Raw genomic sequence first — 56,147 nt, forward strand, 5'->3', positions numbered from 1 at the left:
GAGGAAGTTGAACAGCGCGCCCGGCCGCTCGGGAAATTCGAAGCGCAGCACGATTTCGTCGTGGGCCTTGGCCGAATGCCCGCCGACCATATGGCGGATGTGCAGCTTGGCCAGTTCGTTGTCGGTCAGGTCGGTGACCGGGAAGCCCTGATCGCGCAGGTGCTGCACCAACGCCGCGCGGGGGTCGGTATCGGGGTGGGTCTGCACGCCGACGAAGATGTGCGCTTCGTCTGCGGTGTGCTTGCGGTAGTTGAACTCGGTGATCTGGCGCTTGCCGACCGCCTCGCAGAACGCCCTGAAGCTGCCTGGCCGCTCGGGGATGGTGACGGCGATGATCGCCTCGCGCTTCTCGCCCAGCTCGGCGCGCTCGGCCACGTGGCGCAAGCGATCGAAGTTGACGTTGGCGCCCGAATCGATGGCCACGAAGGTGTGGCCGGTGAGGCCCAGGGTCTCGACGTACTTCTTGATTCCCGCCACGCCCAGAGCGCCGGCGGGCTCGGTGATCGAGCGGGTGTCGTCATAGATGTCCTTGATCGCCGCACAGATTTCGTCGGTGCTCACCGTCAGCACTTCGTCGACGTGCAGGCGGCAGATGTCGAAGGTGTGCTGGCCGATCTGCGCCACCGCCACGCCGTCGGCGAACAACCCCACCTGCGGCAGCACCACGCGCTCGCCGGCGGCCATGGCCGCTTGCAGGCAGTTGGAGTCGTCCGGTTCGACACCGATGACCTTGATCTCCGGGCGCAGGTATTTCACGTACGCGGCGATGCCGGCGATCAGCCCGCCGCCGCCGACCGGCACGAAGATCGCGTCGAGCCGGCCCGGATGCTGGCGCAGGATTTCCATGGCCACGGTGCCCTGCCCGGCGATGGTGTGCGGGTCGTCATACGGGTGGATGTAGACGAAGCCTTTCTCTTCGACCAGTTTCAGCGAGAAGGCCAGCGCTTCGGGGAACGAGTCGCCGTGCAGCACGACTTTGCCGCCGCGCGAGCGCACACCCTCGATCTTGATCTCCGGGGTGGTCTTGGGCATGACGATGGTGGCCTTGATGCCCAGCTCCCGCGCCGCCAGGGCCAGGCCTTGGGCATGGTTGCCGGCCGAAGCCGTCACCACGCCACGCGCCAGTTCCTCGGGGGTCAGCTGCGCCAGCTTGTTGTAGGCGCCGCGAATCTTGAAGGAGAACACCGGCTGCAAGTCTTCGCGCTTGAGCAGAATCTGGTTGCCCAGCCGGCGGCTGAGCTGCCCGGCACTGTGCAGCGGAGTTTCGACCGCAACGTCGTAGACGCGCGAGGTGAGGATCTTCTTGACGTACTGTTCGAGCATCTTGGAAGCACACTGGTCGGCGGGGCGGGGCCTAGGAGTCTACCGCAGCGTCCCGTCGGGGGACCACAGTAACGGTCGGCAAGTCGCTATACTGCGCGCCTTCGAATCCACCCCCGCCCCTCACGGAGCCCGCATGACCCAGGACCAACTCAAACAGGCCGTCGCCCAGGCCGCCGTCGACCTCATCCTGCCCAAACTGGACGCGCGCAGCGTGGTCGGTGTCGGCACCGGTTCCACGGCCAACTTCTTCATCGACGCCCTGGCTCAGCACAAGACCGCCTTCGACGGCGCCGTGGCCAGCTCCGAAGCCACCGCCGTGCGGCTAAAGAACCATGGCATCCCGGTGTACGAGCTCAACAGTGTCGATGCCCTGGAGTTCTACGTCGACGGCGCCGACGAGAGCGACCGGCACCTGAACCTGATCAAGGGCGGTGGCGCGGCCCTGACCCGCGAGAAGATCGTCGCCGCCGTGGCGCGCACCTTCGTCTGCATCGCCGACGCCAGCAAACTTGTGCCGGTACTGGGCGCCTTCCCGCTGCCGGTCGAGGTCATTCCCATGGCCCGCAGCCACGTGGCGCGCGAGCTGGTCAAGCTGGGCGGCGACCCGGTCTATCGCGAAGGCGTGGTGACCGACAACGGCAACCTGATCCTCGATGTGCACAACTTTGAGATCACCGACCCGCGATTGCTGGAAACCCAGATCAACGCCATCGTCGGCGTGGTCACCAACGGCCTGTTCGCCGCCCGCCCGGCCGATGTGCTGCTGCTCGGCACCGAGCAGGGCGTGCAGACCCTCAACGCCGAGTAAGCCCGAAGGTTCGAGCCGCGTTTAGTCCGCCTGCGGCTCGAACACGTAGAACAGGTTGGGCTCGCTGACCAGATAGATCGTCCCCGCCGCATCCATCGCCAGGCCTTCGGCCTGCGGCACGGTGCGCTTCAAGCCGTTATAGCCCTTGCGCAGCGACAGCGTGCTGAGCGGCTTTCCTTCGACGCTCAGTTCCAACACCAGGCGCGACTCGTCCGAGAGCGCCAACAGGTGGCCGCTGCGTTCGTCGAACTGCAAGCTCGACAGGTCGCGCACGAACAGCCGCGAATCGCGCTCGCGGTCCTGCACCACGTGCACAGCGTAAGGCTGCTCCGGGTTCTGGCTGGGGAAGCCGCGCACTTCGTAGATCACCATCGGGTCGCGCTCCTTGGCCACGAACAGGCGCTTGCCCAGCGAGTCGTAGGCCAGGCCCTCGAAGCCTTTGTTGCCGTTGAGGCCGATGCCCAAGGTCAGCTGCTCGGCGTTGGCGGCATCGAGCGTGGTGGTGTGCGCGTCCAGATGCACCAGGATCAGCCGCTGCTGGCGCTCGTCAGTGATGACGAAACGGTCGGGGCCGACGTACTCGACCGCTTCCGGGTCGCCGAAACCGACCAGCGCCACGCGCCGCAGGATGCGGCCGTCGAGCGACAGTTCGATGAGTTCGGAACGGGCATTGGTGACGGTGAAGAGGGTCTTGCGCTCGGGGTCGTAGGTCAGTGCCGAGACGTCGTCTTGCAAACCTTCGATGGGCTGCGCCTGGACCGTGGCGCGGTAGCGCTGCAGGGCGATGCCTTCCGGCGCCGGCTGCCACCAGGTCTTGACGTTGAACCAGCCGCGCTCGAACAGGCGGAATTCCTGGGCGGCCGCGCCCAACCCCAGCAGCAGGCACAGCCCGATGATCGACAACAGCACAGGCAAACGGAAAAAACGACGCATGGACGGCGACTCGACGGAAAAGGTGACGAATCTAACCACGGACAGCTGAAGCAGGGCTTAAGTTTTGCGTAGGAAAACTCAGCAGAAGCGATCAATTCTTCTTGAAGCGGTAGAACAGGTCCGGCTCGCTGACCACATACAAAGTGCCCTCATCGTCCATCGCCACACCCTCGCCGCGCGGAACGTGCGACGCCAGGCCGTTGAAGCCGCCCAGCAAGGTCATGAAGCTGACCTGTTCGCCCTCTTCGTCCAGCTCCAGCAGCATGTGCGAGTCGGCCGACAGGGCCAGCAGGTGCTGCGTACGCGGATCTACCCCGACCGCCGACAGGTTGCGCAGGTCCAGCTCGTCGCTGGGCAGCGGGTACTTGGCCCCGCGCAGCGAGCCGTGTCCGTCGGTGTCCCAGGCGTACAGTTGCGGCGGGCGCTCCTCACCGATCACCAGGCGCTTGCGCTGGGCGTCCCAGGCGACGGCTTCGAAGCCCTTGTTGCCCTCGGGCGAGACGCCGAGGTCGTAGGCGGGGAAGTTGGCGCGGTCGAGCTCGCGGGTCTGCGCGTCGACCTTGACCAGCACCAGGTCGTGCTGGCGCTCGTCGACGATGGCGAGCTGGCCGTTTTCCATCACCGCCACCCCTTCGGGGTTGCTCCAACCGCGCAGAGGTATCTTGCGCAGGACGTCGCCGTCGAGGCTGAGCTCGACCAGGAACGGGTGCTTGCCCATCACCGAAAACAGCGTGCGCGTCGCAGGGTTGAAGGCCAGGTCCGAGGCTTCGTCGTCGCCGATGCCGTCGAGCACCTTGGCGTCGATGTCGGCCACATAGTCGGGCAACCATACGCTTTCCTGGCGCTCGGCCGAGCTTTGCAGGCTCTCCTGCACCCACAGCAGGGCACGGTCGTCCCAATGCATGGCCACGGCCAGACCGGCGCCGATCACGGCCGTCACCGCCAGCCAGAACGGCCAACGACGCCAGGCGGCACGGCCGGGCTGGGACGAGGCATGCGGAAGGGAGGAAGCGCTGGGCATGGTTGCATTCACCTGAAACGTGCGCACTCCTGCGAACGCGAAGGCCGCACGACGGCCCCCGCACTGCCATGGAGCGCCTGGGAAAGGACCCGGCGATTATCCACAACGATTGTGAAAAAAGGGTAAAGCGGCGCATGGCGCGCCGCAGGACTACAGCACGCGGGTTTCGAAGCGGCTGACGCCAGGCAGTTCCAGCACCAGCTCGTCGCCCGACTCGAACGGCCCGACACCGGCCGGCGTGCCGGTCAGGATCACGTCGCCCGCCTGCAGGTAAAACTGCGCGGCCATGTGCTGGACGATCGCCACGATGGGGTTGAGCATCATGGCGCTGTTGCCGTCCTGGCGCACTTCGCCGTTGATGGTCAGGCGGATCGGAATGTCGTTGACGTCGGCGAAGGTGCCCGGCGAGACGAAAGGCGGCAGCACGCAGGCGCCGTCGAAGCACTTGGCCAGTTCCCAGGGCAGACCCTTGTCCTTGAGCGTGCCTTGCAGGTCGCGCAGGGTCAGGTCGAGGGCCGGCGCGAAGCCGGAAATGGCATCGAGCACCTGCTCGGGACTGGCACCGGCCGAAAGCGGCTTGCCCAGCAGCACGGCGATTTCCGCCTCGTAATGCACCGAGCCGCGGCCTTCGGGGATCTTGAAGCCGCCCTCGGCCGGCACCACGCAGCTGCCCGGTTTGATGAACAGCAGGGGTTCGCTGGGAATCGGGTTGTTCAGTTCCTTGGCGTGTTCGGCGTAGTTGCGTCCCACGCACACCACCTTGCCCAGGGGAAAGTGGCTGCGCGTGCCGTCTACGTACTGGTGCTGGTAACTCATGGCCGACTCCATTTTGCTGATTGTCATTCGGGAGCGAAGATCTTACCCGGATTCATGATGCCGTTCGGGTCGAATACCGCCTTGATGGCCTTCATGCAGGCGATCTCCTCGGTGGAACGGCTGTAGTGCAGGTAGTCGCGTTTGGTCATGCCCACGCCATGCTCGGCGGAGATCGAGCCCTGGAAGCGTTCGACGATCTCGAACACCCACTGGTTGACCTTGGCGCAGCGGGCGAAGAACGCGTCCTTGTCCATGCCCGTGGGCTTGAGGATGTTCAGGTGCAGGTTGCCGTCGCCGATGTGCCCGTACCAGACCACTTCCAGATCGGGGTAGTGCTGCGCGACCACGGCGTCGATCTCGCGCAGGAAGGCCGGCACCTTGGCTACCGTCACCGAGATGTCGTTCTTGTAGGGTGTGAAATGCGAGATGGTTTCCGATAGGTACTCGCGCAGTTTCCACAGGTTGCGCAGTTGGGTTTCGCTCTGGCTCATGACGCCGTCGAGCACCCAACCCTGCTCAACGCAGTGCTCGAAGGTGGCCAGCGCCTGCTCGGACACCGCTTCGGTGCTGGCCTCGAATTCCAGCAGGGCATAGAACGGGCAGGCACTGGCGAACGGCGCCGGTACGTCGCCACGGGCAAGAATGTGCGCCAGGCCTTTGTCGGAAAAGAACTCGAACGCGGTGAGATCGAGCTGGCCTTGGAAGGCGTGCAGCACCGGCATGATGGAGTCGAAGTCCGGCGTACCCAAGACCATGGCCGTGAGGTTGCGAGGCGCGCGCTCCAGGCGCATGGTCGCTTCGACCACGAACCCCAGCGTGCCCTCTGCCCCGATGAACAGATGGCGCAGGTCGTAGCCGGTGGCGTTCTTCACCAGGCCTTTGTTCAGGTCCAGCAATTCGCCGGTACCGGTGACCACCTTCAGGCCAGCGACCCAATTGCGCGTCATGCCGTAGCGAATCACTTTGATGCCGCCGGCATTGGTGCCGATGTTGCCGCCCAGCTGGCTGGAGCCGGAGGAGGCGAAATCCACTGGATAGTACAGCCCCTGCTCTTCGGCGAAGCGCTGCAGTTGTTGAGTGACGACGCCGGGCTGGCACACCACGCTGCGGTCCACGCCATCGAAGGCGAGGATCCGGTTCATCTGGTCGAACGCCACCACCACTTCGCCTCGGGCCGCCACGGCGGCCGCCGACAGGCCGGTGCGCCCGCCCGAGGGCACCAGCGCCACCTGATGACGGTTGGCCCAGCGCACGATGGCCTGCACCTGCTCGACGGTCCTGGGCAAGACCACGGCGCTGGGCGCAGGGGCGTAATGGTGGGTCCAGTCCTTGCCATAGGCCTGTAGCGAGGCAGGGTCGGTGAGCACGTGGGCGGGAGCGACCAGGGCGGTCAGTTCCGTGAGGGCTGCGGCATCGGTCATGGCGGATCACTCGAACTATTCATGGTCACCCTGAGCACGCTTCATGTGGCGCGTTCAGTTCCTATCGTGTCGCGTATGGTAGCATCTGGCCCCCGTTGTCCGTGCTAGGCACCGCCTGAAGGGCCCCGTCGCCGCGCCGCCGCAACGCTCGCCATTTTTTCTCCGGGATACAGGTTCACGCACATGAGCAAGACCTCTTTGGAAAAGAGCAAGATCAGGTTCCTTCTGCTGGAAGGTGTGCACCAGAACGCCGTCGACGTACTGAAGGCCGCTGGTTATTCCAACATCGAGTACCTCACCGGTTCGCTGCCTGAAGCCGAACTCAAGGAAAAGATCGCGGACGCCCACTTCATCGGTATTCGCTCGCGCACGCAACTGACCGAAGAGATCTTCGACTGTGCGAAGAAACTGGTCGCGGTAGGCTGCTTCTGCATCGGTACCAACCAGGTCGACCTCAATGCCGCTCGCGAGCGCGGCATCGCGGTGTTCAACGCGCCCTACTCCAATACCCGTTCGGTGGCCGAGCTGGTGCTGGCCGAGGCCATCCTGCTGCTGCGCGGCATTCCCGAGAAAAACGCCTCCTGCCACCGTGGCGGCTGGATCAAGAGCGCGGCCAACTCGTTCGAGATCCGTGGCAAGAAGTTGGGCATCGTCGGTTACGGCTCGATCGGCACCCAGTTGTCGGTGCTGGCCGAAAGCTTGGGGATGCAGGTCTACTTCTTCGATCCGCTGACCAAACTGCCCTTGGGCAACGCCACCCAGGTCGGTTCGCTGAACGAGTTGCTGGGCCTGGCCGACATCGTCTCGCTGCACGTGCCTGAGCTGCCGTCCACCCAGTGGATGATCGGCGAGAAGGAAATCCGCGCCATGAAGAAGGGCGCGATCCTGATCAACGCCGCCCGCGGCACCGTGGTCGAGCTCGACCATCTGGCCAATGCCATCAAGGACAAGCACCTGATCGGCGCTGCCATCGACGTGTTCCCGGTCGAGCCGCGCTCCAACGACGAAGAGTTCGAAAGCCCGCTGCGCGGCCTGGACAACGTCATCCTCACCCCGCACATCGGCGGTTCGACCGCCGAGGCCCAGGCCAACATCGGTCTGGAAGTGGCGGAGAAGCTGGTCAAGTACAGCGACAACGGCACCTCCGTGTCGTCGGTCAACTTCCCCGAAGTGGCCCTGCCGGCCCACCCGGGCAAGCACCGTCTGCTGCACATCCACCAGAACATCCCGGGCGTGCTCAGCGAGATCAACAGCCTGTTCGCGGAAAACGGCATCAACATCTCCGGCCAGTTCCTGCAGACCGATGACAAGGTCGGCTACGTGGTCATCGATGTCGACGCCGAATACTCGGACCTGGCGCAAGAGAAGCTGCAACACGTCAAAGGCACGATCCGCTCGCGCGTATTGTTCTAACGCCTTGCCAGAGCGGCTGGACCGGGGCTCCGGTTCGGCCGTTGCGGTTCGCGCAGCGGGCCCCATGCCCATCATCGAACCTCGCCAGGCAAGGCGCGACATCCGAATCGTCGCGGCTACCGACGCTCGGCCGACCTTGCCCATGTGGCAGCAAAAACTGCGCCGCCGGGCAAACCTAACCCCACCTCCACTGTCATAGGCTGCGCTCGACCGGGCCGGCCACGCTGTGCACAATGCCCGGCGCTACCCTCACACGACAGTAAGGAACTCCCCATGCGTTCATCCCTAGGCGTACTGCTCGCAGTACTGATCAGTCCGTTGGCCCAGGCCGAGCTGCTGGACGAAGTCAACGACCGGGGCGAACTGCGTATCGCGGTGCAGGCCGAGCATGCGCCCTACGTCTTCAAGGACGGCGAGCACCTGAACGGCTTCGACGTCGAGTTCGGCCAGGCCCTGGCCGGCGAGCTGGACCTGCGCGCCACCTTCATCGAGACGCCGGCCAATGAGCGGTTGGAGGGGGTCGAAAGCGGCCTGTACGACATCGCCCTGGACGACCAACCGCTGCCCGCCGCAGCGGCGGTCGGCAGTAGCCAACCCTACGGTGCGGCCGCGCGGACGATCCCGTTCCAGAAGGACAACCCTGCCTTCGAAAGCGCGCTGAACAATGCGCTGCAACGACTGGACAAGAACGGTCGGGTGGGTGAACTGGAAACCAAGTGGCTCAAGCCTGGGGCCATGGCCGCCGAAGCGGCGAACGCGTCCAAGACTCCGGCTGCGTCCTCAGAAACGACGCAGACACCGGTGATGCCGGATACGTCCTCCGAGGCAGCGCAGACACCTGAGACCCCGACTGCGTCCCCAGAAGCGGCGAAAGCACCCGAAACGCCAGTTGCCGCGCCGTCTACGGACGCAGAGCCTCGCTGACCCCGACGGCCGGCGCCAATAATGCCTCGGCCGCCTCCTCCAACTGCAATTCGCTGAACACCCGCACCCCTTCGCGGCGCAGCAGCGCCGCCGTGACGCCCTCTCCCGAGACCTTCACCCCACTGAAGCTGCCGTCATAGGTCAGCCGATTGCCGCACGACGGGCTGCCGGCCTTGAGCACGGCCAGGGTGATGCCGTGCTCGCGCGCCAGGGCCAAGGCGCGCTCGGCACCGGCCAGGAAGGCGGCGGTCAGGTCGTCGGCCGCCTCGGTCAGTACCCGCGCCTGGCCATCGAGCACCTGCCCACCCTGACCGCCGGGAATTTCCGCAGCCGGCCGTGGCGTCGGCAACCCGCCGGCCACTTCCGGACACAGAGGCACCACACGGCCCTCGGCCTGCCAACGCTGCAACAGGTCGGGATAGCCGCTGGCGCGGCCGTCGTAGCGTACCGGACGCCCCAGCAGGCAAGCGCTGACCAGCACCTTTTCGAGCGGTGGGTGGCCCATGTCAGAACGGCTCGTTGCCACGGCGGCGGAACCAGCCGGTGAGCGACAGCCGCTCGCGCTGGGTCGCCAGCACTTCGTGGGGGACTTCGCCAGACAGGAACACCACCAGCGAACCTGCCACCGGCGCGACGTCGTGCACGTCCTGCTCGCCCAGAAACAGCCGCAGCTCGCCGCCATCGCCGGGCTGCCACGCCTCGTTGAGGTAGAGCACCGTCGAGACCATGCGCCGGTCGTCGTCGCGGAAACGGTCCAGGTGACGCCGATAGAAGGCACCGCGCGGATACAGGGCGAAGTGGCACTCGAAATCTTCCAGGCCCAGGAACAGGCCGCGATTGAGGTCCAGACGCAAGCTGTCCATGACCGCCAGGTAACGGTCGCAGGCTTGGGTCTCGCCTGGCTCGAGCCATTGCGTCTGATCGCCGCGCACGGCCTCGCGCACGGTTTGGGCGTCGCCCCGGCCGATCGCCGCGGGGCTCAGCTCGCCCTGGGCCGAACGGCGCAGGCAATCGGCGGCCAGGGCGCGGGTCAGCTCGGCGGGCAGGAACAGGGGCTGCCGCGACCAGCCACACTGGGCCAGGTCGTCGACGATGGTCGATGACATCGGGTGTTCGAGAGGTAGGGTCATGGCCGGCATCATAGCCTCAAGCCCGGCTGCCGCACAGCACCGTCGCAGGCGCCGTCGGCCTGCCGCTGGGCCGACGGGCGCGTCGGGCATCTCGACAAACCGCGCCACTGCCACGGACAATGGCGCACTGCCGACAGGAGTCTTGAATGCGCCGTCCGTTTTCCCTGCTTGTGCTGATGATCTGCGCGCTGCCTGTCTGGGCCGACAACCTCGATCAGCTGTACAAAGTCGCCGGCTGGCCCGACCAGCGCGCGCATTTCACCGATGCCCTGAGCGCCGCCCAGCAACGCTACCGCAGCAGCCTGCCACCGGCGGTGTTCCAGGCGCTGGTCGACAACAGCAACCAGCGTTTCCAGGCCGCGGCCATCGACCGTCGCGCCCTGGCGCAGTTGCGTGCGACCCTGTCCGATCCCTCCCCGGCCCTGACGTTCTTCCAGTCGCCCTTGGGCCGGAAGATCGTCGCCGCCGAGTTGTTGGCCACGCGCAAGGACCAACTGGCGAAGAACGCCCAGGGCCTGCCGAAGATCCAGGCCAGCGACGACCGCCTGCTGCTGATCGGCCATCTGGCCAAGGCCCTGCCAGCCCGCGAAGCCGGGGCCGAAGTCAGCCTGGCGATCGCCGGCGTGGCTGCCGACAGCCTGAGCTCGATGCTCCCCGGGCTGTTCGGCGGCGGTCAGGCCCAAGGCATGCTCGACGGTCAGCGCCAGCGCCTGATGCAGCAGATCGGCGCGGACCTCGACAACACCTTGCTGTATGTCTACCGCGAACTGTCCGACACCGAACTGGAAGCGTTCGCCACTTTCGCCGAGTCGCCCGAAGGCCAGGCCTATTACCAGGCCGCGGTGGCGGCGGTGCGTGCAGGGCTGGCGGTCGGCCAGAACGGTGCCGACCTGCGCTAGGCGCTTTGCGAAGGCGCCCGGTCAGTCCAGGTGCTGGCCGAGGAACTCGAAATAGCGCTGGCGAACTACTGGCAGCTCGTTCACCAGATGATGCCGCGCCTCAGGCAGCATGAGGATCTGCGGCCCGCTGAACTTGCGTTGCAGCACCCGCAGGTTGTGCGTCCAGTCCACCGTCCCGTCCTGCTGGCCTTGCACAATCAGCACCGTGCGATCGCTCGCCGGGGCCGCCTCGATGCGGGTGATCCACGACGCCAGCGCCCCCACCCAGGCCGTGGGCAGGCGCCGCGGCTGCAACGAATCGGTGCGCAGGAACGGCAAAAAATCCGGGTCGGAACTGTTGTCGGTGAAGCGCCGCTCGATGCCGTCGACGAAATGCCGCATCACCTGATAGCTGAGCTTCGACCAGCCCCACGCTCGCGGGCGTACCAGCGGCGCGAGCAGCATCGCCTGGCCGTCGATCGGGCTTTGCCCGGCACAGTGCAATAGATGATCGACCACGATGGCGCCCCCGGTACTCTGCCCGCACAGGTGCCAGGGCCGTGGCAGGTCCAGGGCCTGGGCCTGCGCGAACAACGCCGAGAGCACCTGTTGATAGACCGCAAAGTCGTCGATGCTGGCCCGTGCGCCGCTGGACAGGCCATGGCCGGGCAGGTCGCAGCTGATCACCGCATAGCCGCGGCCCAGTGCCCACTCGATCAGGTGGCGGTACAAGCCCATGTGGTCGTAGAAGCCATGCAGCATGAACAGCGTCGCCACCGGCGCCACGGGCATCCACACCTGGCCGACCACCTGGAAACCGGCCACCTCGAAAGTGCCCAAGTGCTGCGCGCCCGGCAGCGCCAGGCCATAGAAGCGTTGATAGCTCAGGGCCGGCTCGTCCAGCGCGGCGCGCTCGGCCAGGGGCACCAGGCGCGCGCGCAGTTGATCGGGGTGGAAGGTGGCAGGCATTGGGTGAATCCACGGCAAACGAGTATTGACCTGCGATATTCAGCTCATGCTCGCGCCGTGGCAAGCTGGGCGCCCCTTCATTGCCCGCAGCGTGCGTGGCGTTCATGGATCGATCATGCCCAGTCGCCCTTGCCCTACTCCGTGGATCGTCTTGCTGGCCCTGGCCTGCGCCGTCGTCGCCTGGCTGGCCTACACCCAGTTCCAGGCCCGCTACCTGCGCAGCTTCGACGACCGCGCCACGCTGTTCTCGGGCGAGGCACTGCGCCTGCCCGCCCAGCTGGCCGGCCCCGGCCCCATCCGCGTGGTGCACTTCTGGGACCCAGCCTGCCCCTGCAACGTCGGCAACCAGCAACACCTGGCCGAACTGCTGGAGCGGTTCGCGGGCGCCGAAGTCGTCTTCTATGCGGTACGCAAACCCGGCAGCCAAGGTCGGTTGCCGGCGTCGCTGAAGGCTCTGCACGAGTTGCCCGGGCTGCCGGGCGGCGCGACCCTGCCGGCCAGCCCGGCCGTGGCCATCTGGGACCGCCAGGGCGCATTGGTGTACGTTGGGCCGTACAGCGAAGGCGCCGTCTGCACCTCGGGCAACAGCTTCATCGAACCCATCCTCACCGCCCTGCACGCCGGGCGCTCGGTGAGTGCAACCAACACCTTGGCCGTGGGCTGCTACTGCCCCTGGTCGGACCGCGAGGCCGCATTGTGAAACGTCGTTTGCTCATCGGCGCCTTGGGCGCGACTTTGATCCTGATCGCCGCCAGTGCCTGGTACTTGCACAGCAAGCAACCGCAGCGTAGCGGCGAGCGTGCACTTGCCGGCCTGCAGGCGCCGGTCAGCGTGCGCTACGACGACCGCGGCGTGCCGCACATCCAGGCCGACAACGAAGCCGACCTGTATCGCGCCCTGGGCTACGTGCACGCCCAAGACCGCCTGTTCCAGATGGAAATGGTGCGGCGCCTGGCCCGTGGCGAACTGGCCGAGGTGCTGGGCAGCGCGCTGGTGCCCACCGACCGCCTGTTCCGCAGCCTGCGCATTCGCGAACAGGCGGCGCGCATGGTCGCGCGCGCCGACCACCAGGCGCCGTCCTGGCAAGCGTTGGAGCGCTACCTGGACGGTGTCAACGCCTGGCAGGCCAGCCACCCCAGGCCTGTGGAGTTCGACCTGCTGGGCATCGCCGAGCGCCCTTTCACCGCCGAAGACACGTTGAGTGTGGCCGGCTACCTGGCCTACAGCTTCGCCGCCGCTTTGCGCACCGAGCCTGCGCTGACCTATGTGCGCGATCGGCTCGGCACCGAGTACCTGGCGATCTTCGACCTCGACTGGCAGCCTGGCGGCGCCCTGCCGCCCACGCTGGCCGCCCAGGACTGGCGCAGCCTCGAAGGCCTGGCTCGGCTCAGCCGGCAGGCGCTGGGCGAGGCCGGCATCGCCCAGTTCGAAGGCAGCAACGCCTGGGCCGTGGCCGGCAGCCGCACCCGCAGCGGCTACCCATTGCTGGCGGGCGACCCGCACATCGGTTTCGCCGTGCCGTCGGTGTGGTACGAGGCCGAGCTGTCGGCACCGGGCTTCAACCTCCATGGCCACTTCCAGGCGCTGAACCCCTTCGCCCTGCTCGGGCACAATCGCGAATTCGGCTGGAGCCTGACCATGTTCCAGAACGACGATGTCGACCTGATCGCCGAAAAGCCCAACCCCACCGACCCGGACCAGGTGTGGGTCGACGGCCGCTGGCAGGCGCTGCAACACACCCAGCAACAGATCGCGGTCAAGGGCGAGGTCGCGGTTACCCTCGACCTGCGCCGCTCGCCCCACGGCCCCATCGTCAACGATGTGCTGGGCGAGGCGGCAAGTGTTGCGCCCATCGCTCTGTGGTGGGCCTTTCTGGAAACCGAGAATCCAATTCTCGAAGCCTTCTACCAGATCAATCGCGCCGACAGCCTGGACAAGATGCGCACGGCCGCTGCGCAGATCCACGCGCCCGGGCTCAACCTGGTATGGGCCAACGCCCGCAGTGACATCGGCTGGTGGGCGGCGGCGCAGTTGCCGGTGCGCCCGGCGGGCGTGAACCCGACGTTCATCCTCGACGGCAGCAGCGCCCAGGCCGACAAGCTCGGTTTTCTGCCGTTCAGCGCCAACCCGCAGCAGGAGAACCCCGAGGTGGGCTACATCGTTTCGGCCAACGCGCAACCCGCCGCCGCCCAGCCCATCCCCGGCTACTACAACCTGCCCGACCGCGGCCGGCAATTGCAGCGCCAGCTCGCCGACCCGCAAGTGGCCTGGGACGTGCACAACAGCCAGGAACTGCAACTGCAAACCGCCACCGACTACGGCCCACGTACCCTGGCGCCGCTGCTCGGCATCCTGCGCCAGGTGGCCGAAGGCGCCGAGCAACGCGAGCTGGTCGAGCAGTTGGCGGGCTGGACGGGCGACTACCCGCTCGACTCGACCAGCGCCACCCTGTTCACCCAGTTCCTCTACGAACTGGCCTACGCCGCTTTGCACGACGAGCTGGGCGATACCTGGTTCGACATGTTGCTCAGTACCCGCGCCATCGACGCCGCGCTGCCGCGCCTGGCCGCCGACGCCGACTCGCCCTGGTGGGCCTCGCGCGGCAGCGCCCAGGCCACCGACCGCACCGCCGTCGTGCGCCAGGCCTGGCAGCGCAGCCTGGCGCACCTTGGCGAGCTGTACGGTAACGACCCCAACGGCTGGCAATGGGGCAAGGCGCATACCCTCACCCACCACCATCCCTTGGGGCAGCAGAAGCCGTTGAACCTGCTGCTCGATGTGGGACCCTTCGCCGCGCCCGGCAGCCATGAGGTGCCGAACAACCTCTCGGCCAGGCTGGGACCGGCGCCCTGGCCGGTGAATTACGGCCCTTCGACGCGGCGCCTGATCGATTTCGCCGATGCCGGCCAGGCCTTGAGCATCAACCCGGTGGGCCAGAGCGGCGTGCCGTTCGATAGCCACTATGCCGACCAGGCCGAGGATTATGTGCAGGGGCGTTATCGCACGGTGCGGATGGGGGTGATCCCGGCGCAGAGTACGTTGCGGTTGGTACCTGAAAAGCACTGAAGCGGTACAGGCTTGAATAGGGCCGGCTGTGCCGGCCATCGGCTAAACCGGAGCGCCGAACCGGCCGATCTCACTGTGGTTGTGCGGGCCGGTGTGACAGTACTGTAGGAGCGGCTTCAGCCGCGATGGCCGGCGCAGCCGGCCCAACCGCCGCAGCGCACTATCCTTCAGCCGCTATCACCCCTGCCACTTACCCCCTTCGACGATCACGCTTTCCGGCTTGGTATCGTCGCTCAACTCCTTGCGCACATACTGGTCGTACAGCTTGAGCAGAAACTTCTCCTCGCCCAGCTTGGCCAGCTCGGCATTCACCCAATCACGCAGCTCCGTATTGCCCTTCTTGACCGCCGGCGCGATCGGCGCTTCGTCGCCCAGCAACTGCGGCAGCACGCGATACCCTGGGTTCTGCTTGGCCCAGCTGAACAGGATCAGGTTGTCCTGGGCATAGGCATCGCCACGGCCGTTGGCCAGCGCTTGCAGCGACTCGCTGTTCTTTTCGAACTTGAGCAGTTTCCAGTCGGGATGGTGCTTGGTCAGCCAGATATCGGCCGTGGTGCCGGTGGTGACGATGGTGGTCTTGTCGGCCAGGTCGTCCAGGGATTTCACCGGGCTGCCGTCGGCGACCAGGGCCTGCACCGCCACGCGCAGGTTGGGGTTGGTGAAGTCCACCGCTTCCTTGCGCTCCGGGGTGACGGTCATGTTGGCCAGGATCAGATCGACTTTGTCGCTTTGCAGGAACGGGATGCGGCTGGCCGGTTCCACGGCCACGAACTCGACCTTGTTCTCGTCGCCGAGCAGGTCCTTGGCCAGACGCCGGCCGATGTCGGTGTCGAAGCCTACGTAACGGCCCTTCTCGTCGACGAAGCCGAACGGCGGTTTGTCGGTGAAGACACCGACGATCAGCTTGTCGCGGGCCTTGATGGTCTCCAGGTAGCTGGTCGAGGCAGCCGGCTTGGCCGCAGCCGCAGTATCGCTTGACGCCGGTTTGTCGCAGCCGGCCAGCAGGGCCAGGCCGAGCAGCGAGAGCAGCAGTTTGCTGAAGGGGGCAGTTTTCATGACAGTTCCTTGTGTGGTGTCTTCGGCAGGCTTTCGACAAAGGAGAATTTGTCCAGGAACTGCTGCGCGCGTGCGGTTCGCGGTTGGCTGAAGAAGCTCTCGGGGTCGCTGTGTTCAAGGATCCTGCCGGCCTCCATGAACAGAATGCGGTCGGCCATCGCACGGGCGAAGGCCATTTCGTGGGTGACGATGAGCAGGGTCATGCCGTCGCGGGCCAGGCCCTGGATCACCTGCAGCACTTCCTTGACCATTTCCGGGTCCAGGGCGGCGGTGACCTCGTCGAACAACATCACCTGCGGGTTCATGCACAGCGAGCGGACGATGGCGATGCGCTGCTGCTGGCCGCCCGACAGTTGCCGGGGAAAGGCGTCGCGTTTGTCCAGCAGGCCGACCCGGGCCAGCAGCGCTTCGGCCTGCGCCAGGGCCTCGGCACGCGGACGCCGCTGTACCTTGAGCGGGCCGAGCAACAGGTTGTCGATCACGCTCATGTGGCCGAACAGGTGATAGCTCTGGAACACCATGCCCACCCGCTGGCGCACCTGACGCCAATCGGTGCCGGGGCGCAGCAGCTCCTGGCCGTCGAGGCGCAGGCTGCCGCTGTGGGCCTGCTCCAGGCCATTGAGGCAACGCAGCAAGGTGCTCTTGCCACAGCCGCTGGGGCCCAGAATCACCACCACCTCGCCGGCCTGCACCTGCAGGTCGACATCCTTGAGCACCTGGTGCTCGCCGAAGAACTTGTTGAAACCCTGGAATTCGATCAATGCGCTCATGCGTGGGCCCAGCGCCGTTCCAACGCGCGCGAGGCGGCGGAAAGCGGATAGCAGACGAAGAAGAAGAACAGAAACAGCACGCCGTAGATCAGCACCGATTCGTAGGTACGCTCGATGATCTGCTGGCCGGCCTTGATGACCTCGACCACGCCGATCAGCACGGCCAGGGAACTGGTCTTGACGATGCGCGTGTAGATGTTGATGGTCGGCGGGGTCATGCGCTTGAGCGCCTGGGGCAGCAGCACGAAAGCGTACAGCTGTGGCCCCGACAGCCCGATGGACAAACCCGCCTCGCGCTGGCCGCGCGGCAGCGAGGTCAGCGCGCCGCGCACCACCTCGCCGATTTCGCTGGCGCCCCACAACCCCAGCACCAGCACTGCGCACCAGAAGCTCGGAATGCTCAAGGCGAAGAAGATCGGCAAGCCGAAGAACACCAGGTACAGCCAGACCAGCACCGGAATGGCGCGAAACAGCTCCAGATACACCTGCAAGACGATGTTCAGCCAGCGCCTGCCCAGTGTCGCCAGCACGCCGTACAGCACGCCGCCCAAGGTCGCGAAGACGATGCCCAGGGCCGAGATGGCCAAGGTCTGCGCCGCGCCCCTGGCCAGTTGCGGCAGGGACACCAACAGCAACTCAACTGCCGAACTGGCCATGTTGCAACCTCCTTTCGACATGGCGCAGCAGCAGCGACAGGGGCAGGAACAGCAGCAGGCACAGCAGCGTCAGCACTGTGAGCATTTCGTAGGTCTTGTAGTACAGGGCGATGTAGTTCTTGGTCGTGTAGAGGATTTCCGGCACCGCCACCGCCGAGACCACGGTGGTTTCCTTGAGCAGGAAGACGAAGTTGGCGAACAACGCCGGCAGGCTCAGAATGCCCGCCTGCGGCAGGATCACGTGGCGCAGCAGCTGGCCTTCGGACAGGCCGATCGAACGGCCGGATTCGAGCTGCGCGCGCGGCACCGCCTCGACCCCGGCGCGCAGCACCTCGGTGAGGTAGGCGCCGCCCATGAAGGTCATGGTGATGATCGCCGCAGTGAAGCCCGACACCTTCACGCCCAGGCTGGGCAAGGCGAAGTAGACGAAGAACAGCTGGATGAGCAGCGGCGTGTTACGCGCCAGCTCCACGTAGCCTTTGACCAGACGTCCCAGGTACGGCGTACGCAGGACCAGGATCGCCGCGTTGAGCACAGCCACCAGCAACGAGGTGCAGATGGCGATGAGCCCTACCTGCAAGGTGACACCGACGGCGCTGAAGAAGGCTGGCAAGGTGCTGAGCACGAAGGCGGTATCGAACGTCATGGCAGGCGTCTCGACACACGTTGGATGGGGTACGGCATGGCAGGTATTCCAGAAGCGGCGCGAAGGTGGCTCGGCATCGCGAGTAATCGTGGGAGCGGGCCGATGGGCACCGTGGAGTAGACTCTAAAGGCATAAGAATTTTTTTATAAATACCTTTATCGCATATCCATATCGCCTGGATCTCGCTATTGAAATTGCCTTTCCACGTCTGATGCCGGCCAGCTGAGCAATCAAGGCTGCTTGGCAGCCCCAAGTATCACCACACCCTCTTTCGCCTTGAGCTCACACCTCCAAGTGCATGGCTCTACCCCGCTTTCAAGCCGCTCGAACCGCCACAAACGAAAACGCCGACGCAAAAGCGTCGGCGTTGTCCACAGGCAGGTTCGAACCGGCGAATCAGAATGCCGGCAATACCGCGCCTTGATATTTCTTCTCGATGAAAGCCTTCACTTCCGGGCTGGTCAATGCCTTGGCCAGTTTCTGGATGGCGTCGCTGTCCTTGTTGTCGGGGCGCGCCACCAGGAAGTTGACGTAAGGCGAGTCGCTGCCTTCGATGACCAAGGCGTCCTTGGCCGGGTTCAGACCCGCTTCCAGCGCGTAGTTGGTGTTGATCATGTCCAAATCGACCTGGTCCAGCACGCGCGGCAGCATGGCCGATTCCAGTTCGCGGAACTTGAGGCCCTTCTTGTTCTCGGCGATGTCTTTGGGCGTCGCCAGAGCGTTGGTCGGGTCTTTCAGGGTGATCAGGCCGGCCTTCTGCAACAGCAACAGGGCGCGACCGCTGTTGCTGCCCTCGTTGGGGATGGCGACGGTAGCGCCCTGCTTCAGCTCGTCCAGGCTCTTGACCTTTTTCGAGTAGCCGCCGAAGGGTTCGACGTGTACGCCGACCACGGTTTCCAGGTGCGTGCCTTTGCCTTCGTTGAAGCTCTTGAGGTACGGCAGCGTCTGGAAGTAGTTGGCATCCAGGCGCTTCTGGTCGACCTGCACGTTGGGCTGGACGTAGTCGGTGAAGACCTTGATCTCCAGGTCCACACCCTCTTTGGCCAGGGTCGGCTTGATCAGTTCGAGGATCTCGGCATGCGGGATCGGCGTGGCGGCGACCACCAGTTTCTCGGCGGCACTGGCAAGGCCGGCGAACGACAGAGCAGCGGCCAGGGCCGTGGTCAACAGGGTCTTGTTCATAGTGTTCCTTAAACGATCGATGACCATCGACGATGGCGGAGTCAGATACCGACCCGAAGCTGCGGGCGGCGTGAAGCGGAAGATACCGGGATTACTTATGCCTTCACAATCTATTTCAACCAGCCTTTTATGCCAAAAAAGCACAGCTTTATAACCGCTTTCACATACCCAAGCGCTAGAGCACTCGGCCGCTGCCTCAGCCCAGCGCCGCCAGGGCCTGGGCCAGGGTTTCGCGTAGACGTGCCAGCGTCTGTGGCTCACGGCTGCGCGCGATTTGCGCGGCATTCGTGGCCAACGCCGTGATCGGATCGTGCCGGGTCAGACCCAGGTCCTGAGCTTGGATTTCATCGTCGCTGCTGGTCAGCAAAGCGAAATGGATGACGTTTTCCAGCTCGCGGGTGTTGCCGGGCCAGTCGTGGGCTTCGAGTGCCAGTTGCGCCGCTTCGCTGAGCAGCGGCAAGGGCCGGTCCAGCCGCGCGCTATAGATGCCGACGAAATACTCGGCCAGCGGCAGAATGTCGCCCACTCGCTCGCGCAGGGCCGGCAAGACCAGCTCGCCTTCGTGCAGATACCGGTACAGGCCTTCGTTGAAACGGCCGGCGCGCACGGCGCCGGCCAGTTCGATGCTAGAAGCCGCCACCAGGCGTACGTCGACCGCTTGTGGCTGCTGCGCACCGACCCGGGTCACCTCACGGTTTTCCAGGGCGGCCAGCAGCTTGCCCTGTATGGCCAGGGGCAGGTCGGCGATTTCGTCCAGGTACAGGGTGCCGCCGTTGGCCGAGCCGAACCAGCCGGCACGTCCACTGGCGGTGCCACCCTGGCTACCGGCGCGGTAGCCGAACAGCTCGGCATCGGCATAGGTGGGGCTGATCGCAGCGCAGTTGACCGACACGAACAGCCCGCTGCGATCGCTGGCCCGATGCACGTGCCTTGCCAGCAGCTCCTTGCCGGTGCCGGTCTCGCCACGGATCAGCACCGGCACGGGCAGCGGCGCCAGACGCTCGAGCTGCTCACGCAGCTGCTGGGAGCGGGCATCGACGAACACCAGCGCCTTGGCGCGGATGCTCAGCGGGCTCTTGTCGAGTTCGGGAAAGGTCAGCAGCGGCTGGCCGAACGTATGTTGCAGGCTCATGGAGGTGCTCCAGGCAGACGCTCCGTACACGGCGCCTGCGGCGATGCGGAAGATGGCGGCGTCGTTCAGGCGCGGCGCAACAGGCGTTGCTCGGCGCGGCCCTGAAGACGGTAAAGAAAGGCGAAGCCCTGCTCCCAGCGCTCGTGGCCGGACTTGACGTTGATGTGCCCGGCGCCGGGTAACAGCCCCATCTCGGCGCCCCAAGCCTGGGCCAGAAACACGGCGCGTGGCACGCTGACCGCCGCGTCGTTGTCGGCGCTCACCACCTGGGTGGCGAACGGCAGGCGCTGCAACGGAATCGGCGCGAAATTGCGCAATGCCGGCGCGCAACCGTCGCGCTCGACGTCGGCCGGCGCCACCAGCAAGGCGCCACGCACCTGTTGCAGCAGCCGGGCATCGGCTTGGGCGGTCCAATGGGCCACGGTGACGCAGCCCAGGCTGTGGGCCACCAGAATCACCGGCGAAGCATCGGCGAGGATGGCCTGCTCCAGCGCGGCGACCCAATCGTCGCGTTGCGGCGTGACCCAATCGGCCTGCTCGACTCGGTTGCTGTTGGGCAAAGTGCGCTGCCAGTGGCTCTGCCAATGGTCGTCTGGCGATCCTTGCCAGCCCGGCACGATCAAGTAGCGGATCGTTTCGTTGCGCATGGGGAGACTCCCTGGAATGTGGCGATTTCGGGGGAGTATAAAGCTGCTTTTATATACTTAAAGGAATAATGGGCTATTTATTAATAACCAGAATATCTATTTGAGAATGTTCGTCGTCAATTGGGAGGTTTGGGCTGGATATGAAGAAGCTACCTCGAAGGGCGGGATGCTATGTATTTGAACGACTAGGGCCGCCCTGCGGCCTATCGCGGCTGAAGCCGCTCCTACAGGGTAAGTGTTTCCTGTAGGAGCGGCTTCAGCCGCGATAGGCCGCAGGGCGGCCCCAATGAACATCACTTCGGCTCAACCGACTGGCATCGCCTCGAGGGACGGCTCTCTTCCAGCGCTGACGCGCCTTACAGCTGAGGGCCTGCCGCGACGATGGCGTCGGAGACGTCGAACTTCTTGAAGTTCTCGACGAACAGCTTGGCCAGGCCTTTGGCGGCCTCGTCGTAGGCCGCTTGGTCAGCCCAGGTGTTGCGTGGGTTGAGCAGCTCGGTATCGACGCCCGGAACGGCTTTCGGCACGTCGAGGTTGATGGTGGCGACGTGCTCGGTTTCGGCACCGATCAACGCACCGCTCTGGATCGCAGCGATCACGGCGCGGGTGGTCGGGATGTTGAAACGCTTGCCCACGCCATAGCCGCCGCCAGTCCAGCCGGTGTTGACCAGGTAGACCTTCGAACCGAAGCCGTTGATGCGCTTGATCAGCAGCTCGGCGTACTCGCCTGCCGGACGCGGGAAGAACGGTGCGCCGAAGCAGGTGGAGAAGGTCGACTTGATGCCGCTGCCCGAACCCATTTCGGTGGAACCGACCAGTGCGGTGTAGCCGGAGAGGAAGTGGTAGGCCGCCTGTTCGTTGTTGAGGATCGACACGGGCGGCAGTACGCCAGTCAGGTCGCAGGTCAGGAAGATCACGGCGTTGGGTTCGCCGCCCAGGTTCTGTTCCGAACGCTTGGCGACGTGTTCCAGCGGGTAGGCCGCGCGGCTGTTCTGGGTCAGGCTGACGTCGGTGTAGTCGGCGTGCTTGGCCTCGTCGATGATGACGTTTTCCAGTACCGCGCCATGCTTGATGGCTTTCCAGATGACCGGCTCGTTCTGCTCGGACAGGTCGATGCACTTGGCATAGCAACCGCCTTCCATGTTGAACACCACGCCCTCGCCCCAGCCGTGCTCGTCGTCACCGATCAGGTAACGACTTTCGTCAGCCGACAGTGTGGTCTTGCCGGTGCCCGACAGGCCGAAGAACAGCGTCACGTCGCCGTCTTCGCCGATGTTGGCGGCGCAGTGCATGGGCAGCACGTCGGCGGCCGGCAGCAGGAAGTTCTGCACCGAGAACATGGCTTTCTTCATTTCACCGGCGTAGCGCATGCCGGCGATGAGGACTTTTTTCTGCGCGAAGTTGATGATCACGCAACCGTCGGAGTTGGTGCCGTCACGCTCGGGCACGCACTCGAAGTTGGCGACGTTGAGCACTTGCCATTCGTCGCGGCCCGCCGGGTTGTACTGCTGCGGGTTGATGAACAGGCAACGGCCGAACAGGTTCTGCCAGGCGGTTTGCGTGGTCATCTTGACCGGCAGGTAGTGCTCGGCGGAGGCCCCTACGTGGACGTAGGAAACGAAGTGGTCCTGGGCATCGTTGAAGGCCTGCACGCGGTCCCACAGGGCATCGAACTTGTCGGCCGGGAACTTGCGGTTGATCGGGCCCCAGGCAATGGCTTCTTGCGTGGAGGGCTCTTCGACGATGAAACGGTCAGCCGGCGAGCGGCCAGTACGGTGGCCGGTTTCCACAACCAGCGCGCCTGTATCGGCCAGCACGCCTTCACCGCGGGACAGCGCTTCTTTTACCAGGTCATCGACGCTCAGGTCGGTGTGCACGGTGTTGTTGGCTTGCGTCATGAGGCTTCCTCATCCGGCCCGAGGCCGAGTGCTCCGAACGTTTTTGTAGTCGTCTGTAAATAACTACTACAGTGGAAAAAAGTGGCCGGATTATGCCAGAAACGCCCAAAAAAAGTAGACCCCTCCTGTCAGAACGGGGGTTTAGCGCAATTCGACAGGAGAATGTCTCGGGCTTAAACGTTTCAGTGGCGAGTTTCTGAGGGGGTCTCGGTGCCGCCACCGTGGAACAGCTGCTCCACGTCGCTGATGTCGAAGACGTAACGCTCGTTGCAGAACTGGCAATCGACCTCCACCTGCCCACCGCACTCCTGCGCCAAGGCCAAGGCGTCGGCTTCGCCCAGGCTCGCCAATGCATTGCCGGAACGTTCGCGCGAGCAGCTGCAATGGAAGCGCAACGGCTGACCGTCGAACAGGCGCACGGCATCTTCGTGGAAGAGGCGGTGCAGCAAGGTTTCGTTGCTCTCGGCCCATTCCTCGGCCTTGAGCGTGCTGGCCAGGGCCAGAGCGTGCTGCCAGCTTTCCTCGCGCTCTTCGTCATCGGGCTGACGATCCATCGGCAGTTGCTGCAGCAACAAGCCACGGGCCTTGCCCTGGCTGGCGTCGAGCCAGAAGCGGGTGTTGAGCTGCTGCGACTGCAGGAAGTAGTTGGTGAAGCATTCGGCGATGTCGGCGCCGTCGAGGTCGACCGTGCCCTGATAGCGCTGGCCCTTGATCGGGTCGATGGTCAGCGTCAGGTGCCCGTCGGGCATCAGCTCGGCCAGGGACGCCTGCGCCGGGATCTGCTCGGCTTCGTAGCGGGCGACCCCGCGGATCTCGTGCGCGCTCGAGCACTCGACCATCAGCAGCGGAATCGGGCCTGAAGAGCGCGCTTGCAGGATCAACAGGCCGTCGAACTTCAAGGCGCCGATCAGCAGGGCCGTGGCCGCCATCAGTTCGCCGAGCAAGGCTGCGACCGGCGCAGGATAGGCATGACGGGCCAGCACCTGGGCGTAGCTGTCGTCGAGCGATACCCATTCGCCGCGAATGTCGCGGTCGTCGAAAAGGAAACGCTGGGTGAAATCGGTGTCAGGCATATCGCTCATAAATTCCGCAGTTCGGCTATCTGAAAATAATGTCAAAATATTGTGAAGCGGAGGAAATCCCGCCACCGAGCGCTGTCACAAGCGCTCTCATTTTTTGCTGCTGATTAGAAGGTATCTTATGGACAATCAACCACTGTTCCAAGCCAGGTGGCGTTGGGGCCCATTGGCAGCCTGCACCGCGCTGCCCATTGCCTTACTGTGTTTCTGGTTGTGGCCGTTTGGCCAGATCCTTTGCCTGACTTTCGACGAGTGGCTGTTCCACACGCTCAACGCACCGTTGGCGGACAACACTACCTGGCGCCTGATCTGGACCGTAGGCAGCCTGCGCCCCTTCGACATCGTCGTGGGCCTGATCATGCTGGCGCTGCTGATCCGCGGTGATTGGGTGTTCAGGGCTTTCCAGGTACGCGAAGCCTTCTTCGGCTTTCTGGTCACCCTGCTCCTGTTAGTGGTGATTCGTGCGCTGTTTTCCAAGTGGGTCGACGCCATGGGTTGGCAACACGAGAGCCCGTCGATGCAGTTCGACAGCGCCGTGCACCTGAGCGACTACTACCCGAACCTGGAAAAATCCTGGGAGCTCAAGGACCGGTCGAGCAAGAGCTTCCCCGGCGACCACGCCTCGGTGCTGCTGATCTGGGCACTGTTCATGAGCCTGTTCGCCCGCCGTTCGCTGCACCATGTGGCGATCTGGGCCTTGGCGCTGCTGTTCATGATGCCGCGCCTGGTCGCCGGTGCCCACTGGGGCCAGGACGACTACATCGGCGGTCTGTTGATGGCCGTACTGGCCCTGGGCTGGAGCTGCTTCACCCCGCTCGCCGCAAGGGCCAGCGCGGCCCTGGTGCGCTGGACGGCGCCGCTGTTCCGCGGCTTGCAGAAACTGCCGCTGATCAGGGGCATGAGCATCGTCAACCGCGTCTGAGGCTCGCAGGCGGGGCGCTGCGGCATCGCCGTCCCGCTTGGCTCGCCACTGCCAGTCGCGTCAGTCGAAATGGCCGTGCAGTTGGTGGATCTGCCGCCGCTGTTTCTTGTTCGGCCGCCCGTCGGTGGTCATGCCCACGGCGCCTGCCTTGCGCAGTTCGGCGGCCTTTTCGCGCTGGCGGATGCTCTCTTCGGTTTCCTCGTACAGCGTTTGCGCCTCGGGCGCGCCACGGCGCACCGCCGACAGCGCCTTGACCACTACGGTCTTTTCGTCGAAGCCCATGCGCAACACGAACTGATCGCCAACACGCGGTTCCTTGCCCGGTTTGCAGCGCTCGCCACGGCAGTGCACCTTGCCGCTTTCGATGGCGGCCTTGGCCAAGGCGCGGGTTTTGTAGAAACGTGCGGCCCAGAGCCATTTGTCGAGGCGAACTTTGTCGTCGTCTTCGGCCTTGTTCGTCATCTTTTTCCCTCTAACTCTTTGGTTCGAAGAACTGTACTACCTTCACTTGCGGATGCAAAAAGTCCGTACGGTGCTTACAGTGCAGCACCTTATCCGCAGGGCGTGCTTCGTGAAGACATTTGACCATCTGAGTGTGATCGGCCTGCGCGAGTGGGTCGCCTTGCCGGGCCTGGGCGTCGCCGGCCTGCGGGCCAAGATCGACACCGGCGCCAGCACTTCCAGCCTGCATGCCACCGAGATCGAGCCGTTCGAGCGCGACGGCCAGCCATGGGTGCGTTTCATCGCCCATCTGGGCACCCTGGAACGCCAGCGGCATCACCCGTGCGAAGCACCGCTGGTGTCGATCAAACGGGTCAGAAGCTCCAACGGCCACACGCAAACGCGCTACGTCATTCGCACCTCCCTGGCCCTGGGCGATCGGCTATGGGAAGTGGAGTTCACCCTCACCTGCCGCAAAAGTATGCGATATCGACTTTTGATTGGCTCGAAAGCCCTCGTGCACGGTCAATTGGTAGTGAACCCAGGATTGAAATACGTTCAGGACAAACCGGCCTATCCGGCCGCTACTTTCCCCGCCACAGGTGTCGCATGAAGATCGCCGTGCTTTCGCGCAATCCGCGTCTGTATTCCACCCGCCGTCTGGTCGAGGCTGGCACCCAGCGTGGCCATGAGATGGTGGTCATCGATACGCTCCGTGCGTATATGAACATCGCCAGCCATAAACCGCAGATCCACTACCGGGGCAAGCCCCTGGAAGGCTTCGATGCGGTCATCCCGCGCATCGGCGCGTCGGTGACGTTCTACGGCTGCGCGGTATTGCGCCAGTTCGAGATGATGGGGGTCTATCCGCTGAACGAATCGGTGGCCATCGCCCGCTCGCGCGACAAGCTGCGTTCGCTGCAACTGCTGTCGCGCCGCGGCATCGGTCTGCCGGTCACAGGCTTCGCCCACTCGCCCGACGACATTCCCGACCTGATCCAGATGGTCAACGGCGCGCCGCTGGTGATCAAGGTGCTCGAGGGCACCCAGGGCATCGGTGTGGTGCTGTGCGAAACCACCAAGGCTGCCGAATCGGTGATCGAAGCCTTCATGGGCTTGAAGCAGAACATCATGGTCCAGGAGTACATCAAGGAAGCCGGTGGCGCCGACATCCGCTGCTTCGTGGTGGGCGACAAGGTCATCGCCTCGATGAAGCGTCAGGCCAAGCCCGGGGAGTTTCGCTCGAACCTGCACCGCGGCGGTGTGGCCAGCCTGATCAAGATCACCCCCGAAGAGCGCATGACGGCCATTCGCGCGGCCAAGGTCATGGGCTTGAGCGTGGCCGGGGTCGACATCCTGCGCTCCAACCATGGTCCGTTGGTGATGGAGGTCAACTCTTCGCCCGGCCTGGAAGGTATCGAGGTCACCACCAGCAAGGACGTGGCCGGCATGATCATCGAGCACCTGGAAAAGAACGGCGGGCCCAACCAGACCCGCACCAAAGGCAAAGGCTGAAAACGACGGGAGCCGATACGGGTCGTAGTGCCGGTCAGTTAAGCCGAAACAGTGTTAATTTGGGCCGCCTTGCGGCCCTAGCCGCTTGAATGAACAGCATTACGATACGTATCGGGCCTTTTCATTGCCGCAGCGGATCAGACAGCGTTGCGTGGCAGCATCAACCCCAGGGGTAAACGCACCCGCGCTTCGATACCGCCGCCCGAGCGATTCCGCAGCTCGACATTGCCGCCATGCTGCGCGGCGATCCGCTTGACGATGGCCAGCCCCAGGCCGGTGCCCTTGCCGCCCCGCGCCCGGTCGCCACGGATGAACGGGTTGAAGATGCTTTGCAGTTCCGATTCGTCGATGCCGGTGCCGCGGTCGAGCACGCTCAGCACCACATAAGGCGCGCTGTGGTCGCCGGACACATAGGCCGCGACTTCCACGCCCTGCCCGGCATGATGCAGGGCATTGCCGATCAGATTGTCGAGCATGCGCTTGAGCGATATCCGCCGCAGCGGGAACGGCGGGATCGGCTCCAGGCACAGCCGCACCCGCTCCTCGGGTTGGTTGTAGGGGTCGACCACGTCGTGGATCAGGTCGTTGAGGTCCAGTTCTTCGACCGGCTCGTCGCGGCCGTCGCGGATGAAAGCCAGGAACTGATCGAGGATGGCGTCCATGTCTTCGATGTCGCGCACCATGTCGTCGGCCAGGTCGCCCTCCGAGCCCATCAGCGACAACGACAGGCGCAACCGCGTCAGCGGTGTGCGCAGGTCGTGGGAGACTCCGGCCAGCATCAGTTCGCGCTCGCGCCCGGCTTGTTCGACGTCTTCGGCCATCTGGTTGAACGAGCGATAGACCTCGGCCATTTCGCTGGGCGTGTCGCTGATCGGCAGGCGCACGCTGCGCCCCTGGCCCAGTTGCCGGGCGGCGAACACCAGGCGCTTGAGCGGCTGGTTGAGCTGACGCACGAAGATCCAGGCCGATGCCGTGGACAACAGGCCGATGGCCAGGAACCAACCGAGCACGTTCCAGATCTTCTGCCCGCGCAGCGGATGCGGGTACAGCGGCACCTTGAGCCAGCCCGGCCCCAGGCTCGGCGCGTTGACCCACAGCGCGGGCGGCGCGTGGATGCGCAGCCGCACCTCGGTGTCGTCGCCCAGTTCGGCCTGCATCTGGCGCTGGTAGATTTCGCTGTACGGCCAGTGTTGCTCGCCCTCGGGCACCCCGGCCCCGGTCACGCGGATCAGCCCGGCCGCTTCGGCGATGCGGTCGCGGTTCTCTTCGTCCGCCGCCCAATACGCGCGCAGGGTCAGGGCCACACCGTGGCTGTACTGGCGGTCGACCAGCACGTCCTCGTTCATCAGCAGGTACACCAACGTCAGCGCCTTGGAGAACAGCACGACGATCAGCACCAGCCAGAGGGTGCGGGAGAAGAAGCTTTGCGGGAACCAGAGGGGCGTTTTCATCGGTACGACTACTGTGGGACAAGGCCGAGACGCGCTCGACGAAATGGCAGGATGGATGCAGACGCAAGCAGGGCGACCCCTGGGGATCGCCCTGCTACTGGACCGTCGCCCTGCCGGCGGCGCTTCATTTGCCGGCGTTGCCGTCCGGCACGAACACGTAACCTACACCCCAGACCGTCTGGATGTAGCGCGGCTTGGACGGGTCGGGCTCGATCATGCGGCGCAGGCGCGAGATCTGCACGTCGATGGAGCGCTCCAGCGCATCCCATTCACGGCCACGGGCCAGGTTCATCAGCTTGTCGCGGGTCAGCGGCTCGCGGGCGTGCATGACCAGCGCCTTGAGCACGGCGAACTCGCCGGTGGTGAGCATGTGGGTCTCGTCGCCGCGCTTGAGCTCGCGGGTGGCCAGCGACAGCGCGTAGTCGCCGAAGGTGACGGTTTCGTCTTCGCTGCCTGGCGCGCCCGGCACGCTGGGCGACTGCCGGCGCAGCACGGCCTTGACGCGGGCGACCAGCTCGTCGGGGTTGAACGGCTTGGCCAGGTAGTCGTCGGCGCCCAGCTCCAGGCCCTTGATGCGGCTCAGCTCGTCGCCTTTGGCGGTGAGCATGATGATCGGGATCTGATTGTTCGAGGCACGCAGCCGACGACAGGCCGACAGACCGTCTTCGCCGGGAAGCATGAGGTCGAGCACCACCAGGTTGAAGACTTCGCGCGCCAGCAAGCGGTCCATTTGCTCGACATTGGGCACCGCACGCACGCGATAGCCCTTGCTGGTGAAGAAACGCTCGAGCAGGCTGCTCAGCCCGGGATCGTCATCGACGATGAGAATCTTCTCGCCTTCAACGTTGTTTGCAGTGCCACTCATGGATAGCTCCTCTGTTGTCGGCGCGCATTATGGCGTAGCCACTAAAGCCACGTGCTCGGTGCATTGTTAACAGATTTTTCCCCAGGTGCCACTTCCCCGTCTCGGGCGCTGGCCCGAGGCTATCACCGCACGCTGGACGCGATGGGTATAATGCGCCGCTTTCATCGCAGCGGCCGGCGCCGGGCGCCTTTCGCGGCCTTCAGTATTCACACATTGTCAGGTGGTTTTCATGGACAGCATCAACAGCCGTATCGCCGAGGAACTGGGCGTTCGCCCACAACAGGTCGAGGCGGCCGTGGCCCTGTTGGACGAAGGCTCGACGGTGCCCTTCATCGCCCGTTACCGCAAAGAAGTCACCGGCAGCCTCGACGACACCCAGTTGCGCCACCTCGACGAACGCCTGCGCTACCTGCGCGAGCTCGACGAGCGCCGTGCCAGTATCCTGTCCAGCATCCAGGAACAAGGCAAGCTGACCCCGGAGCTGGCCCGTGACATCAACCTGGCCGACACCAAGACGCGCCTCGAAGACCTCTACCTGCCCTACAAGCAAAAGCGCCGCACCAAGGGCCAGATCGCCCTGGAAGCGGGCCTCGGCGAGCTGGCCGACACCCTCTACGACGATCCGCAACGCGGGCCGGAAAGCGAAGCGGCCCGCTTCGTCGACGCGGACAAAGGCGTGGCCGACGTCAAGGCCGCCCTGGACGGCGCCAAGTACATCCTCATGGAGCGTTTCGCCGAAGACGCCGCGCTGCTCGAGAAGCTGCGCACCTTCCTCAAGCAGGAAGCGGTGCTCAGCGCCCGTCTGGTGCCCGGCAAGGAAGAGGAAGGCGCCAAGTTCCGCGACTACTTCGCCCACGACGAAGTGCTGCGCAACGTCCCCTCGCACCGCGCCCTGGCGATCTTCCGCGGACGCAACGAAGGCGTGCTGGGCGCGGCGCTGAAAGTCGGCGAAGAGCTGCCCGGCACGCTGCACCCGTGCGAGCTGATGATCGGCCAGCACGTCGGCATCGAGCAGCAGGGCCGCCCGGCCGACAAATGGCTGGCCGAAGTGGTGCGCTGGACCTGGAAGGTCAAGCTCTACACCAGCCTGGAAACCGACCTGCTCGGCGAGTTGCGCGAGAAGGCCGAAAGCGAGGCGATCAGCGTCTTCGCCCACAACCTGCACGACCTGCTGCTGGCCGCCCCCGCCGGCCCGCGCACCACCCTGGGCCTGGACCCGGGCCTGCGCACCGGCTGCAAGGTGGCCGTGGTCGATGCCACCGGCAAGCTGCTCGACACCGCCACCGTCTACCCGCATGCGCCGCGCAACGACTGGGACCGCACCATCGCCGTGCTGGCCGCGCTGTGCGCCAAGCACTCGGTGGAACTGCTGGCCATCGGCAACGGCACCGCCAGCCGCGAGACCGACAAGCTGGCGGCCGACCTGATCAAGCTTTACCCGGCCCTGAAAATGACCAAGGTCATGGTCTCCGAAGCCGGCGCCTCGGTGTATTCGGCCTCGGAACTGGCCGCCCGCGAGTTCCCCGACCTGGACGTGTCGATCCGTGGCGCGGTGTCCATCGCCCGCCGCTTGCAGGATCCTCTGGCCGAGCTGGTGAAGATCGACCCGAAATCCATCGGTGTCGGCCAGTACCAGCACGATGTGTCGCAATTGAAGCTGGCGCGCGGCCTGGACGCGGTGGTCGAAGACTGCGTGAACGCCGTGGGCGTGGACGTCAACACCGCCTCGGTGGCGCTGCTCACGCGCATCTCCGGGCTCAACGCCACCCTGGCGCAGAACATCGTCGCCCACCGCGACGCCAACGGCCCGTTCGCCACCCGCGCGGCGCTGAAGAAAGTCAGCCGTCTGGGCGAGAAGACCTTCGAGCAGGCCGCGGGCTTCCTGCGCGTGATGAACGGCGACAACCCGCTCGACGCCTCGGCGGTGCACCCGGAGGCCTACCCGCTGGTGCAGCGCATCGCCGCCAACACCGACCGCGACATCCGCTCGCTGATCGGCGACAGCGGCTTCCTCAAGCGCCTGGACCCCAAGCGCTTCACCGACGAGACCTTCGGCCTGCCGACCGTCACCGACATCCTCCAGGAACTGGACAAGCCCGGCCGCGACCCGCGCCCGGAATTCAAGACCGCGACCTTCCAGGACGGCGTCGAAGACCTCAAGGACCTGCAACCGGGCATGATCCTCGAAGGCGTGGTGACCAACGTCACCAACTTCGGCGCCTTCGTCGACATCGGCGTGCATCAGGACGGCCTGGTGCACATCTCGGCGCTGTCGGAGAAGTTCGTCAAAGACCCGCGCGAAGCGGTCAAGGCGGGTGACGTGGTCAAGGTCAAGGTCATGGAAGTGGACATCCCGCGCAAGCGCGTGGGCCTGTCGATGCGCATGGGCGATACCCCCGGCGAGAAGGTCGACGGCCCGCGCGGCGGCAACCGTGGCAGTGCCGGCAACCGCCCGCAGCAGGCGCCGCGCCCGCGTGAAACCGCCACCCCGGCACCGGCCAACAACGCCATGGCGTCGCTGTTCGCCAATGCCCGGCAACTGAAGAAGAAGTGACCCTCGACGCCGACGTGCCAGCATGCGACAGGCACGTCGGCGACGCGTGGGGAACCTTCTTCTGCCGCTAGCTCACCAACGGGTATCTACGGTACTTTTCGAGGGTACGCCCGATGGTGCTGGGGCACTGCTGGAACACGTAATCAGGCGACCACGCCAGTTCCTTTTTACCTACCCTTGTAGACCGTCACCTCTACCCCCATATTGGGGCGACTGACGCGTGAAGGAATTCATCTTGAGCGACCTCCTCAACCGCCGCCTGAGCCTGCTCGGCGCCAATCTTCCTCTGCTCGCGCAGTGCCTTCACGGCATCGAACGTGAATGCCTCCGGGTGACCGCCGACGGCCGCCTGGCCCAGACGCCGCACCCGCACACCCTGGGTTCGGCGCTGACCAACGAGCAGATCACCACCGACTACTCCGAGTCGCTGCTCGAATTCATCACCCCCGCCCTGGCCGATCCGGCCCAGGTGCTGGACCAGCTCGAAGAGATCCACCGTTTCGTCTACACAAGGCTCGGCGACGAGTACCTGTGGAGCCCTTCGATGCCCTGCCCGTTGCCGACCGAGGAAAACATCCCGATCGCCGAGTACGGCACCTCGAACATCGGCCAGCTCAAGCACGTGTACCGCAAGGGCCTGGCCCTGCGCTACGGCCGCACCATGCAGTGCATCGCCGGCATCCACTACAATTTCTCCTTGCCCGAAGCCCTGTGGCCGCTGCTGCGCGCCGACGAGGGCAGCGCGCAAAGCGACCGCGATTTCCAGTCGCGCATGTACATCGGCCTGATCCGCAACTTCCGTCGCTACAGCTGGCTGTTGATGTACCTGTTCGGCGCCTCGCCGGCGTTGGACGCAGGCTTCCTGCGCGGCCGCGCGCACCAGCTCGAGACCTTCGACGCCAATACCCTGTACCTGCCCTACGCCACCAGCCTGCGCATGAGCGACCTGGGTTACCAGAGCGAAGCCCAGGCGTCCCTCACGCCGTGCTACAACGACCTGGAAAGCTACACCGACAGCCTGCGCCGCGCCGTGGCCACGCCCTATCCGCCCTACGTCGAGGTGGGCACGCACAAGGACGGCGAATGGGTACAGCTCAACACCAACGTGCTGCAGATCGAAAACGAGTATTACTCCAACATCCGCCCCAAGCGCGTCGCCTACACCGGCGAACGCCCGATCCAGGCCCTGGTCGCACGCGGCGTGCAGTACGTCGAAGTACGCTGCCTGGACATCAACCCCTTCCTGCCGACGGGCATCGACCTGCCGCAATCGCGTTTCCTCGACGCCTTCCTGCTGCTCTGTGCGCTGGACGACAGCCCACAGCTGACCAACGGCGAATGCGCACAGTGCTCGAACAATTTCCTCGCCGTGGTCAAGGAAGGTCGCCGCCCGGGGCTGGAACTGCACCGCGACGGCCAGGCGATCGCCATGAAGCAATGGGCCGACGAGCTGCTCGCGCGCATCGCGCCGTTCGCCAAGCTGCTGGACCAGAGCCAAGGCAGCGACGAGCATGTCAACGCCCTGGCCCTGCAACAGGCCAAGGTCGAAGATGCCTCCCTGACCCCATCGGCGCGTGTGCTGGCCGCCATGCAGCAGCACGGCGAAGGCTTCAGCGCGTTCTCCATGCGCCAGACCCTGGCCCACGCCGAGGCCCTGCGCAGCAAGCCGCTGGATGCCGAGCGCCAGCAGCACTTCGAAGCCCTGGCACGCAATTCCCTGGTCGAACAGACGCGCCTGGAGCAGGAGGAAGTCGGTGATTTCGACCTGTTCGTCGGCTCCTATCAGGCCAGCATCCTGGCCATCAGCACCTGATGAACCGCGTTGCGGGCCTGCGCCGGCCGCGGGCCAGCAGCCAGGCGAGGATCGAGACGATCCTCGCCGCGGCGCGCGAGCTGTTGTCCGAGCAAGGCGTCGGCGGTTTGTCGATCTACAGCGTGGCTGAACGCGCGCAGATCCCGCCTTCGTCGGTGTACCACTTCTTCGCCAGCGTTCCGGCCCTGCTGCAGGCCCTGACCGCCGATATCCACCGCGCCTTCCGCGCGGCCCTGCAAGCCCCCATCGAACCCGACACCCTGTACACCTGGCACGACCTGGCACGCCTGATCGAGCGCCGCACCCAGGCCATCTATGGCGAGGACGCCGCCGCACGCCAGTTGATCCTGGCCCAGCATGGCTTGAGTGAGGTGAGCAGTGCCGATCGGCAGCATGACGTGGAACTGGACGGCTTGATGCGGGCCGTGTTCGACCGGCATTTCCAGCTGCCGGCGCTGCCCGAGGACATGGACGTGTTCGCCTTGGCGATGGCGCTCAGCGACCGGGTCTATGCACGCTCGATCCAACTGCACGAACGCATCACGCCGCGCATGGCCGAGGAAGGGATGCGGGTATTCGAGGCGTATCTGGGCTTGTACCTTGCGCCCCACCTACCCAAACGCTAGCCACGCAGGCGCGGCCGGACCGGCCACGCCCACAGGCCCGCGCTCACAGTTTGGCGATGGACACTTCGGTCGATTTGACGAAGGCGATCACCTCGCTGCCTACCTGCAATTCCAGCTCGCGCACCGAGCGGGTGGTGATCACCGAGGTCACCACGCCGGAGGCGGTCTGCACGTCGATTTCCGACAGGACCGGGCCTTCGAGGATTTCCTTCACGGTGCCTTTGAACTGGTTACGGACGTTGATCGCTTTGATGGTCATGACGGTATTCCTTGAGTAGGGAAACAACGGGAGTGATTCAGAGCGCCCAACGCAACTGCGTGGGCAAAGGCGCGACAGGTTCTGCGGCAGGCTCGGCGCCCGGCAGCGACATGACGCGGTTCAACACTTCGCTTTCCAGCTCCGCCAGGCGCGGCGAGCCGTGCTGCCTGGGGCGTGGCAGGTCGATTTCCAGGTCCAGGCCGATGGCGCCGTCTTCGATGAGGATCACCCGGTCCGCCACGGCCACGGCTTCGTGGACGTCGTGGGTGACCAGCAATACGGTGAAACCGTGTTCGCCCCAGAGCCGCTCGATCAGTTGCTGCATTTCGATGCGGGTCAGCGCATCCAGCGCGCCGAGCGGTTCGTCGAGCAACAGCAGGCGCGGTCTGTGGATCAGCGCGCGGGCCAGCGCCACACGCTGCTTCTGGCCACCGGACAGCGCCGCCGGCCACTCGTTGGCGCGCTCTTCCAGGCCTACCGCCTGCAAGGCTTGCAAGGCCTGGGCGCGCCAGTCGCCGCTCAGGCCCAGGCCGACGTTGTCGATGACTTTCTTCCAGGGCAGCAACCGCGCCTCCTGGAACATCAGCCGGGTTTCCTCGCGGGCTTGGGCCAGTGGCGCGGCGCCGGCCAGCAATTGCCCGGCGGAGGGTTGGTCGAGACCGGCCAGCAAGCGCAGCAGGGTGCTCTTGCCGCAGCCGCTGCGCCCGACGATGGCGACGAACTGCCCGGCCGGAATCTGCAGGTCGATGCCTTGCAGCACGTCGCGTTGGCCGAAGGTCTTGCGCAGTTGCTGGACCGCCAGGGGAATGCCGCGCAGCAGCTGCGCCGGTTGTGATTCGAGCACGGTCATGCGCCCTCCTTCTTCTGCACTTGGTAGGCCGGATGCCAGCGCAGCCAGGCCCGTTCCAGGCCGCGGGCGGCGAGGTCGGCGAGTTTGCCGAGCACGGCGTAGAGCACGATGGCCAGCACCACCACGTCGGTTTGCAGGAACTCGCGGGCGTTCATCGCCAGATAACCGATGCCGGCATTGGCCGAAATGGTTTCGGCGACGATCAGGGTCAGCCACATGAAGCCCAGGGCGAAGCGCACGCCGACCAGGATCGACGGCAGGGCTCCGGGCAGGATCACCTGACGGAACAGGCCGAAGCCCGACAGGCCGTAGCTGCGCGCCATCTCCACCAGGGCCGGGTCGACGCTGCGAATGCCGTGGTAGGTGTTCAGGTAGATCGGGAACAACGTGCCCAAGGCGACCAGGAAGATCTTCGCCGACTCGTCGATGCCGAACCACAGGATCACCAAGGGGATCAACGCCAGGTGCGGCACGTTGCGGATCATCTGCACGGAGCTGTCGAGCAGGCGCTCGCCCCAGTTCGACAGGCCGGTGATGAAGCCCAGCACCAGGCCGATGCTGCCGCCGATGAAGAAGCCCAGCCCGGCGCGCCAGCCGCTGATGGCCAGGTGCGTCCAGATCTCGCCGCTGCGCACCAGCTCGACGCCGGCGCTGACCACCGCGCTCGGCGCAGGCAGGATGCGCGTCGACAGCCAGCCGGCGGTCACCGCCAGTTGCCACAGCGCCAGCAGCAGCACCGGCAGGGCCCAGGGCGCCAGACGCTGGGCGAGCGTGTTCGTAGTCGTTCGGCTCATGCTCGGCCCCTCAGCTCTGCGACGCGGCTTTGGGCAGGATGTCGTTGGCCACCATCTCGCCGAACGGGCTCACGTAGCCGCCCGCCTTGGGTTGCTCGGGGCGCTGCACGTCCAGATGCGGGAACAGCAATTCGGCGACCCGGTAGGATTCCTCCAGGTGTGGATAACCCGAGAAGATGAAGGTGTCGATGCCCAGCTCGGCGTATTCCTTGACCCGCGCCGCCACCGTCGGCCCGTCGCCGACCAGCGCGGTGCCGGCGCCGCCACGCACCAGGCCCACGCCGGCCCACAGGTTGGGGCTGACTTCCAAATTGTCGCGTTTGCCGCCATGCAGGGCGGCCATGCGCTGCTGGCCCACCGAGTCGAAGCGCGACAGGGACGCCTGGGCACGGGCGATGGTGTCGTCGTCCAGGTGCGCGATCAGACGGTCGGCGGCAGCCCAGGCTTCGGCGTTGGTTTCACGCACGATCACATGCAGGCGGATGCCGAAGCGCACCTCGCGGCCCTGGGCGGCGGCCTTGGCGCGCACCTGGGCGATCTTTTCCGCTACCGCCGCCGGCGGCTCGCCCCAGGTCAGGTACAGCTCGACCTGCTCGGCGGCCAGGTCCTGCGCGGCGGCCGAGGAGCCGCCGAAATACAGCGGCGGGCGTGGTTGCTGTACCGGTGGGTAGAGCAGCTTGGCGCCTTTGACCTGGATGTGCTTGCCGTCGTAGTCGACCGACTCGCCTTCGAGCACCTTGCGCCAGATGCGGGTGAACTCGACTGATGCCTCATAACGCTCTTCGTGGTTCAGGTGCAGACCATCGCCGGCCAGCTCGTCCGGGTCGCCGCCGGTGACCAGGTTGAACAGCGCGCGGCCGTTGGACAGGCGGTCGAGGGTCGCCGCCTGGCGCGCGGCCACGGTGGGCGAGATGATGCCGGGGCGCAGCGCGACCAGGAACTTCAGGCGCTGGGTCACCGGAATCAACGACGCGGCCACCAGCCAGGAGTCTTCGCAAGAGCGCCCGGTAGGGATCAGCACGCCGCCGAAGCCCAGACGGTCGGCGGCCTGGGCCACCTGTTGCAGATAGCCGTGGTCGACGGCGCGGGCGCCTTCGGCGGTACCCAGGTAATGGCCGTCACCGTGGGTGGGCAGGAACCAGAAAATGTTCAGGCTCATTGGAGCGGTCTCCTCAAGAGTGGCCCTGCCGACAGCGCGCCGCAGGGCAGGATCGAATCAAGGCGCAGTGGCGACCTTGGCAGGTGGGGTCCAGATCACGTCCTTGATGCTCAAGGGCTTGGGAATCAGCTTCAGGGCCTGGAAGGTGTCGGCGATCTTCTGCTGCGCGGCGACCACTTCAGGGGTGATCAACCGGGCACCGAAGCCTTGGCGCTCCATCGAAGTCAGGGTGATGTCGGCAGGCAGGCCCAGCAGCGGAGCGACCTGCGCGGTGACTTCCTGCGGATGGGCCTGGGCCCATTGGCCGACGCTGTTCACTTCTTCGACCAAGGCGCTGATCACGGCGGGATGCTGGTTCGCGTAGCTGCGCGAGGCCAGATAGAACTGGTGGTTGTCGACCAGCTTGTCGCCGTCGCGCAGGGTGCGTGCCTGCAGCTGTCGCTCGGCGGCAGCCTGGTACGGGTCCCAGATCACCCAGGCGTCGACGCTGCCGCGTTCGAAGGCGGCGCGGGCATCGGCGGGAGGCAGGTACACCGGCTGGATGTCGCTGTATTTCAGGCCGGCGTCCTGCAGGGCACGCACCAGCAGGTAGTGCACGTTGGAGCCTTTGTTCAAGGCGACTTTCTTGCCCTTGAGCTCGGCCACCGACTGGATCTTCGAATCCTTCGGCACCAGGATCGCCTCGCTATGCGGCGCGGGCGGCTCGTAGGCCACGTAGAGCAGGTCGGCGCCGGCGGCCTGGGCGAACACGGGCGGGGTTTCGCCGGTCACGCCGAAGTCGATCGAGCCGACGTTGAGCCCCTCGAGCAACTGCGGGCCGCCGGGAAATTCGTTCCACTGCACCTGGATGCCCTGCTCGGCCAGGCGCTTTTCCAGCGTGCCCTTGGCCTTGAGCAGTACCAGGGTGCCGTATTTCTGATAGCCGATGCGCAGGGTTTCGGCCTGGGCTTGGGTGATGACGCCGAAGGACACGGCCGCCGCAAACAGGGCGACCAGACCACGACGCAAGAAGACGGTGCGCATTGGCGCTCTCCTGTACGAGTGAGGTTCGGGTTGCACCTGCTTGCCCGTTGGCGGGCGAGTAAGGTGGAAAAACAGTGTGTGGCGGTCAGATGCTCCAGCGAGCGCTGATCAGCCGTTCGTTCAGCGCGCCTGGCGCGACCGGTCGCGGACGACGGGCCAACGCCTGGTGGAAGGTTTCCAGCGAATCCAGCAGGCGAGCCTGCAAGGCGCCGTCCAGGCGCACCGGGGTGTCGCCTTGTGCGTAGCCGATCTGGCTGTCGTCGGCGAAGATCCCGTGCAGGGTCTCCTGCGCCTTCAGTGCAGACAGCACCGGTTTGAGGGCGTAGTCCACCGCCAGCATGTGGGCGATGCTGCCGCCGGTGGCGATGGGCAGCACGATGCGGTGTTCCAGAGCACGTTCGGGCAACAGGTCGAGCAGGGTCTTCAAGGCGCCGGAGAACGAAGCCTTGTACACCGGCGTCGCCACGATCACGCCATCGGCCTCGGCCACGGTGTCTTGGAAGTGCTTGACCTGTGGGCTGTCGAAGCGGGCGTGGAGCAAGTCTTCGGCAGCGAAATCACGTACCTGGAACGTCACCACTTCGACGCCGCGCTCTTGCAACCAACGTTGCGTCTGCTCGAGCAGTACGCCTGTACGTGAGCGGGTGCTGGGGCTTCCCCCGATGGCGACGACTAACATGGCAACGCTTCCTCAAGTAGATGGTGCTGACGTTACCAGCCCGCGTATATATCTAGAAATCATATTTATTCATTTGGTTATTCTTTCAAGATCTATGCGACGCCGCGTTTCGCCCAAGCAAAAAAAAGGGCCGTTGAAACGGCCCGAAAATCCCTGTTTGGCTTGAAGCGGTACCACGGTGCAGCGATCAACGATCCGGTTGCGGGGTCAGGCGCAGGTAAGGTTTGACGGCGCGATAGCCTTTGGGGAAGCGTCGTTTGATTTCGTCTTCGTCCTTCAGCGAAGGCACGATCACCACGTCGTCACCTTGTTGCCAGTTGCCCGGCGTCGCCACCTTGTGGCTGTCGGTCAGTTGCAGCGAATCGATCACCCGCAGGATTTCGTGGAAGTTGCGTCCGGTACTGGCCGGATAGGTGATGGTCAGGCGCACTTTCTTCTGCGGGTCGATGACGAACAGCGAGCGTACGGTGAGGGTGTCGTTGGCATTGGGGTGGATCAGGTCGTAGAGGTCGGACACCTTGCGGTCGGCGTCGGCGATGATCGGGAAGTTGACCTGGGTCTGCTGGGTTTCGTTGATGTCGTCGATCCAGCGATGGTGGGACTCGGCCGGGTCGACCGACAGGGCAATCGCCTTGACGCCGCGCTTGTCGAATTCTTCCTTCAGTTTGGCGGTCAGGCCAAGTTCGGTGGTGCACACTGGGGTGAAGTCGGCCGGGTGCGAGAACAGCACGCCCCAGCTGTCGCCCAGCCACTCGTGGAAGCGCAGGTTGCCGAGGGTGGAGTCCTGTTCGAAATCGGGGGCGATGTCGCCGAGTTTGAGGCTCATGGAGGCGTTTCCTGTGCTGTTCTCTACCAGATGGAAAACACTTTGCCTGAACCCAAGTTAAATAAAAAAGAATCAATAAAGATTTGCTTATAGCTTTTGGCGATATAAAACTCGACCCGTAAAAAAGCCCTGCAGCGAGCACAATTCTGTTCGATTAAGCTGAGTCGCTGCCATTGGGGCTGCTCTGCAGCCCATCGCGGCTGAAGCCGCTCCTACAAGGAACGCATCTTCTGTAGGAGCGGCTTCAGCCGCGACGGCCGCATACCCTGTAGGAGCGGCTTCAGCCGCGATGACCGCATACCCTGTAGGAGCGGCTTCAGCCGCGATGGGCCGCAAAGCGGCCCTAGTCGCTTAGATGAACAGCATGATGCACCCGGCAGGGCTTTTCGCTTTCCAACTACGCCTTACAGGAAGTTGTAGGTGTAGTTGAAGATCAGACGGGTCTGGTCCTGGTCCGCCAGGGAGCTGGTGCCAGCACCGCGGTAGACACCGTGGCGCAGGCTGGTACCCAGGCCTTTGAGCGGGCCTTGCTGGATCACGTAGTCGATCCGCGCATCGCGTTCCCACTCGCTGAAGGTACCGTTGCCGTTGGCGTTCTTGCCGTCTTCGCCCTTGAGGTAGGAGACCGACGCCTTCAGGCCCGGAACGCCCAGGCCTGCGAAGTCGTAGGCGTACTGACCGAAGGTGGTGTTCTCACCGGCCTTGGCGAACTGGTTGATCATGCTGTCGGTGAACAGGTAGAAGCTCGAACCGCCCGCGCCTTCGTTGGCCAGGCTGCCCTGGTTGAGCCAGACGAAGCCGCCGTCGTCGTTGACGCGCTGGTGGCCCAACAGGAACGAGTTGCCGCCCAAGGTGTAGGTGAAGATCGCCGACCAGGTCTTGTTGTCGACCTCGCCTGGCGTCTTGCCGTAGCCGCCGTTGTTGTTGAAGCGGTAGCCGGCTTGGCCGTTCTTGCCATCGCTGCTGCTGTCGAACCAGCGCAGATCGGTCTTGAACGACTGGTCCTTGTCGATTTGATAGAGGTACGTCGCGCCGAGGAAGTGCTGTTTGTAGAAGTCTTCCAGGTTCGAGTAGTAGTACTGCAGGGTCAGGTCTTTGGTGAGCTTGTAGTCCAGGCCACCGTAACGGAATTTGTTGCTGTCTTCGGTAGCGCCGGCGACCGACAGACCCGTGTGGTTGCTCGACGCACGGCCCATGGCGTGGGTCAGCTGGCCGGCGTTGACGGTCAGGTTGTCGATTTCCTTCGACTGGATGGTGGCGCCTTCGAAGGTCTGCGGCAGCAGACGACCATCGTTCGAGACCAGGATCGGCAAGGCCGGTGCCAGCGCGCTACCGAAGTGCGCCTCGGTCTTGGAGAAGCGTGCCTTGGCGTTGCCGCCGATGCGCGACCACTGATCGACCGCCGAGCCATTGCTCTCGCTCGGGAAGAACGAGCTGTTGTTCGGGTGATAGCCACGGCCGCCGTCCAGGTGGATACCCCACAGGGCCTGAACGTCGACACCGAAACCGACGGTGCCTTGGGTGAAGCCGGACAGGTAGTCGAGCTTGAAGCCCTGGCCCGACTCACGGTTGTCGGCACCGCCGTCGCGGTTGTCGTTGTTGAAATACATGGTGCGCGAGCTGAGCGACAGTTTGCTGTCTTCGACGAAGCCCGCTGCGGCAGCCTGTTGCGCAAAAATCCCCAAGGTCACGGCCAGGGCCAGACTCGACTTGTACATGAAGTGCTCCTCTACGTTCTAATTTTTGTGCTTCGCGAAGGCCGGGTCTGTTGCCAGGCTCATCGTGGTTGGCGATTAGCGCCAAAGCATCCGGGCGAAGTCAATCGTTACAGATCGTTTCGCGACTTTGGTCTAATACGCCAATTGCGCTACAGAATAATGACAATCCAATAAAACCAGAACGCTTGTTACGATAATCGGTAAGATTTTTCTGGAATAAGGTCGGAACGCTTATAGAGAAGCGGTTTAAGCAAGAATTGATTTATTCCAAAAACTCACTACCACCGTCACTGTCCACGGCCACCTTGACTCTTTTCAACCCACCTGACGCCCGTCTTCCGATAGGCATCCCGCCTTCGAAGCTATGCCTAAGCTAATTCTTAAAAGTTATTTATTAAGCATTTCTTAGATCATTTAGTCTCATCGCCATTGCACCCCCGCCCACGATGAGGAATGCTCGATGATCGCCTTCGCCCCCTTGCGCCTGTTCGCCACCCTCAGCCTGCTCGGCGCCAGCTGGATGGCCCAGGCCGCCGACCTTACCGTGGCGTACCAGACCACCGTCGACCCTGCCAAGGTCGCTCAGGCCGACGGCGCCTATGAGACATCCAGCAAGGCCAGCATCGACTGGCGCAAGTTCGACAACGGCGCCGACGTGATCACCGCCGTGGCCTCGGGCGACGTGCAGATCGGCTACCTGGGCTCCAGCCCCCTGGCCGCCGCCGCCACGCGCAAGCTGCCGATCGAAACCTTCCTCATCGCCACCCAGATCGGCGCCGGCGAGGCACTGGTGGCGCGCAACGGCATCGACAGCCCACAGGCATTGATCGGCAAGAAGATCGCCGTACCCTTCGTTTCCACCGGCCACTACAGCCTGCTGGCCGCGCTCAAGCAGTGGAACATCGACCCGGCCAAGGTGCAGATCCTCAACCTGGCGCCGCCCGCCATCATCGCCGCCTGGAAGCGCGGCGACATCGACGCCACCTACGTGTGGGACCCGGCCCTGGGCGTGGCCAAGGAAACCGGCAAGGTACTGGTGACCTCCGGCGAACTGGCCAGCAAGGGGGCGCCGACCTTCGATGCGTGGATCGTGCGCAAGGACTTCGCCGCCCAGCACCCGGACGTGGTCAAGGCTTTCGCCAAGGTCACCCTCGATGCCTACGCCGCCTACCGCCAAGACCCGAACGCCTGGCTGGCCAACCCCGACAACGTGAGCAAGGTGGCGCGCCTGTCCGGGGCCAAGCCGAGCGACATTCCGCTGCTGTTGCAGGGCAACGTCTACCCGCTGGCGGCCGACCAGGCCACGGCGCTCGGTGCGCCCACCACCCAGGCGCTGACCGACACCGCCACCTTCCTCAAGGAACAGGGCAAGGTCGACGCCGTGCTGCCCGACTACGCACCCTACGTCAGCGCGCAGTTCATTCCCCACTGACCACGCATCTACCGCAACCGACCGGGAGCCCGCCATGGCCTTGCTCGAACTGACGCACGTCAGCGCCCAGTACCCCGGCGCCGCCACCCCGGTGCTGGACGACATCAACCTGAGCCTGGGGCCGCGCCAGTTGCTGGTGGCCCTCGGCCCGTCGGGCAGCGGCAAGACTTCGCTGCTGAATCTGATCGCCGGCTTCGTCGCGCCCAGCGCCGGGCGCATCAGCCTGGACGGCGTACCGATCGACGGGCCGAGCGCCGAGCGCGGCGTGGTGTTCCAGGCCCACGGCCTGCTGCCCTGGCAGGATGTGCTGGGCAACGTCGCCTTCGGTCTGGCATTGGCCGGCGTGCCGCGCGCCGGGCGTGAAGCCAAGGCGCGCGAAATGCTCGATCTGGTGGACCTGGCCGGCGTTGCCGAGCGGCGCATCTGGCAGCTGTCGGGCGGGCAGCAGCAGCGCGTGGGGTTGGCCCGCGCACTGGCCGCCGACCCACGGGTGCTGCTGATGGACGAGCCGTTCGGCGCCCTGGACGCCTTTACCCGTGAGCAAGTGCAGGAACTGCTGCTGCAAATCTGGCAGCGCACCGCCAAGCCGATCTTCCTGATCACCCACGACATCGAGGAAGCGGTGTTCCTGGCCACCGACCTGGTGCTGCTGGCGCCCGAGCCTGGGCGCATCGTCGAGCGCCTGCGACTGGACTTCGGCCAGCGCTACGCCGCCGGTGAGTCGGCCCGGGCGATCAAGTCCGACCCGGCCTTCATCGCCACCCGCGAACACGTGCTGGCCAAGGTCTTCGATCAACGCCTCGAAGCACGTCGGCAGGAGCGCGCATGAACAGCCTGGAACTGCCCTTGACCCGCGCCACCGACACGCCCCGGCCCGCCGCCGCGCGACGTCGGCGCAGCCTGCCCACTCGCTGGATCAGCGTGCTCACCGTGCTCAGCCTGTTGGCCAGTTGGTGGCTGGTCACGGCTGCCGGCTGGGTGGAGCCGTTGTTCCTGCCCTCGCCCGGCGATGTCGTCGCCAAGGCCGGGCAGTTGCTCAGCCAGGGCTACATGGAGGCCAGCCTCTGGCAGCACCTGGGCGCGAGCCTGGGACGCATCGGCCTGGCCCTGCTGCTGGCCACGCTGAGCGCGATCCCGATCGGCATCGCCATCGGCTACAACCGCGTGGCGCGCGGCATCTTCGACCCGCTGATCGAGTTCTACCGGCCGATCCCGCCCTTGGCCTACCTGCCGCTGATCGTGATCTGGTGCGGCATCGGCGAGCTGTCCAAGGTGCTGCTGATCTACCTGGCGATCTTCGCACCGATCGCCATCGCCACGGCCACCGGCGTGCGCACGGTCGACCCGGTCAGGCTGCGCGCGGCGCAGTCGCTGGGCGCCACTCGGCTGCAACTGATCAAACACGTGATCCTGCCCAGCGCCCTGCCCGACATCCTCACCGGCATCCGCATCGGCCTGGGTGTCGGCTGGTCGACCCTGGTGGCTGCCGAGCTGATCGCCGCCACCCGCGGCCTGGGCTTCATGGTGCAGTCGGCGGCGCAGTTCCTGGTCACCGACGTGGTGGTGCTGGGCATCGTGCTGATCGCAGCGATCGCCTTCGCCCTGGAGATGGGCCTGCGCGCCCTGCAACGCAAGCTGGTGCCCTGGCACGGCGCCACCCATTGACGCATCGGGCGCTGGCACCAGCTTCGACGAGCGGGCCAAGGCTGCGGACAACGCAGCAGGCCCGGGCCGCCAACGCCCTTTCGACACCTCGACCCCCATCCTGACGACGCTGGAGACTTCCATGGCACTGAGCATCACTCCCCTGGGCACCGCCCTGGGCGCGCAGATCAGCGGTGTCGACCTGGCCGCGGACCTCTCCCCGGCGCAGCGCGATGCCATCGAGCAGGCTCTGCTCGACCACCAGGTGCTGTTCTTTCGCGACCAGCCGCTGACACCCGAGCGGCAGGCGCGCTTCGCCGCCCAGTTCGGCGACCTGCACGTGCACCCGATCTACCCGAAGGTCGCCGACACCCCGCAAGTGCTGATTCTCGACACCGCCGTGACCGATGTGCGCGACAACGCCATCTGGCACACCGACGTGACCTTCCTGCCGACCCCGGCCCTGGGCGCGGTGCTCGCCGCCAAGCAGGTGCCGGCCTACGGCGGCGATACCTTGTGGGCCAGCGGCATCGCGGCGTTCGAAGCGTTGTCGGCGCCGTTGCGCGGCTTGCTGGATGGGCTGACCGCCACCCACGACTTCACCCATTCCTTCCCGCTGGAGCGCTTCGGCAGCACCGCCGAGGACCTGGCGCGCTGGGAAGCCACCCGTCGCGACCACCCGCCGCTGTCGCACCCGGTGGTGCGTACGCATCCGGTCAGCGGACGCAAGGCGCTGTTCGTCAACGAAGGGTTCACCACACGCATCAACGAGCTGGCGCCGAGCGAAAGCGAGGCCCTGCTCAAGCTGTTGTTCGCCCACGCGACGCGCCCGGAGTTCACCGTGCGCTGGCGTTGGCAGGCCGACGACGTGGCGTTCTGGGACAACCGCGTGACCCAGCATTACGCGGTGGACGACTACCGCCCACAGCGGCGCGTGATGCACCGCGCGACGATCCTGGGCGATGCGCCGTTTTGAGCGAGGTGCGGGCCCCGCGGCAAGGCCGCGACGCGGAAACGAAGCGCGGGTGACCGGTCTCCCGAATCACCCGCGCTGGCCTGCAGGGCAGGCCGGAGGGAAAACGCCAGGCTGCCGCTGGCCTCAACGCACCAGGTGCAGGAACTGCATGTGCCGTTCGTACTGGTCGAGGATGTCGTTGATGATCTGTTCCTTGCTGTAGCCGACCAGATCGTAGTCCTGGCTGCCTTCGGACAGATGCACCTCGGCGCGGTAGTAGCGGCGGTTCTTCAGTTCCTGCGAACCCAGTCCACCCAAAGCGAACGACGGCGTGAAATAACCGCGCATCTGCACCTGGTAGGTGAACGGCTGTTCCTCACCGTGGCCGACCTTGAGGCTGACGTTATCGTGCGCCGGATCGTCCTGGGTGATGATGGTCAGACCCTTCTGCTCGAACACTTCCGTGACCTCGCCGATGGCCGGGCGCACCACGTCGTCCATGAAGCGGTACACCTCGTCGCGCGACGGGAAATGCACCACCTGGCTCAGGCGCTGACGCCAGCCGCCGCGGCCTTTGCCGCGCCGCGCCTGGGCCACCGGTGCCAGCGAATGCATCTGTGCGATGCGCCGCTGCGATTCGAGGTAGAAGGCCTTGTGCAGCCCCCACATCATGCACAGCAGAATCAGCGAGAACGGCAGCGAAGTCAGCACCACCGCCGACTTCAGCGAGTCGATGCTGCCGGCGAACAGCAGGCTGATGGTCACCAGCGCGGTCATGCCGCCCCAGAAGATGCGCAACCAGTTCGGCCCGTCTTCGTCGGCGCTGCCGCCTTTGGCCGACAGCGTCGAAAGCACCACGGTGCCCGAGTCGGCGGAAGTGACGAAGAACACGAAGCTGATGAACACCGTGACGGCGATCACCGCCTTGCTCCACGGGTAGGTTTCCAGCAGCAGGTAGAGGGTCATCGACGGGTTGTCCAGGGCCGACTGGCCGAGCGCCGCCATGCCGTGGTTGATCACCTGGTCGAGGGCGCTGTTGCCGAAGATCGACATCCAGGCCAGGGTGAAACCCAGCGGAATCAGCAGCACGCCGAAGACGAATTCGCGGATCGTGCGGCCACGGGAGATGCGCGCGATGAACAGCCCCACGAAGGGCGCCCAAGCGATCCACCAGGCCCAGTAGAACACCGTCCAGCCGCCCAGCCAGTCGCGGTTGTCACCGTAGGCGTAGACGTCGAAGCTCTTGCTCGGCAAGGCGCCCAGGTAATCGCCCAGGTTCTGGATCAGGGTGTTGAGCAAGTGCTGGGTGGGGCCGGCGAACAGCACGAACAGCAGCAGCGCGCAGGCCAGGAACAGGTTGATGTCGGACATCACCCGCACGCCCTTCTCCACCCCGGCAACGGCCACCGCCACGGCGGCGCCGACCATCAGCACGATCAGGCCCACCTGCACCCATTGGCTGTGGCTGATGCCGAACAGGTAGTCGAGCCCGGAGTTGAGGTGCAGCACGCCGAAGCCCAGGTCGGCGCCCAGGCCGAACACCGTGGCGATGATGCCGAAGCCATCGACCGCATAGCCGATCGGGCCGTTGATGCGCTTGCCGATCAGCGGATACAGCGCCGAACGCAAGGCCAGCGGCAGGTTGTGGCGATAGGCGAAGTACGCCAGAGCCATGCCGACGAAGGCGAACACGCCCCAGCCGTGCAGGCCCCAGTGCAGGAACAGGATCTGCATCGCCTGGCGCCCGGCTTCGACCGTGCCGCCCTCGCCCTGCGGCGGTTGCAGCATGTGGGTCAGCGGTTCGGAGACGCAGAAGAAGAACAGCGTGATGCTGATCCCGGCGGCGAACAGCATGCCGGCCCAGGACAGGTAGCTGAACTCGGGCTCGTCGTGGTCGGCACCGAGCTTGATCTTGCCGTAGCCGGAAATGGCGGTGACCACCACGAAGACCAGGTACAGCGTCATGGCCAGCATGTAATACCAGCCGACCGTGTTGGCCGCCCAGTTCTGCGCCGCCAGCAGCCAGTCGCCGGCCGCTTGCGGGAAGCTGATGACCACCAGGCCGAACAGCAGGATGACGCTCGCCGCGAAATAGAACACCGGCGGGTTCATGCGGACTTTTTCGGAAACGGTTTCAGGGACCGATGCACTCATGGGCAGTGCACCTCGAAGAGGGGTGGAACGTTCGGAGTGAACGGGTTCAGCAAAGGGAATCCTCCTGTTGAACACCGGCAACAGACCAGCGCGTTTATATTGAACAAGCGTTCAAGTTAAACATGGATCGCCCGCCATTGCGACCCGAGCGGGCCGAACGGCAAGCCGGCGTCACGTGTCGATGTGAGTGTCAGAGAGGCGCCGCGACGGGCAAGTTCCGTACTTGCTCGAATGGCTTCAGCCCCCTTGTGGCGGGGGCTGAGGACGCGCGGCGGGTCAGCGCGTGCTGTCGCAATCGAGTTGCAGGTTGGCCTGGGTGATGTTGCTCTGTGCAGGCACGCTGCGGGTCAGCCAGACGTTGCCGCCGATGGTCGAGCCCTGGCCGATGGTGATACGTCCGAGGATGGTGGCACCGGCGTAGATCACCACGTCGTCCTCGACGATCGGGTGGCGCGGCTGGCCCTTGTGCAGCATGCCGGTTTCATCGGTCGGGAAGCGTTTGGCGCCGAGGGTCACGGCCTGATAGATGCGCACCCGCTCGCCGATGATGGCGGTCTCGCCGATCACCACGCCCGTGCCATGGTCGATGAAGAAGCCCGGGCCGATCTGCGCACCGGGATGGATGTCGATGCCGGTGGCCGAGTGCGCCAGTTCCGAGCCGATGCGCGCCAGCAGCGGCAGGCCGGCGCGGTACAGGTGATGCGCCAGGCGGTGGTGGATGATGGCCAGGATGCCGGGGTAGCACAGCAGCACCTCGTCGACGCTGCGGGCTGCGGGGTCGCCGTGGAAGGCGGCCAGCACGTCGGTGTCGAGCAGCACGCGCAGGTGCGGCAACTCAGCGGCGAACCCCTGGATCAGGCTCAGGGCACGGGCATCGGTGCTGGCCACGTCGCTCTTCTCTTGGCGCGCGGCGTAGCGCAGCTCCAGACGGGCCTGGGTCAGCAGCAGGGTCAGGGCCGTGTCTAGGGTGTGGCCGACGTAGAAGTCTTCGCTTTCCTCGCGCAGATCGACCGGCCCCAGACGCATGGGAAACAGCGCGCCGCGCAACAGCTCGAAGACCTCGCCGATGGCTTCGCGCGAGGGCAATTCGCGGCCGCCCTTCTCGCCGCTGCTGCGGCCGTTCTGGGTGCGCCACTGGTCGCGGGCGTTGCGCAGCCCGCTGACGATGGTCGGAAGCTGCCACTGGCTGGTCGAAGGGTGTTGGCTCACGGTGTGCTCCTGCCGCAGGTCGGGGGCGATTGTTGGAAAGTGGCCATTACTCTACGACAATCTAGCCTGTAGGCGCGCCGGTCGCGCTCCGATGAGAGCCGCGCTATCCAGATGCCACTCAATGCCAGACTCCATCCAGCAACAGATATGAGGTGTCGTCGCCCATGACGGACAAATCGCAATATCGAACCGTCTTTACAGCCGTCGGCATTTACTGGTCTACGCTACGGCCAGTGAAGAATGCAGCGGCGCGTGCATAAGCACAGATCGATTGCGTCTTTCCCGCCCCCGGACACGGCGCTGTATCGTCGCCAGCCACTTCTACCTCCCATACGCAGGGCACTCCATGATCAGACTCGGCAAACCGCTCCTCACCACCGCCTTGGCCCTGCTGTTGGGCGTCGGTCTGGCGGGCCAGGCCTCGGCCGGCGAACAGCTCAAGACCATCCAGGACAAAGGCGTGCTCAACGTCGGCCTGGAGGGCACCTATCCGCCGTTCAGCTTCGTCGACGAAAAGGGCAAGCTCAGCGGCTTCGAAGTGGAGCTGTCCGAAGCATTGGCCAAGCAGATGGGTGTCAAGGTCAAGCTGCAACCCACGCCCTGGGACGGCATTCTCGCCGCCCTCGCTTCCAAGCGTCTGGACGTGGTGGTCAACCAGGTGACCATTTCCGATGAGCGCAAGCAGAAGTACGATTTCTCCACCCCCTACACGATTTCCGGTATACAGGCCCTGGTGCTGAAGAAAAACCTCGACACGCTGGCCATCAAAGGCGCCGCAGACCTGAACGGCAAGAAAGTCGGCGTGGGCCTTGGCACCAACTACGAGCAATGGCTGCGCAAGGAAGTGCCGAAGGCCGACGTACGCACCTACAACGATGACCCGGTCAAATTCCAGGACCTTGCGGTCGGCCGCATCGACGCCATCCTCATCGACCGTCTGGCCGCGCTGGAATACACCAAGAAGGCGCCGAACACCGCTTTGGCAGGCGAAGCCTTCTCGCGCCTGGAATCGGGCATCGCCGTGCGCAAGGGCGAGCCGGAGCTGCTGGACGCGCTGAACAAGGCCCTGGCCGCGCTCAAGGCCGATGGCACCCTGGCGGCGCTGTCGCAGAAATACTTCGGGGCTGACGTCACGCAATGATCGAGCAAAGCCTGCAGCTGGCCCTCGACTCGCTGCCGTTTCTGCTCAAGGGCGCGTACTTCACCGTCATCCTCAGCGTCGGCGGCATGTGCTTCGGGCTGCTGCTGGGTTTTGCCCTGGCGCTGATGCGCTTGTCGCGCCTGTGGCCGGTGAGCTGGCTGGCGCGGATCTACGTGTCGTTCTTTCGCGGCACGCCGCTGTTGGTGCAACTGTTCCTGATCTATTACGGCCTGCCCCAGGTCGGCATCGAGCTCGACCCGTTGCCCGCCGCGCTGATCGGCTTTTCCCTGAACATGGCCGCCTACGCCTGTGAAATCCTGCGCGCGGCCATCGCTTCGATCGACCGGGGCCAGTGGGAAGCCTGCGCCAGCCTGGGCATGACTCGCGCCCAGGCGCTGCGCCGCACGATCCTGCCGCAGGCCATGCGCACCGCCCTGCCGCCGCTGGGCAACAGCTTCATCTCGCTGGTCAAGGACACCGCGCTGGCGGCCACCATCCAGGTGCCCGAACTGTTCCGCCAGGCCCAGCTGATCACCGCACGCACTTTCGAAGTGTTCACGATGTACCTGGCCGCCGCGCTGATCTACTGGGTGCTGGCCAGCCTTCTGGCGCACCTGCAACACCGCCTTGAGGCACGCGCCAACCGCCATGACCGGGAGCATTGAGCGATGATCGTCGTCGAAGGCCTGACCAAGCGTTTCAACGGGCAGACGGTGCTCGACCGCATCGACCTGCGTGTGGAGGCCGGTGAAGTGGTGGCCATCATCGGCCCCAGCGGTTCGGGCAAGACCACCTTCCTGCGTTGCCTGAACCTGCTGGAAACGCCCGATGCCGGCAAGGTGCGCATCGGTGACATCGGCATCGATGCCGACCGGTCACTGGGCAACCAACAACGGGCGATCCGTCAACTGCGCCAGCAGGCCGGGTTCGTCTTCCAGAACTTCAACCTGTTTCCCCACCGCACGGCACTGGAAAACGTCATCGAAGGCCCGGTGGTGGTGAAGAAGATGCCACGCGAGAGAGCCTTGGCCCTGGGCCGCGCGCTGCTGGCCAAGGTGGGCCTGGCCGGTAAGGAAGACGCCTACCCACGCAGATTGTCGGGCGGCCAGCAGCAGCGCGTGGCGATCGCCCGGGCGCTGGCCATGGAGCCTGAGGTGATGCTGTTCGACGACCCCACCTCGGCGCTCGACCCGGAGCTGGTCGGCGAGGTGCTAGCGACCATTCGCGGCCTGGCGCAGGAGCGGCGCACGCTGATCATCGTCACCCACGAAATGAGCTTCGCCCGCGACGTGGCGAACCGGGTGATCTTCTTCGATCACGGAGCGATCGTCGAACAAGGCGAGGCCAAGGCCCTGTTCGCCAATCCACAGCAGCCACGTACGCAGCAATTCCTGAGCAAGTTCCTGGGCACTGCCGCAGCCGGTTGAACAGGCTTTTTCCAGCTTGGCATTCACACTCGGGAAAGCTCGGACAGGTAAACGCTGCCCTTCTATAGATATTCGAAAAAGCTATTTCATAAAGATTTAATAAGCCACTAGGGTATATCCACCGGACCACCGGACCAACAAACGTCTGTCGCTCGAAGCGACCTATTCATTTTGTGAGGTCAGGAATGGTCAAGGTCTCGATTACCCCAGTGCATAACGCCAGGGCATTGCGTGCAGCCAAGGAGCGGCGCTAATGTCCAGCCAATTCGATCCAGTGTTCCACGTGGAACATGACGTTGCTCCCGCTCTGCTGTCTGCCAAAATATTGCGCAATGACGATGAAGCCCTGCAAGCAGCCCACGAGCTGGCGCAAGTGGCTCGGCAACAGGCCGCGCAGCGTGACCGTGAACGTGTCCTGCCTTGGAATCAAATCGAGCTGTTCACCCGCAGTGGCTTGGGCAGCATCAGCGTACCCAAGCAGTACGGTGGTCCAGACGTTTCCTTCGCTACCATCGCCGAAGTGTTCCGCATCATCAGCGCGGCGGACCCGGCCCTGGGGCAGATTCCGCAGAACCAGTTCGGCATCCTGCAACTGCTGCGCCTGACCGCCACCGAGGAGCAGCAGGCCGTGATCTTCCGCAGCGTGTTGGAAGGTGCGCGCATCGGCAACGCCGGCCCTGAGCGCGGCAGCAAAGACACCCTGACCTTGAAGGCGCGCATCACGCGCAGCGACGACGGCTATCGTCTGAGCGGTGAGAAGTTCTACTCCACCGGCGCCTTGTTCGCCCATTGGGTCGCCGTCAAAGCGCTGGACGACCAAGGCTTGCAACGCCTGGCTTTCGTACGCCGTGGCAGCCCGGGCCTGCGCATCGTCGATGACTGGTCGGGCTTCGGTCAGCGCACCACCGCCAGTGGCACCGTGCTGCTGGATGACGTACCCGTCGAAGCAGCGCTGGTCATCGACAACTGGCGCCAACGCGACCTGCCCAACACCCAGGGCGCCAGCTCGCAACTGATCCAGGCCGCCATCGACGCCGGCATCGCCGAAGCAGCCATCGACGACGCCATCGCCTTCGTGCGGGAAAAGTCCCGCCCCTTCATCGAGGCCAAAGTTGAACGTGCCAGCGACGACCTGTATGTGATCGCCGACATCGGTCGCCTGAAGCTGGAACTGCATGCGGCCCAGGCACTGCTCGGCAAGGCCGCGCGCGTGCTCGACGACGTACACGCGGCGCCCATCGATGCCGCCTCTGCGGCGCGGGCATCGATTGCCGTAGCCGAGGCCAAGGTGCTGACCACCGAAGTGGCCCTGCAAGCGAGCGAGAAACTGTTCGAGCTGGCCGGCAGCCGCGCGACCCTGGCCGAGTTCAACCTCGACCGGCACTGGCGCAATGCCCGGGTGCACACCCTGCACGACCCGGTGCGCTGGAAGTACCACGCGGTCGGCGCCTACCACCTCAATGGGACATTGCCGGCACGGCACTCCTGGATCTGATCGCAAGGCCGCCCATACCTGGCGGCCCTCCCCATGCCCTTGCAGGTGGCGGCCGACGCCTGGTCCATCCACGAAGCGCGAACGCCACCCCGGCCCCGGAGCACACCATGACTGCACCCATCATCACCAGCGACGTCCAAGCGCTAGCCGTCGCCGAACAGATCGCCCAGCGACTGCAAACAGGCAGCAGCGAACGCGACCGCGAGCGTCGCCTGCCCCATGCCGAACTGGCGCTGTTCAGCGGCTCGGGCCTTTGGGCCATCAGCGTGCCCAAGGCTTTCGGCGGCGCCGGCGTGTCCAACGTCACCCTGGCCCAGGTCGTCGCGCGCATTGCCCAAGCCGACGCTTCGCTCGGACAGATTCCGCAGAACCATTTCTATGCCTTGGAAGTGCTGCGTGTGAACGGCAGCCCCGAGCAGCAACAACGCTTGTACGCCGAAGCCTTGGCCGGCCGGCGTTTCGGCAACGCGCTGGCCGAACTGGGCACCAAGACCGCCCATGAGCGCACCACCCGCCTGACCCGCGACGGCGCCGGCTATCGCATCGACGGGCGCAAGTTCTACGCCACCGGCGCGCTCTATGCGCAGCGCATCCCCACCTCGGTGGTCGACGACGAGGGCCGCCAGCACCTGGCCTTCGTACCCGCCGACGGTCGGGGCGTGCAAGTGATCGACGACTGGAGCGGTTTCGGCCAGCGCACCACCGGCAGCGGCTCGGTGCAGTTCGACCATGTGTACGTCGAGGCCAACGACGTGGTGCCGTTCGACACGGCTTTCGAGCGCCCTACCCCGGTCGGCCCACTGGCGCAGATCCTCCATGCCGCCATCGATACCGGCATTGCCCGCGCCGCGTACGAGGACACCTTGAAGTTCGTACGCACCCGCAGCCGGCCCTGGATCGATTCCGGATTGAGCAGCGCCAGCGAAGACCCGCTGACCTTGAAGAGCGTCGGCCATCTGGCGATTCGTCTGCATGCCGCCGAAGCGCTGCTGGAGCGGGCTGGCGAACACCTCGACCGTGCCCAGGCCGACACCACTGCCGAAACCGTGGCCGCCGCCTCGATCGCCGTGGCCGAGGCCCGCGCGATCAGCACCGAGATCGCCCTGGCCGCCGGCACCACGCTGTTCGAACTGGCCGGCAGCCAGGCCACCCTGGCCGAGCACAACCTCGACCGCCACTGGCGCAACGCCCGCGTGCACACCCTGCACGACCCGGTGCGCTGGAAGTACCACGCCATCGGCAACTACTACCTCAACGACGAGCGCCCACCACGCCGGGGGACGATCTGATGGCCAAGCAGCTGTTGCTCAACGCCTTCAACATGAACTGCATCGGGCACATCAATCACGGCCTGTGGACGCACCCGCGCGACACCTCGACCCAGTACAAGACCCTCGCCTACTGGACCGACCTGGCCAAGCTGCTGGAGCGCGGGCTGTTCGACGGGCTGTTCATCGCCGACATCGTCGGCACCTACGACGTCTACGGCAACTCCGTGGACGTGCCGCTCAAGGAGTCGATCCAGCTGCCGGTCAACGACCCGCTGCTGCTGGTGTCGGCCATGGCCGCCGTCACTCGGCACCTGGGCTTCGGCCTCACCGCCAACCTCACCTACGAAGCGCCCTACCTGTTCGCCCGGCGCCTTTCCACCCTCGACCACTTGAGCGACGGCCGGGTCGGCTGGAACATCGTCACCGGCTACCTCGACAGCGCCGCCCAGGCCATGGGTCTGGAGCGCCAGCCCGAGCACGACCGCCGTTACGACCAGGCCGACGAGTACCTGCAAGTGCTGTACAAGCTGCTCGAAGGCAGTTGGGCCGACGACGCTGTGGTCAACGACCGTGCGCGGCGGGTGTACGCCGAGCCGTCCAAGGTGCGCAAGGTGCGCCACCAGGGCGAGTTCTACAAAGTCGAGGGCTACCACCTGTGCGAGCCCTCACCGCAACGCACGCCGGTGCTGTTCCAGGCCGGTACTTCCTCACGCGGCCTGGCCTTCGCCGGCAACCATGCCGAATGCGTGTTCATCGGCGGCCGCGACAGGACCGCCACCCGCGCCCAGGTCGACAAGGTGCGCGCTGCCGCCCAGGCCGCAGGCCGCGACCCGCAGGCGGTGAAGGTATTCCTCGGAATAACGGTGATCGTCGCGCCCACCCAGGCCCAGGCCGAGGCCAAGCACGCCGAATACCTGCGGCATGCCAGCCCCGAGGCAGGCGTCGCGCATTTCGCCGCCTCCACCGGCATCGACTTCGCCACCTACGCCCTGGACGAACCCATCACCGCCAGCAACGGCAACGCCATCCAGTCGGCCACCCGCCAGCTGCAGGAAGACGCCTGGACGCGCCGCCGCCTGCTGGAGCAGCACGCCTTGGGCGGGCGCTACCTGACCCTGGTCGGCGACCCTGCGCAAGTGGCCGAGCAGTTGATCGGCTGGATCGATGACACCGGACTGGACGGCTTCAACCTGACCCGCACCGTGACCCCGGAAAGCTTCGAAGACTTCATCGACTTGGTAGTGCCGCAACTGCAACGGCGCGGCCGCTACAAAACCGCCTACGCCGAAGGCACCCTGCGCGAAAAACTGTTCCGCAGCGACCGCCCGCACCTGCCTGCCGACCATCCCGGCGCGGCCTATCGCCATACCCCTGCCCCGACTGGAGCCCTGCACCATGCTTGAGAAACTGTTCCGGCCCGTCGCGGCCATCGCTCTGACCCTGACCTTTGGCGCCAACGCGCTGGCCGCCGAGCCGCTTAAGGTCGGCACCACGTCGGCCTTCGCCATCCCGCTGGAGGCGGCCGTCGAAGAAGCGCACAAGCAAGGTCTGGACGTGAAGCTGATCGAGTTCAGCGACTGGATCGCGCCCAATGTCAGCCTCAACGCCGGCGACATCGACGTGAACTACTTCCAGCACATCCCCTTCCTGGAAAACGCCAAGGCCGCGGCCGGCTTCGACCTGGTGCCCTATGCCTCAGGGATCATCAACAACGTCGGCCTGTATTCGAAGAAATACACATCCTTCGCCGAACTGCCCGAAGGCGCCAGCGTGGCCATCGCCAACGACCCGATCAACAGCGGCCGCGGCCTGCAACTGCTGGCCAAAGCCGGGCTGATCACGCTCAAGCCAGGCGTAGGCTACAAGGCCACCGAAGAAGACATCACCGCCAACCCGAAGAAACTGAAGATCCTTCAAGTCGAGGCCGTGCAACTGGTACGCGCCTATGACGACGCCGACCTGGTGCAGGGCTACCCGGCCTACATCCGCCTGGCCAACAGCTTCGACGCCACCTCGGCGCTGCTGTTCGACGGCCTGGAAAACAAGGAATACGTGATCCAGTTCGTCATCCGTCCGCAGAGCAAGGACGATCCGCGCCTGGCCAAGTTCGTCGACATCTACCAGCACTCGCCTGGCGTACGCGCGGCCCTGGACAA

52 protein-coding genes and 1 pseudogene (2 of these 53 cut by a window edge) are annotated in these 56,147 nt (G+C 65.1%); 23 read left to right on the plus strand and 30 right to left on the minus strand.

Going from position 1 to position 56,147, the window contains the following annotated elements:
- On the minus strand, positions 1 to 1,323 hold the 5' portion of the coding sequence (gene ilvA / locus AA0Z93_RS06465; protein WP_413045881.1) for a threonine ammonia-lyase, biosynthetic. Its footprint begins 192 nt before the window's first position; only the first 1,323 of its 1,515 coding nucleotides appear in the window; it begins with the start codon at positions 1,321 to 1,323; the stop codon falls past the left edge of the window.
- Positions 1,324 to 1,456: 133 nt separating this feature from the next.
- Here ilvA and rpiA point away from each other — a divergent pair, with 133 nt between their 5' ends.
- Positions 1,457 to 2,131: a ribose-5-phosphate isomerase RpiA gene (gene rpiA / locus AA0Z93_RS06470; protein WP_413045880.1), complete on the plus strand. Its 675-nt coding sequence runs from the start codon at positions 1,457 to 1,459 to the stop codon at positions 2,129 to 2,131.
- Between the two features lie 21 nt (positions 2,132 to 2,152).
- Here the strand turns inward: rpiA and AA0Z93_RS06475 are convergent, their stop codons facing one another.
- From AA0Z93_RS06475 to AA0Z93_RS06490, 4 genes are all read right to left on the minus strand, one after another.
- Complete coding sequence (locus AA0Z93_RS06475) at positions 2,153 to 3,064, minus strand: SdiA-regulated domain-containing protein (protein ID WP_413045879.1); 912 nt, start codon at positions 3,062 to 3,064, stop codon at positions 2,153 to 2,155.
- 91 nt (positions 3,065 to 3,155) lie between these two features.
- The gene (locus tag AA0Z93_RS06480) at positions 3,156 to 4,085 is read right to left on the minus strand and encodes an SdiA-regulated domain-containing protein (protein ID WP_413045878.1); all 930 of its coding nucleotides are present in this window, start codon (positions 4,083 to 4,085) and stop codon (positions 3,156 to 3,158) included.
- 150 nt (positions 4,086 to 4,235) lie between these two features.
- Positions 4,236 to 4,901 (minus strand): fumarylacetoacetate hydrolase family protein, encoded by a 666-nt coding sequence (locus tag AA0Z93_RS06485; RefSeq protein WP_413045877.1) that lies wholly within the window; start codon positions 4,899 to 4,901, stop codon positions 4,236 to 4,238.
- A gap of 23 nt (positions 4,902 to 4,924) precedes the next feature.
- Positions 4,925 to 6,322, minus strand: a complete 1,398-nt coding sequence (locus tag AA0Z93_RS06490) for an FAD-binding oxidoreductase (protein ID WP_413045876.1) — start codon at positions 6,320 to 6,322, stop codon at positions 4,925 to 4,927.
- A gap of 183 nt (positions 6,323 to 6,505) precedes the next feature.
- Between AA0Z93_RS06490 and serA the strand changes: the two genes are divergently transcribed.
- Positions 6,506 to 7,735: a phosphoglycerate dehydrogenase gene (gene serA, locus AA0Z93_RS06495; protein ID WP_413045875.1), complete on the plus strand. Its 1,230-nt coding sequence runs from the start codon at positions 6,506 to 6,508 to the stop codon at positions 7,733 to 7,735.
- A 273-nt stretch (positions 7,736 to 8,008) separates the two neighbouring features.
- Positions 8,009 to 8,461, plus strand: a pseudogene (locus tag AA0Z93_RS06500) (transporter substrate-binding domain-containing protein); the annotation flags it as partial.
- Between the two features lie 175 nt (positions 8,462 to 8,636).
- Here AA0Z93_RS06500 and AA0Z93_RS06505 read toward each other — a convergent pair.
- A complete protein-coding gene (locus tag AA0Z93_RS06505) occupies positions 8,637 to 9,164 on the minus strand; it encodes a DUF523 domain-containing protein (protein WP_413045874.1) in 528 nt (175 codons plus the stop codon).
- Between the two features lies 1 nt (position 9,165).
- Positions 9,166 to 9,798 (minus strand): 2OG-Fe(II) oxygenase, encoded by a 633-nt coding sequence (locus tag AA0Z93_RS06510; protein WP_413045873.1) that lies wholly within the window; start codon positions 9,796 to 9,798, stop codon positions 9,166 to 9,168.
- A gap of 137 nt (positions 9,799 to 9,935) precedes the next feature.
- On the opposite strand from AA0Z93_RS06510, the gene AA0Z93_RS06515 reads away from it, so the two are divergent.
- Positions 9,936 to 10,688: a DUF2059 domain-containing protein gene (locus AA0Z93_RS06515; RefSeq protein ID WP_413045872.1), complete on the plus strand. Its 753-nt coding sequence runs from the start codon at positions 9,936 to 9,938 to the stop codon at positions 10,686 to 10,688.
- Between the two features lie 21 nt (positions 10,689 to 10,709).
- Here AA0Z93_RS06515 and AA0Z93_RS06520 read toward each other — a convergent pair whose 3' ends face one another.
- Entirely contained in the window at positions 10,710 to 11,636 is a 927-nt protein-coding gene (locus tag AA0Z93_RS06520; protein WP_413045871.1) for an alpha/beta hydrolase, read from the minus strand.
- A 115-nt stretch (positions 11,637 to 11,751) separates the two neighbouring features.
- Between AA0Z93_RS06520 and AA0Z93_RS06525 the strand changes: the two genes are divergently transcribed.
- Together AA0Z93_RS06525 and AA0Z93_RS06530 are read left to right on the plus strand one after the other, a co-directional pair.
- Positions 11,752 to 12,336, plus strand: coding sequence for a DUF6436 domain-containing protein (locus AA0Z93_RS06525; RefSeq protein WP_413045870.1), 585 nt, complete (start codon positions 11,752 to 11,754; stop codon positions 12,334 to 12,336).
- On the plus strand, positions 12,333 to 14,702 hold the full coding sequence (locus AA0Z93_RS06530) for a penicillin acylase family protein (RefSeq protein WP_413045869.1): 2,370 nt from the start codon (positions 12,333 to 12,335) through the stop codon (positions 14,700 to 14,702). The genes AA0Z93_RS06525 and AA0Z93_RS06530 overlap by 4 nt, the downstream gene beginning before the upstream one ends.
- Positions 14,703 to 14,879: 177 nt before the next feature.
- Here the strand turns inward: AA0Z93_RS06530 and AA0Z93_RS06535 are convergent, their stop codons facing one another.
- The 9 genes from AA0Z93_RS06535 to hslO form a co-directional block, all read right to left on the minus strand.
- Positions 14,880 to 15,758, minus strand: coding sequence for a transporter substrate-binding domain-containing protein (locus tag AA0Z93_RS06535; RefSeq protein ID WP_413045868.1), 879 nt, complete (start codon positions 15,756 to 15,758; stop codon positions 14,880 to 14,882).
- Positions 15,755 to 16,528: an amino acid ABC transporter ATP-binding protein gene (locus AA0Z93_RS06540; RefSeq protein ID WP_413045867.1), complete on the minus strand. Its 774-nt coding sequence runs from the start codon at positions 16,526 to 16,528 to the stop codon at positions 15,755 to 15,757. The genes AA0Z93_RS06535 and AA0Z93_RS06540 overlap by 4 nt, the downstream gene beginning before the upstream one ends.
- On the minus strand, positions 16,525 to 17,184 hold the full coding sequence (locus tag AA0Z93_RS06545) for an amino acid ABC transporter permease (protein ID WP_413045866.1): 660 nt from the start codon (positions 17,182 to 17,184) through the stop codon (positions 16,525 to 16,527). The genes AA0Z93_RS06540 and AA0Z93_RS06545 overlap by 4 nt, the downstream gene beginning before the upstream one ends.
- Positions 17,165 to 17,830, minus strand: a complete 666-nt coding sequence (locus AA0Z93_RS06550) for an amino acid ABC transporter permease (RefSeq protein ID WP_413045865.1) — start codon at positions 17,828 to 17,830, stop codon at positions 17,165 to 17,167. Before AA0Z93_RS06550 ends, AA0Z93_RS06545 begins: the two co-directional genes overlap by 20 nt.
- 396 nt (positions 17,831 to 18,226) lie before the next feature.
- On the minus strand, positions 18,227 to 19,012 hold the full coding sequence (locus tag AA0Z93_RS06555; protein WP_413045864.1) for a MetQ/NlpA family ABC transporter substrate-binding protein: 786 nt from the start codon (positions 19,010 to 19,012) through the stop codon (positions 18,227 to 18,229).
- 196 nt (positions 19,013 to 19,208) lie between these two features.
- Positions 19,209 to 20,144, minus strand: a complete 936-nt coding sequence (locus AA0Z93_RS06560; RefSeq protein WP_413045863.1) for a sigma 54-interacting transcriptional regulator — start codon at positions 20,142 to 20,144, stop codon at positions 19,209 to 19,211.
- A 65-nt stretch (positions 20,145 to 20,209) separates the two neighbouring features.
- Positions 20,210 to 20,791 (minus strand): alpha/beta hydrolase, encoded by a 582-nt coding sequence (locus AA0Z93_RS06565; protein ID WP_413045862.1) that lies wholly within the window; start codon positions 20,789 to 20,791, stop codon positions 20,210 to 20,212.
- A 356-nt stretch (positions 20,792 to 21,147) separates the two neighbouring features.
- Positions 21,148 to 22,689, minus strand: a complete 1,542-nt coding sequence (locus tag AA0Z93_RS06570) for a phosphoenolpyruvate carboxykinase (protein WP_413045861.1) — start codon at positions 22,687 to 22,689, stop codon at positions 21,148 to 21,150.
- A gap of 182 nt (positions 22,690 to 22,871) precedes the next feature.
- Positions 22,872 to 23,771 carry an Hsp33 family molecular chaperone HslO gene (gene hslO / locus AA0Z93_RS06575; RefSeq protein ID WP_413045860.1) on the minus strand — a complete coding sequence of 300 codons (900 nt, stop codon included), beginning with the start codon at positions 23,769 to 23,771 and terminating at the stop codon, positions 22,872 to 22,874.
- A gap of 118 nt (positions 23,772 to 23,889) precedes the next feature.
- On the opposite strand from hslO, the gene AA0Z93_RS06580 reads away from it, so the two are divergent.
- On the plus strand, positions 23,890 to 24,690 hold the full coding sequence (locus tag AA0Z93_RS06580; RefSeq protein WP_413045859.1) for a phosphatase PAP2 family protein: 801 nt from the start codon (positions 23,890 to 23,892) through the stop codon (positions 24,688 to 24,690).
- A 60-nt stretch (positions 24,691 to 24,750) separates the two neighbouring features.
- Here AA0Z93_RS06580 and AA0Z93_RS06585 read toward each other — a convergent pair whose 3' ends face one another.
- A complete protein-coding gene (locus AA0Z93_RS06585) occupies positions 24,751 to 25,152 on the minus strand; it encodes an RNA-binding S4 domain-containing protein (RefSeq protein WP_413045858.1) in 402 nt (133 codons plus the stop codon).
- 109 nt (positions 25,153 to 25,261) lie between these two features.
- On the opposite strand from AA0Z93_RS06585, the gene AA0Z93_RS06590 reads away from it, so the two are divergent.
- The gene (locus AA0Z93_RS06590) at positions 25,262 to 25,744 is read left to right on the plus strand and encodes an ATP-dependent zinc protease (protein WP_413048334.1); all 483 of its coding nucleotides are present in this window, start codon (positions 25,262 to 25,264) and stop codon (positions 25,742 to 25,744) included.
- Positions 25,741 to 26,646, plus strand: a complete 906-nt coding sequence (gene rimK, locus AA0Z93_RS06595) for a 30S ribosomal protein S6--L-glutamate ligase (protein WP_296266703.1) — start codon at positions 25,741 to 25,743, stop codon at positions 26,644 to 26,646. Before AA0Z93_RS06590 ends, rimK begins: the two co-directional genes overlap by 4 nt.
- A 137-nt stretch (positions 26,647 to 26,783) precedes the next feature.
- On the opposite strand, the gene AA0Z93_RS06600 is transcribed toward rimK, so the two are convergent.
- On the minus strand, positions 26,784 to 28,097 hold the full coding sequence (locus AA0Z93_RS06600; protein WP_413045857.1) for an ATP-binding protein: 1,314 nt from the start codon (positions 28,095 to 28,097) through the stop codon (positions 26,784 to 26,786).
- A gap of 124 nt (positions 28,098 to 28,221) precedes the next feature.
- A complete protein-coding gene (gene ompR / locus AA0Z93_RS06605; RefSeq protein WP_413045856.1) occupies positions 28,222 to 28,962 on the minus strand; it encodes a two-component system response regulator OmpR in 741 nt (246 codons plus the stop codon).
- 229 nt (positions 28,963 to 29,191) lie between these two features.
- Here ompR and AA0Z93_RS06610 point away from each other — a divergent pair, with 229 nt between their 5' ends.
- From AA0Z93_RS06610 to AA0Z93_RS06620, 3 genes are all read left to right on the plus strand, one after another.
- Entirely contained in the window at positions 29,192 to 31,516 is a 2,325-nt protein-coding gene (locus tag AA0Z93_RS06610; RefSeq protein WP_413045855.1) for a Tex family protein, read from the plus strand.
- A gap of 220 nt (positions 31,517 to 31,736) precedes the next feature.
- The gene (gshA, locus tag AA0Z93_RS06615) at positions 31,737 to 33,329 is read left to right on the plus strand and encodes a glutamate--cysteine ligase (RefSeq protein ID WP_413045854.1); all 1,593 of its coding nucleotides are present in this window, start codon (positions 31,737 to 31,739) and stop codon (positions 33,327 to 33,329) included.
- On the plus strand, positions 33,329 to 33,955 hold the full coding sequence (locus AA0Z93_RS06620) for a TetR/AcrR family transcriptional regulator (RefSeq protein ID WP_413045853.1): 627 nt from the start codon (positions 33,329 to 33,331) through the stop codon (positions 33,953 to 33,955). Before gshA ends, AA0Z93_RS06620 begins: the two co-directional genes overlap by 1 nt.
- Before the next feature lie 43 nt (positions 33,956 to 33,998).
- Here the strand turns inward: AA0Z93_RS06620 and AA0Z93_RS06625 are convergent, their stop codons facing one another.
- From AA0Z93_RS06625 to AA0Z93_RS06660, 8 genes are all read right to left on the minus strand, one after another.
- Positions 33,999 to 34,214 (minus strand): TOBE domain-containing protein, encoded by a 216-nt coding sequence (locus AA0Z93_RS06625; RefSeq protein ID WP_027595183.1) that lies wholly within the window; start codon positions 34,212 to 34,214, stop codon positions 33,999 to 34,001.
- A 37-nt stretch (positions 34,215 to 34,251) separates the two neighbouring features.
- Entirely contained in the window at positions 34,252 to 35,064 is an 813-nt protein-coding gene (gene ssuB, locus AA0Z93_RS06630; protein WP_413045852.1) for an aliphatic sulfonates ABC transporter ATP-binding protein, read from the minus strand.
- Positions 35,061 to 35,858, minus strand: coding sequence for an aliphatic sulfonate ABC transporter permease SsuC (gene ssuC, locus AA0Z93_RS06635; protein ID WP_413045851.1), 798 nt, complete (start codon positions 35,856 to 35,858; stop codon positions 35,061 to 35,063). Before ssuC ends, ssuB begins: the two co-directional genes overlap by 4 nt.
- A 10-nt stretch (positions 35,859 to 35,868) precedes the next feature.
- Positions 35,869 to 37,017, minus strand: coding sequence for an FMNH2-dependent alkanesulfonate monooxygenase (gene ssuD, locus AA0Z93_RS06640; protein WP_413045850.1), 1,149 nt, complete (start codon positions 37,015 to 37,017; stop codon positions 35,869 to 35,871).
- A 57-nt stretch (positions 37,018 to 37,074) separates the two neighbouring features.
- Complete coding sequence (locus AA0Z93_RS06645; protein WP_413045849.1) at positions 37,075 to 38,040, minus strand: sulfonate ABC transporter substrate-binding protein; 966 nt, start codon at positions 38,038 to 38,040, stop codon at positions 37,075 to 37,077.
- 85 nt (positions 38,041 to 38,125) lie between these two features.
- On the minus strand, positions 38,126 to 38,719 hold the full coding sequence (gene ssuE, locus AA0Z93_RS06650) for an NADPH-dependent FMN reductase (protein WP_413045848.1): 594 nt from the start codon (positions 38,717 to 38,719) through the stop codon (positions 38,126 to 38,128).
- Between the two features lie 187 nt (positions 38,720 to 38,906).
- Positions 38,907 to 39,545 carry a peroxiredoxin gene (locus AA0Z93_RS06655; protein WP_413045847.1) on the minus strand — a complete coding sequence of 213 codons (639 nt, stop codon included), beginning with the start codon at positions 39,543 to 39,545 and terminating at the stop codon, positions 38,907 to 38,909.
- Between the two features lie 404 nt (positions 39,546 to 39,949).
- Positions 39,950 to 41,263 (minus strand): OprD family porin, encoded by a 1,314-nt coding sequence (locus tag AA0Z93_RS06660; RefSeq protein ID WP_413045846.1) that lies wholly within the window; start codon positions 41,261 to 41,263, stop codon positions 39,950 to 39,952.
- Between the two features lie 460 nt (positions 41,264 to 41,723).
- Here AA0Z93_RS06660 and tauA point away from each other — a divergent pair, with 460 nt between their 5' ends.
- The 4 genes from tauA (at position 41,724) to tauD (ending at position 45,315) form a co-directional block, all read left to right on the plus strand.
- Positions 41,724 to 42,695 (plus strand): taurine ABC transporter substrate-binding protein, encoded by a 972-nt coding sequence (tauA, locus tag AA0Z93_RS06665; RefSeq protein WP_413045845.1) that lies wholly within the window; start codon positions 41,724 to 41,726, stop codon positions 42,693 to 42,695.
- A 34-nt stretch (positions 42,696 to 42,729) separates the two neighbouring features.
- Positions 42,730 to 43,524 carry a taurine ABC transporter ATP-binding subunit gene (gene tauB, locus AA0Z93_RS06670; protein ID WP_413045844.1) on the plus strand — a complete coding sequence of 265 codons (795 nt, stop codon included), beginning with the start codon at positions 42,730 to 42,732 and terminating at the stop codon, positions 43,522 to 43,524.
- Complete coding sequence (tauC, locus tag AA0Z93_RS06675; protein ID WP_413045843.1) at positions 43,521 to 44,360, plus strand: taurine ABC transporter permease TauC; 840 nt, start codon at positions 43,521 to 43,523, stop codon at positions 44,358 to 44,360. The genes tauB and tauC overlap by 4 nt, the downstream gene beginning before the upstream one ends.
- Before the next feature lie 121 nt (positions 44,361 to 44,481).
- Entirely contained in the window at positions 44,482 to 45,315 is an 834-nt protein-coding gene (gene tauD, locus AA0Z93_RS06680; RefSeq protein ID WP_413045842.1) for a taurine dioxygenase, read from the plus strand.
- 123 nt (positions 45,316 to 45,438) lie between these two features.
- Here the strand turns inward: tauD and betT are convergent, their stop codons facing one another.
- Both betT and epsC read right to left on the minus strand, forming a co-directional pair.
- Positions 45,439 to 47,448, minus strand: a complete 2,010-nt coding sequence (gene betT, locus AA0Z93_RS06685) for a choline transporter BetT (RefSeq protein ID WP_413045841.1) — start codon at positions 47,446 to 47,448, stop codon at positions 45,439 to 45,441.
- 276 nt (positions 47,449 to 47,724) lie between these two features.
- A complete protein-coding gene (epsC, locus tag AA0Z93_RS06690) occupies positions 47,725 to 48,657 on the minus strand; it encodes a serine O-acetyltransferase EpsC (RefSeq protein WP_413045840.1) in 933 nt (310 codons plus the stop codon).
- A 346-nt stretch (positions 48,658 to 49,003) separates the two neighbouring features.
- Here epsC and tcyJ point away from each other — a divergent pair, with 346 nt between their 5' ends.
- The 7 genes from tcyJ to AA0Z93_RS06725 form a co-directional block, all read left to right on the plus strand.
- Entirely contained in the window at positions 49,004 to 49,798 is a 795-nt protein-coding gene (gene tcyJ, locus AA0Z93_RS06695) for a cystine ABC transporter substrate-binding protein (protein WP_413045839.1), read from the plus strand.
- On the plus strand, positions 49,798 to 50,463 hold the full coding sequence (tcyL, locus tag AA0Z93_RS06700) for a cystine ABC transporter permease (protein ID WP_413048333.1): 666 nt from the start codon (positions 49,798 to 49,800) through the stop codon (positions 50,461 to 50,463). The genes tcyJ and tcyL overlap by 1 nt, the downstream gene beginning before the upstream one ends.
- 3 nt (positions 50,464 to 50,466) lie before the next feature.
- The gene (tcyN, locus tag AA0Z93_RS06705) at positions 50,467 to 51,225 is read left to right on the plus strand and encodes an L-cystine ABC transporter ATP-binding protein TcyN (protein WP_413045838.1); all 759 of its coding nucleotides are present in this window, start codon (positions 50,467 to 50,469) and stop codon (positions 51,223 to 51,225) included.
- 253 nt (positions 51,226 to 51,478) lie between these two features.
- The gene (locus AA0Z93_RS06710; RefSeq protein ID WP_413045837.1) at positions 51,479 to 52,720 is read left to right on the plus strand and encodes an SfnB family sulfur acquisition oxidoreductase; all 1,242 of its coding nucleotides are present in this window, start codon (positions 51,479 to 51,481) and stop codon (positions 52,718 to 52,720) included.
- 107 nt (positions 52,721 to 52,827) lie between these two features.
- Complete coding sequence (locus AA0Z93_RS06715; RefSeq protein WP_413045836.1) at positions 52,828 to 54,009, plus strand: SfnB family sulfur acquisition oxidoreductase; 1,182 nt, start codon at positions 52,828 to 52,830, stop codon at positions 54,007 to 54,009.
- A complete protein-coding gene (locus AA0Z93_RS06720) occupies positions 54,009 to 55,394 on the plus strand; it encodes an LLM class flavin-dependent oxidoreductase (protein WP_413045835.1) in 1,386 nt (461 codons plus the stop codon). Before AA0Z93_RS06715 ends, AA0Z93_RS06720 begins: the two co-directional genes overlap by 1 nt.
- Positions 55,387 to 56,147: the 5' portion of a MetQ/NlpA family ABC transporter substrate-binding protein gene (locus tag AA0Z93_RS06725; RefSeq protein ID WP_413045834.1), read on the plus strand. It continues 40 nt past the right edge of the window; 761 of the gene's 801 nt are visible here — the first part of the coding sequence; its start codon is at positions 55,387 to 55,389; its stop codon lies beyond the right edge, outside the window. Before AA0Z93_RS06720 ends, AA0Z93_RS06725 begins: the two co-directional genes overlap by 8 nt.

The sequence above is a fragment of the Pseudomonas phoenicis genome, from assembly GCF_047302395.1.
In the GTDB taxonomy this organism is placed as follows: Bacteria; Pseudomonadota; Gammaproteobacteria; order Pseudomonadales; family Pseudomonadaceae; genus Aquipseudomonas.

Coding starts and splice junctions, on each gene's coding strand:
- ompR (WP_413045856.1), bottom strand. CDS start 28,962: ATGAGTGGCACTGCAAACAACGTTGAAGGCGAGAAGATTCTCATCGTC.
- AA0Z93_RS06710 (WP_413045837.1), top strand. CDS start 51,479: ATGTCCAGCCAATTCGATCCAGTGTTCCACGTGGAACATGACGTTGCT.
- AA0Z93_RS06480 (WP_413045878.1), bottom strand. CDS start 4,085: ATGCCCAGCGCTTCCTCCCTTCCGCATGCCTCGTCCCAGCCCGGCCGT.
- AA0Z93_RS06490 (WP_413045876.1), bottom strand. CDS start 6,322: ATGACCGATGCCGCAGCCCTCACGGAACTGACCGCCCTGGTCGCTCCC.
- AA0Z93_RS06515 (WP_413045872.1), top strand. CDS start 9,936: ATGCGCCGTCCGTTTTCCCTGCTTGTGCTGATGATCTGCGCGCTGCCT.
- betT (WP_413045841.1), bottom strand. CDS start 47,448: ATGAGTGCATCGGTCCCTGAAACCGTTTCCGAAAAAGTCCGCATGAAC.
- AA0Z93_RS06545 (WP_413045866.1), bottom strand. CDS start 17,184: ATGGCCAGTTCGGCAGTTGAGTTGCTGTTGGTGTCCCTGCCGCAACTG.
- AA0Z93_RS06535 (WP_413045868.1), bottom strand. CDS start 15,758: ATGAAAACTGCCCCCTTCAGCAAACTGCTGCTCTCGCTGCTCGGCCTG.
- ssuD (WP_413045850.1), bottom strand. CDS start 37,017: ATGAGCCTGAACATTTTCTGGTTCCTGCCCACCCACGGTGACGGCCAT.
- rimK (WP_296266703.1), top strand. CDS start 25,741: ATGAAGATCGCCGTGCTTTCGCGCAATCCGCGTCTGTATTCCACCCGC.
- rpiA (WP_413045880.1), top strand. CDS start 1,457: ATGACCCAGGACCAACTCAAACAGGCCGTCGCCCAGGCCGCCGTCGAC.
- AA0Z93_RS06550 (WP_413045865.1), bottom strand. CDS start 17,830: ATGACGTTCGATACCGCCTTCGTGCTCAGCACCTTGCCAGCCTTCTTC.
- tauD (WP_413045842.1), top strand. CDS start 44,482: ATGGCACTGAGCATCACTCCCCTGGGCACCGCCCTGGGCGCGCAGATC.
- tcyN (WP_413045838.1), top strand. CDS start 50,467: ATGATCGTCGTCGAAGGCCTGACCAAGCGTTTCAACGGGCAGACGGTG.
- tcyJ (WP_413045839.1), top strand. CDS start 49,004: ATGATCAGACTCGGCAAACCGCTCCTCACCACCGCCTTGGCCCTGCTG.
- ssuC (WP_413045851.1), bottom strand. CDS start 35,858: ATGAGCCGAACGACTACGAACACGCTCGCCCAGCGTCTGGCGCCCTGG.
- tauC (WP_413045843.1), top strand. CDS start 43,521: ATGAACAGCCTGGAACTGCCCTTGACCCGCGCCACCGACACGCCCCGG.
- AA0Z93_RS06720 (WP_413045835.1), top strand. CDS start 54,009: ATGGCCAAGCAGCTGTTGCTCAACGCCTTCAACATGAACTGCATCGGG.
- AA0Z93_RS06505 (WP_413045874.1), bottom strand. CDS start 9,164: ATGGGCCACCCACCGCTCGAAAAGGTGCTGGTCAGCGCTTGCCTGCTG.
- AA0Z93_RS06540 (WP_413045867.1), bottom strand. CDS start 16,528: ATGAGCGCATTGATCGAATTCCAGGGTTTCAACAAGTTCTTCGGCGAG.
- ssuB (WP_413045852.1), bottom strand. CDS start 35,064: ATGACCGTGCTCGAATCACAACCGGCGCAGCTGCTGCGCGGCATTCCC.
- AA0Z93_RS06475 (WP_413045879.1), bottom strand. CDS start 3,064: ATGCGTCGTTTTTTCCGTTTGCCTGTGCTGTTGTCGATCATCGGGCTG.
- ssuE (WP_413045848.1), bottom strand. CDS start 38,719: ATGTTAGTCGTCGCCATCGGGGGAAGCCCCAGCACCCGCTCACGTACA.
- AA0Z93_RS06715 (WP_413045836.1), top strand. CDS start 52,828: ATGACTGCACCCATCATCACCAGCGACGTCCAAGCGCTAGCCGTCGCC.
- AA0Z93_RS06645 (WP_413045849.1), bottom strand. CDS start 38,040: ATGCGCACCGTCTTCTTGCGTCGTGGTCTGGTCGCCCTGTTTGCGGCG.
- AA0Z93_RS06600 (WP_413045857.1), bottom strand. CDS start 28,097: ATGAAAACGCCCCTCTGGTTCCCGCAAAGCTTCTTCTCCCGCACCCTC.
- AA0Z93_RS06560 (WP_413045863.1), bottom strand. CDS start 20,144: ATGAGCCTGCAACATACGTTCGGCCAGCCGCTGCTGACCTTTCCCGAA.
- AA0Z93_RS06620 (WP_413045853.1), top strand. CDS start 33,329: ATGAACCGCGTTGCGGGCCTGCGCCGGCCGCGGGCCAGCAGCCAGGCG.
- AA0Z93_RS06555 (WP_413045864.1), bottom strand. CDS start 19,012: ATGAACAAGACCCTGTTGACCACGGCCCTGGCCGCTGCTCTGTCGTTC.
- AA0Z93_RS06660 (WP_413045846.1), bottom strand. CDS start 41,263: ATGTACAAGTCGAGTCTGGCCCTGGCCGTGACCTTGGGGATTTTTGCG.
- serA (WP_413045875.1), top strand. CDS start 6,506: ATGAGCAAGACCTCTTTGGAAAAGAGCAAGATCAGGTTCCTTCTGCTG.
- tauB (WP_413045844.1), top strand. CDS start 42,730: ATGGCCTTGCTCGAACTGACGCACGTCAGCGCCCAGTACCCCGGCGCC.
- AA0Z93_RS06565 (WP_413045862.1), bottom strand. CDS start 20,791: ATGCGCAACGAAACGATCCGCTACTTGATCGTGCCGGGCTGGCAAGGA.
- AA0Z93_RS06610 (WP_413045855.1), top strand. CDS start 29,192: ATGGACAGCATCAACAGCCGTATCGCCGAGGAACTGGGCGTTCGCCCA.
- AA0Z93_RS06570 (WP_413045861.1), bottom strand. CDS start 22,689: ATGACGCAAGCCAACAACACCGTGCACACCGACCTGAGCGTCGATGAC.
- AA0Z93_RS06485 (WP_413045877.1), bottom strand. CDS start 4,901: ATGAGTTACCAGCACCAGTACGTAGACGGCACGCGCAGCCACTTTCCC.
- AA0Z93_RS06510 (WP_413045873.1), bottom strand. CDS start 9,798: ATGCCGGCCATGACCCTACCTCTCGAACACCCGATGTCATCGACCATC.
- AA0Z93_RS06585 (WP_413045858.1), bottom strand. CDS start 25,152: ATGACGAACAAGGCCGAAGACGACGACAAAGTTCGCCTCGACAAATGG.
- AA0Z93_RS06625 (WP_027595183.1), bottom strand. CDS start 34,214: ATGACCATCAAAGCGATCAACGTCCGTAACCAGTTCAAAGGCACCGTG.
- AA0Z93_RS06655 (WP_413045847.1), bottom strand. CDS start 39,545: ATGAGCCTCAAACTCGGCGACATCGCCCCCGATTTCGAACAGGACTCC.
- AA0Z93_RS06520 (WP_413045871.1), bottom strand. CDS start 11,636: ATGCCTGCCACCTTCCACCCCGATCAACTGCGCGCGCGCCTGGTGCCC.
- AA0Z93_RS06525 (WP_413045870.1), top strand. CDS start 11,752: ATGCCCAGTCGCCCTTGCCCTACTCCGTGGATCGTCTTGCTGGCCCTG.
- hslO (WP_413045860.1), bottom strand. CDS start 23,771: ATGAGCGATATGCCTGACACCGATTTCACCCAGCGTTTCCTTTTCGAC.
- tauA (WP_413045845.1), top strand. CDS start 41,724: ATGATCGCCTTCGCCCCCTTGCGCCTGTTCGCCACCCTCAGCCTGCTC.
- AA0Z93_RS06580 (WP_413045859.1), top strand. CDS start 23,890: ATGGACAATCAACCACTGTTCCAAGCCAGGTGGCGTTGGGGCCCATTG.